The organism is Brucella sp. NBRC 14130 (assembly GCF_040371715.1).
Lineage (GTDB): Bacteria > Pseudomonadota > Alphaproteobacteria > Rhizobiales > Rhizobiaceae > Brucella > Brucella intermedia.
On sequence record NZ_BAABTE010000004.1, the window covers coordinates 399727 to 456658 of the forward strand.

A 56932-nucleotide genomic window follows, 5' to 3' on the forward strand; every position below is an offset into this window, starting at 1 on the left:
CGCCACGATTGGCGGCTTTTTCTCCGGCGGTTCAGGCGGCATCGGTTCACTGCGCCACGGCATGCTGCGCGACGATGGCAACGTTTATTCCGTCAAGGTCCTGACCGTCGAACCGGAACCGAAAATCATCAAATTGACGGGACGCGACATCCATAAAGTCCAGCATGCCTATGGGACCAACGGTATCATTCTGGAACTGGAAATCGGCCTCACCAAATCGACCGACTGGATACATACCGCAGCCTTGTTCGACAGTTACGAGGCAACGCTCAACTTCTGCCTCAAGGCACTGGAAGCCAATCTGGATTGCTATCTGCTAACGACGGTAGATCGTCGTTTTGCGCGCTTCTACACCAAGTTCGGCGAACTCTTCCCTTCCGACAAGGATGCGGTTTTCGCCATGATCGCACCGGAAGAGATGGCCCGTTTCGAGGCGATCGCCACGGAATTTGGCGGCAAGATTTCCTTCGCCATGACGCTGGACGAATTGCACAAGAACGGTCTCCAGCCCGCTTACGAATGCGGCTGGAACCATACGACCTTGCAGGCGCTGAAGGCCGAAGAAGGCTGGACCTATCTTCAGGTCGCCTATCCGCGTCCATTCGATGTTGATGTGGTGACCCGCCAGATCGCGCGCTACGGCGAAACGCAATATATGCATCACGAAATGGCCCGGCTCGAGGGTGAAGTGCAGATTTTCGCACTTCCGCTTGTCCGCTTCGAAGGCCGTGACGAGATGTATCGCCTGATCAAGGAACTGGAGCAGGTCGACGGCTGCGACATCTACGATCCTCACGCCTACACTATCGAGGATGGCGGCATGAAGGAGATCGACAGCGTTCAGATCGAGTTCAAGAAACTCGCCGACCCGTACGGCCTGCTCAATCCGGGTAAAACACGCGGCTGGACCGCCGACATGGCTTTGACTGATTAAAACAAGGGGAACCAATATGAAAAAAACTCTGATTGCGGCGCTTGCCGCGCTCTCCGTTGGCCTTTCCGCACAAATGGCCCATGCGCTCGACAAGGTGACGCTTGGCACCAACTGGCTGGCGCAAGCCGGTCACGGCGGCTTTTATCAGGCCGTAGCCGATGGCACCTACGAGAAATACGGCCTCGATGTGCAGATTGACATGGGCGGGCCACAGGTCAACAACCGCCCGATGCTGGCCGCGGGCCGTCTCGACTTCCTGCTGACCGGCAACCTGCTTCTGTCGTTCAACAATGTCGCCAATGGCGTGCCGACAACCGTTGTAGCCGCCTTCTACCAGAAAGACCCGCAGGCACTGATGGTGCATGAAGGCCAGTACAAGGATTTCAAGGACCTCGCCAATGCGCCGACCGTGCTGATGGGCAAGGATGCGCAGTTTTCCTTCTGGCCGTGGCTGGTGAAGGAGTTCGGCTTCAAGGACGAGCAGCTTCGTCCTTATAATTACAGCCTCGCCCAGTTTCTTAACGACCACAAGGTCGTGCAGCAGGCTTATGCTACCGCGGAACCGATCTATGCCGAGAAGGAAGGTGCGAAGGTCACGACCTACCTCCTCGCCGATTATGGCTACAGCACTTACGGCAACACGATCGAAACCCGGCAGGACCTGATCGAAAAGAACCCCGACCTCGTACAGCGTTTCGTCAGCGCTTCCATTGAGGGCTGGACCAATTTTCTCTATGGCGACCGCAGCAAGGCCTATGAGTTGATCCTGAAAGATAATCCGGACATGAGCAAGGAAACGCTCGATGCGGAACTGGAGCGGATCAAGAACCTCCAGCTCATCGACAGCGGCGACACGCTCGAAAAGGGAATCGGCGCTATTTCGATGGACCGCGTCAAGGCGTTTTACGAACTTGCCCGCAAGGCAGGAATTGTCAGCGGTGACGAACTCGACATGAGCAAAGTTGCGACCGACGCCTTCGTTAACAAGGGCATAGGGCTCGACATCAAGAAAAAGCTGGGCCAATAAGCCCCTTATCAATCGCGGCAGGTATGGATGAATAACAGCGACGAGAATGAAGACACCGAACTGACCGGACGGGACAAGGTCCTCGGCCGCAGGCGGCGCATTCTCGGCGCAATACGGGCTGCCGCGATCGATGAGTTCGCCGAGAAAGGCCTTGCGGGGGCATCCACGCAAGGCATTGCGCACCGCGCCGGTCTCACCAAGCCGCAATTGCACTATTACATTTCCAGCAAGGAAGAACTCTACGAGGATATCATCGTCTATATCCTCGACGAGTGGGAAGAAATATTCCTCGGCGCTAATACCGAAGACGATCCTGCCAAGGTGATCCGGCAATATATTCGCGCCAAGCTCGAATACAGCCAGAAGAATCCCAAGGCTTCTCGCCTTTTCACCACCGAAATTGCCAATGGTGCGCCCTATCTCGGACGCCACTGGGCCAAACATCAGTCAGCGACCCAAAACGCTGTCCGCCTCATCCAGTCATGGGTGGACGATGGGCGCATCAGGCCTGTCGACCCGCTGCTATTTCAGATGCATATCTGGGCCGTAACCCAGCATTATGCCGATTTTGAAGCGCAGGTGCGCAGCATGATGGAGCTCGACAAGGACGAACCGCTGGATCTCGAACGGATCGAGAAGGAAGTTTCTGCACTCTTTCTGCGCGCCTGTGGGCTGGAATAGGACATTCCTGAACGATTTTCGTCAGCGTAGCCCTTCGAGTTCCGCAATGCGGGCGGCACTGTCCTTTTCCAGCATTCGGGTCATTTCGCGAATGACCGTTTCCGCCAGCACAAAGAGCGCAGCCGAAGAATCCCATGCGGACGGCACGGCTGTGCGCCCCGCCAGAACATGACGGGCCACGCGTGCTATCGGCGAAAGCCACTGGTCGGTAACGAGAACGACCTCGACACCGCGTGACCGCGCCTTTTCGGCAAGCTGCAAAAGACTGTCCTGATAACGGCGAATATCGAAGACCACCAGAACGTCGCGCTTTCCCATATCGAGAAGGCGGTCACGCCAGACGCTCTCCTGCCCGCCAAGATGAAAGACATGGGGACGAATGATCGTCAAATGTGCGGCCATGTATTGCGCGATGGGATCGGTGAAGCGCCCGCCGATCAGGTAGATGTTTCCCTTGGCGTCGGTCAAGGACGACACGGCCTGCCTCAGCTGCTTTTCGCCAAGATGCCGGAAGCTTTCACGGATATTTTCCAGCGTATGTTCCACCGCCGGATAGGCCGTATCCGGCCCGGCTCCCGGCTGCTCATTGCGATGATGCGGAGACTGTAACTGGGCGGCGAGTTCGTCCTGCAACCGTGCCTGGAAATCTGGATAATTCTGAAACCCGAGCCTGTTTACAAAGCGAAGGATCGTTGGGGAACTGACACCGGCCAGAGCGGAAAATTCCGCGACGGTTTTCAGCCCCAGCATTGGATAATTGGCGATCAGCGTCTGCGCGGCGCTTCGCTCGCCCGCTGGCATCGTATCGATCCGTTCGTTGATCAGCTCCGCAACGCTTGCATGCACAGGCAGAGTACTTCCCTTAGCGACTGCCCTTTTAAAATTTGGGCGAAATTGTGTTTGACAAATAATCATAGGACGTATCAAATAATCCGCAAGAGCGCATAAGTGGAAAAAACGTAACATAAGTTACAGCGCGGGGAACGAACAGAATGACGGACGAGCGAGAACATCGCACTGCTTCGTGCGAGCCTGTTTCTGTCTTCAACAAGGAGGGGGAAAGTCCCTATCTTCTGGTCTGCGAACATGCGTCCAATTTCATTCCAGAGACTTTCGACGGACTTGGACTGGATGCCGATGCCTTGCGGGCACATATCGCCTGGGACCCCGGCGCGGTGGAAGTTGCCAGACGTCTGGCTTCGTCTCTTAACGCTCCGCTTGTCGAAAGCCAGCTTTCGCGCCTGCTGATCGACTGCAACCGCCCGCTCGACGCCCATGACCTTATTCCGGAAATCAGCGAGACGACCGTGGTCCCCGGAAACCATGCACTCAACTCCATGGAGCGTTTGGCGCGTATCGATCTTTCGCATCGTCCATTCCACACTGCTGTTGAACAGATCATTTCAAGGCGTGCGCAACGCGGGCTGCCATCATGGATCGTGACGATCCATTCCTTCACTCCCATTTATCGCGATGTACCCCGCCCATGGCAGATCGGCATCATCCACGATGAAGACGACCGGATCGGCAAGCCACTGATTGAGGCCCTTCGCAAGGACGATACCCTCCATGTGGGCGTGAACGAGCCCTATTCGCCAGCGGATCGTGTCTATTACACATTGGAGCGTCACGCGCGGCCGCGCAATGCACCCTGCGTGATGATCGAACTGCGCAACAATGAGATTGCCAATGGTTCGGCGCAGACCGCCTGGGCCGAAAAACTCGCAACCATATTGGAGGACATAGCAAAAGCAATTGGTCCTCAAGACACTGAACAGGGAGCCTGAAGGAGCCGGAAATGCCGAAGCCGATCAGACTGTTCGTCAAATATGTTGATGCAATGAATTATTACATCGGGCGCTTTGCGATGTATCTGTTCTTCGCACTCGGCGCCTGCCTCCTTTATTCCACTTTTTCCCGTGTGTTTCTCGGCGTTCCGGTGAATTGGGTACTGGAGATGTCCCAGTTCCTCCTCTCCGCCTATTATCTGCTCGGCGGCGCCTATGCCATGCAGCAAGGCGCGCATGTGCGCATGGATCTTTTCTTCGACCGCCTTTCTCCGCGAAGAAAAATGATCACGGACATGATCACCATCCTGTTCATCATCTTCTATCTGGGCGTGATGGTTGCGGGCGGAATTTCCGCGACCAACTACGCTATCGTTTACAACCAGAAGAACTATACCGCCTGGGCGCCGCTTCTCTGGCCGATCAAGCTCATCATGACCGTCGGTATTTTGCTGCTGCTGCTGCAATGCGTTTCCAATTTCTTCAAGGACTGGGCCTCCCTGCGCGGAAAGCCGATCAGCACGATTGCGGGTCCTGCCATTGAGGAAGGACATCACATATGAGCTCTGAATTCATTACGCTCTTCATGTTTGCAACCATGATGGTGCTGCTGATGACCGGGCAGCGCGTATTTGGCGTGATCGGTTTCGTCGGTTCGCTCGCTGCACTCCTGCTTTGGGGCAAAGGCTCGTTCGAGATGCCCTATAATGCCACCTTTGCAGTACTGAACTGGTATCCGCTCATCACGGTGCCGTTCTTCGTCTTCATGGGTTACATGCTCTCGGAATCGGGCATTGCCAGCAATCTCTACCGGATGTTCCACGTCTGGTTCGGCGGCATTCGCGGCGGTCTGGCGCTCGGTACGATTGGCCTGATGGTCATCATTTCGTGCATGAACGGCCTCAGCGTCGCGGGCATGGCAATCGGCGCTACCGTGGCGCTGCCCGAACTGCTGAAACGCGGCTACAACAAGGTGATGGTTACGGGCGTCATCCAAGCCGGCAGCTCGCTCGGCATCCTCATTCCACCGAGCGTCGTGCTCGTTCTTTATGCGATGATCGCGCGGCAGCCGGTTTTGCAACTGTGGCTCGCAGGCATCGGCCCTGGCCTTCTCATGGCAGCGCTCTTTGCGATCTACATTTATATACGCTGCCGTATCCAGCCCGAACTCGGACCAACATTGCCCAGAGAAGAGCTGGATAAGATCACGTGGCGTGACCGTTTCGTCACCCTGCGCGCAGGCATCTTGCCGCTTGTGGTCTTCGGCGCGATGATGGGCCTGTTCCTCACCGGCGTTACCAGCCTTGTCGAAAGTTCAGCCGTCGGCGCCTTGCTTGCAACGCTTGCCGCGCTTTTTACCGGACGCCTGAACAAGGCGGTATGGGAAACCACGACACGCAACAGTCTCACCGTCACCTGCATGTTCCTCTGGATCATTCTGGCGGCGCTGTGCTTTTCGTCGGTCTATGACGGCCTCGGCGCGGTGAAAGCCATTGAAAAGATATTGCTCAACACCTTCGATCTTTCGCCGTGGACAATCCTGGTACTAATGCTGTTTTCATTCATCATACTGGGCATGTTCCTTGATGATACGGCCATGCTGGTCATCGTAGCGCCGCTTTACATACCGCTGGTCAAGAGCCTCGGCTTCAACGCCATCTGGTTTGGCGTGCTCTACACCATCACTTGCCAGATCGCGTATATCACGCCGCCCTTCGGGTACAATCTCTTCATGATGCGAGCCTTGGCGCCGAAGGAAGTCACGCTGATAGATATCTATCGATCGATCGTGCCGTTCTTCTTTCTCATGGTGCTGACCATCATCATCCTGATGATCTTTCCGGAGATCGCGATGTGGTTGCCCAACTGGTACACAGGACGATGACGACAATTACGGGAGAAAGCGCACAACCGGTAACAAGAGCCCCAACGGCCAGACCGGAACAAATAAAGGGTGAACTCAAACAAGAGTGGGAGAATGGGCATGAGTGAAAATAGCAAGCTTAACAAACGCGATTTTCTCAAGAAGGCCGGGCTGACAACTGTAGGTGCCTTGGGGGCAAGCACACTTGCAACGCCTTACGTCAGGGCACAAAGCCCGATCAAATGGAGGCTGCAGACCTATGCGGGTCCAGCCCTTGCCGAGCACGTCATCAAGCCCTCGATTGACGCGTTCAACAAGGCTGCCAATGGCGAAATGGTGATCGAACTTTACACGGCCGACCAGCTTGTGCCGCAGGGTGAGCTGTTCCGTGCCGTTCAGTCCGGCACGATCGACGCCGCGCAAAGCGATGACGACTCCATGGCGTCGCCGGTCGACGTTGCGGTGTTTGGGGCCTATTTCCCCTTCGCATCACGCTACAGCCTTGATGTGCCCGCCTTGTTCAACTGGTATGGGCTCAACGAAATCTGGGAAGAAGCATATAAGGAAATTCCGGGTGTAACCTGGCTTAGTGCCGGTTCATGGGACCCTTGCAATTTTGCTACAACCAAGCCGATCCGCAGCCTGCAGGATCTGCAGGGATTGCGTGTCTTTACCTTCCCGACCGGGGGGCGCTTCCTGACCAAATTCGGCGTCGTTCCGGTGACTTTGCCATGGGAGGATATCGAGGTAGCGATCCAGACCGGCGAGTTGGACGGCGTGTGCTGGTCCGGTGCGACGGAAGTATATACGGTCGGCTGGGCCGACATTAACAAATACTACCTCACCAACAATATCAGCGGCGCTTGGGCCGGCTCCTATTTTGCCAATACGGAAAAATGGAATGCCGTGCCGGATCACCTCAAGCAGATGTTCAAGCTGGCCATGGATTCATCGCATTACTACCGCCAGCATTGGTATTGGTGGGGCGAAGCGCATTATCGCACCACAGGAGGGAAGCTGGAACTCACCAGCATTCCCGAAGCTGAATGGAAGCAGGTGGAAGATGCAGCCATGCAGTTCTGGGATGAGATTGCCGCCAAGAGTGCACGAACCGCGAAAGTGGTCGAAATCCTCAAGAAATACCAGAAGACCATGCGCGATGCAGGCGCACCGTACCGTTATGCCTGACGAACAAGGGCGCCGTGCTTTCGCGCGGCGCCTCTCACTTCATTCCGTGGGAGCACAGCAAATTAAATGGCCGGACAACTGACATTCGATGCATTGAAAAAGGCAGTCGCGGAAGATGAAATCGATACGGTTCTTGCGTGTTTTGTCGACATGCAGGGACGCCTGATCGGCAAGCGCTTCTACGGACAGTTCTTCGTGGAGTCCGGTTACGACGAGACCCACGGCTGCAACTATCTTCTCGCAGACGATATCGATATGGAGCCGGTCCCGGGCTATGAGGCCGCCGGATGGGATAAGGGCTATGGCGATTTTGTCATCAAGCCGGACCTTTCGACCTTGCGGGTCGCCACATGGCTGGAAAAGACAGCCATCGTGCTTTGCGACGTGCTCGATCATCACGACCACCAGGATCTGGCGCATTCTCCGCGCGCCATCCTCAAGAAGCAACTCGCCCGCCTGCACGAGCGCGGCTATCGCGCCTATTTTGCATCCGAGCTCGAATTCTATCTGTTCGATGAGACCTACAAGACGGCCCGCGCCAAGCACTGGCAGGACATGGAAACGGCTTCGCCTTATGTGCAGGATTATGTCATCCACCTGACCACCAAGGAGGAACCGGTTCTTCGCGCAATGCGCAATCAACTCGCGGCGGCGGGCATTCCGGTCGAAAACTCGAAGGGTGAATGGGGCCCGGGGCAGGAAGAGCTGAATGTGCGCTACGCCGAAGCGCTCGAGATGGCGGATCGCCATGTCATCATGAAAAACGCGATGAAGGAAATCGCCGAGGCGCATGGCAAGTGCATTACCTTCATGGCCAAGTATGATTACAGCAAGGCGGGAAGCTCGAGCCACGTGCATAACTCCATCTGGAGCGCCGACGGCAAGGAGCCGCTCTTCTTCGATCCGAAAGCGCCTTACACCATGACCCCGCTGATGCGTTCATGGGTGGCCGGGCAGCTCAAATATGCCACCGATTATACCTATTTCCTGGCGCCCTATATCAATTCCTACAAGCGTTTTCAGGCTGGCACTTTTGCGCCAACGAAGATCATGTGGAGCCAGGATAATCGTACGGCAGGGTTTCGCCTGTGCGGCGAAGGCACGAAGGGCATCCGCATCGAGTGTCGCATCGGCGGTGCCGATCTCAATCCGTATCTGGCCTTTGCAGCCCTTATCGCAGCAGGTTTGAAAGGAATAGACGAGCAGTTGGAACTTGAAGAACCTTTCGTCGGCGACGCCTATAGCGCCGTGAAACTCAAGGAAATTCCCTATACGCTGCGCGAAGCCGCTCAGGCTCTCAAGAACTCCGCGTTTCTCAAGGAGGCGCTCGGTGAGGCGGTGGTCAACCACTATGTGCATACCGCCCATTGGGAGCAGATTGAATACGACCGGCGCGTGACCGACTGGGAGCTCCACCGCGGTTTCGAGCGCTACTGACCCCGACATAATGCCAGACTCCAAAGGAAACTACAGATGAGCGGCACAGCCAAAATCATCTCCCCGATAGACGGCTCTGTATATGCCGAACGTCCTTTCTTGAACGAGACCGCAATCGCCTCGGTTGCAGCCGCTGCCCGCGATGCGCAGGCCGAATGGGGTCAATTGAGCATCGCGGAGCGCGCACGTTATTGCCAGTCCGCCCTCGACGCCCTCGCCGGAATGCAGGACGAAATCGTGCCTGAAATCGCATGGCAGATGGGACGGCCAACGCGCTACGGCGGCGAAAATGGCGGCGTTCAGGAACGCGGCCAATATATGATCGACATCGCCGAGGAGTCCCTCAAGGCCTATGTGCCAGCGCAGAAGGACGGCTTTCGCCGGTATGTCAAACATGTACCGCTCGGCGTCGTTATGGTAATCGCGCCATGGAATTATCCTTACCTCACCGCAGTCAACACGATCATCCCCGCGCTGATGGCCGGGAACGCGGTGATCCTCAAACATGCGACGCAGACGCTTCTGGCAGGTGAACGCTTTGCAAAAGCGTTCGAGAAGGCCGGACTGCCCAAGGGCGTGTTCCAGAACGTCGTCCTTGATCACGCGTCAACGGAAAAGCTGCTTGCATCCGGGGCAATCGATCATGTGAATTTCACCGGGTCGGTCGGCGGTGGGCGGGCCATTGAGAGGGCTGCAGCTGGCACCTTCATGACGCTTGGGCTGGAGCTTGGCGGCAAGGACCCGGCCTATGTGCTCCCCGACGTCAATCTGGATCATGCCGTCGCCAACCTTGTGGATGGCGCGTTCTTCAATTCCGGCCAGTGCTGCTGCGGAATTGAGCGCATCTATGTCCATGAAGCCGTCTATGACCGCTTCGTTGACGGTTTCATTGACCTGACGAAGCAATATGTGGTCGGCAACCCTCTCGACGGTTCAACGACGCTTGGCCCGATGGCGCAGGCGCGTTTTGCCGATCTCATCCGCGAGCAGAAAACCGAAGCCTTGCGCAAGGGCGCGAAGGCCCACATCAATATGAGCGTCGAAAATGATCGCGCTGGTTCCTCATACGTCGCGCCGGAAGTGCTTACCAATGTGGATCACCAGATGAGCGTCATGCGTGAGGAAAGTTTCGGCCCCATCGTCGGCATCATGAAAGTGCGCAACGATGAGGAAGCCCTGGCACTCATGAACGACAGCATCTATGGCCTCACGGCTTCCCTCTGGACTGCCGATACGGACCACGCAGCAGCCCTCGGCGATCGCATCGAAACGGGTACGGTTTTCATGAACCGCTGTGATTATCTCGATCCTGCACTTGTCTGGACCGGGGTGAAAGACACCGGCAAAGGCGCCGCACTGTCGCCCATCGGCTACGGCAATCTCACGCGACCGAAATCCTTCCACCTGCGCGAGAAAATCTGACCTGATTTGTGTTTCTGGAAAGCAACCGACATGACCACTTTGACTGCCAAATGGAATTTCCCCACTACCGTGCTTTTCGGCCCTGGCCGCATCAAGGAACTGCCTGCGGTCCTCAAGGGTGCTGGCATTGAGAACCCGCTCTTTGTGACCGATCCTGGGCTGGCAAAGCTTCCCGTGGTGGCCTCAACACTCGCTATTCTGGACGAAGCCGGCGTGAAATACGGAGTGTTTTCCGATGTGAAACCCAACCCGGTCGAAAGCAATCTCTACGCGGGTGTCGAGGTTTTCAAGAGCGGCAAGCATGATGGCGTCATCGCATTTGGTGGAGGTTCGGCGCTGGACCTTGGCAAGCTGATCGCCTTTCAGGCAGGACAGACGCGGCCAGTCTGGGATTTTGAAGACATAGGCGACTGGTGGACCCGTGCGGACAGCAAGTCCATTGCCCCAATCATCGCCGTGCCAACCACTGCGGGCACCGGATCGGAAGTTGGCCGTGCGGGCGTTCTGACCAACGAAACGACCCACACCAAGAAAGTCATCTTTCACCCCAAGATGCTTCCGGTCACGGTCATTGCCGATCCTGAACTTTCAATGGGGATGCCGCCTTTCATCACGGCAGGCACAGGCATGGATGCGCTGGCGCACTGTCTTGAAGCCTATTGTGCACCGGGCTTTCACCCCATGGCAGATGGTATCGCGGTCGAGGGCATCCGTCTCGTTTTTGAAAATCTTCCAAAGGCTTACACCGACGGCAAGAATGTCGAAGCCCGCGCCAACATGATGGCGGCTGCGGCCATGGGCGCAACGGCTTTTCAGAAAGGTCTGGGCGCAATCCACTCCCTCTCCCATCCGATCGGCGCTCTCTACGATACACATCACGGCATGACCAATGCGGTTTTCATGCCTTATGTTCTGATTCAGAACCGGTCGGCCATCGAAACGCGCATCGAAAGGCTCGCCGATTATCTTGGTATCGAGGGCGGGTTCGACGGATTTCTGGCGGCCATCATGAAATTGCGCAGCGACCTCGGTGTCCCCAATGCACTGCCCGAATTCATCAAGGGTCTCAGCATGGACAATGCCCGCAAAGATCTGATCGCTGAGATGGCAATAGTAGATCCTACTGCCGGCGGCAACCCGATTGAATTGACAAAGGAACGCGCGTTGAAGTTGCTAAACGCTGCTATCGAAGGTAAAGTTTGAAACACTAAATTCGGGATGAAGTCCGTCCTGCAAAAGTGCGACGCGATTTCGCGCAGGATACTGCGTAAAACAAATGAATAAAGGTAAGCATCGCACCACCTACGGCGGGGGGCGATGCATTGGGGAGCAGGTTCTTGGGGAGGAGCCTGCTCCCTTTCCTTTGCACAAGTCAGCCATGCAAGAATCCAGACCCGACTTTTAACCGGGCGAAAAATGGGAACAAAGGAATAGTTTCAGTCGTTCAACCTCGTTATATTAACAAGGAGGGTTGCACATGAATATATTCAAGCAGACCTGTGTCGGGGCCTTCGCCGTGATTTTCGGAGCGACATCGGTTGTACCGACAATGGCCGCACCCATGAATCTGGAGCGCCCTGTCATCAATGACAATGTGGAGCAAGTGCGCGATCATCGCCGACCGCCGCGCCATTTCCGGGGCCATCGGCACAACCGACCCGGCCACTGGAACGGTCACCGGGGCTATCGGCATCATCGCCACGGCTATCGTCGCCATAGCGATGGGTGGTGGTATCCGCTGGCGGCTTTTGGCGCAGGCGCCATTGTCGGCGGCGCATTAAGCCAGCCCCGCCACGTCTATCGGGCACCAAGAATGTCAAACGCGCATGTTCGTTGGTGCTATAACCGCTTCCGGTCCTATCGCTCCTGGGACAATACGTTCCAGCCCTATAATGGGCCACGCAGGCAGTGCTTTTCGCCCTACTATCGTGGATAATCGCAAAGCGCCCTCCGGGGCGCTTTTTCATGCAATCCGCAATACGCCCAAGCTGATGGGAATGGAATTTTCCGAATTTGCTTCGGCCACCGCTGGACGTCTCATTCAAACAGGAATAAGCAAGCCTGCGTCATATCAACGTCGCGAGGAAATTTTTCTTCGTTACATTCTTTCGCGGCGAGAAGGACAATATTCAGAACACCGATCTTGGAAGAAATGTGCTGATTTTCTCCAAGACCAGTTCAGTCCCAGCCGACGGCCACTCTTTAGCTGCGTGCATTGCGCGGGCAGGTTGATTTCGGCGCAAGTTCGAGTTTGAAAATGTCGCATACTACCGCCGCAAGCCCTGCACCTTCCAACGCACAACGCGTCGCGATGACAGCCCTCATCGTTGGCGGCATCGCTATCGGCAGTTCGCCGATATTTGTGCGCCTTTCCGAGGTGGGGCCGCTGGCAACAGGCTTTTGGCGTCTAGCACTTGCAGTTTTACCGCTGCTGTTCATGGATGGTCGCGAACGGCGCGACGAAAAGGATGCGGCACCGCTCACACCAACCGACTGCCTGCGCCTCGCCCTGCCCGGCCTGTTCATCGCTTTCGACCTCGGCGCGTGGCACTTGTCGCTGCACATGACATCCGTTGCAAATGCCACGTTGCTCGCCAATATGGCGCCGATTTTCGTGACACTTGGCGCATGGCTGCTTTTCAAGTCGCGCGTGAGCACATCCTTCATGATCGGCCTTGCCGTCGCTGTCATTGGCGTCATCGTGCTAAAGGGCGGACCGGGCGAGCTTCTCCAATCGCGATCGTCCGGCGATGCGATGGCGCTTCTGGCCGCAGTCTTCTATGCTGGCTACATCCTTTCGGTGGGTCGCTTGCGCAGCCGCTTTTCTACCATGCGCATCATGCTATGGAGCAGCGCGATTGCCGCCGCGTTTTCATTGCCGATCGCCTATTTTATGGAAGGCCAGATACTGCCTGCGACGCTCTATGGATGGCTTATCCTCGCGGGCCTTGCATGGGTGACCCACGCCGCAGGCCAGAGCATGATCGCCTATGCGCTTGCCTATCTTCCCGCATCGTTCTCGTCACTCACCCTGCTTCTACAACCGGTCGTCGCGGCGTTTCTTGCCTGGACTATCCTGTCGGAACCTATCGGCATGCTACAGGCCCTCGGCGGTATCATCGTGATATCGGGCATTCTGATTGCTCGAAGAGGATAGGATATGAAAAAGCCCCGGAGAACCGGGGCTTTCTTGCTGGGTTGATTATTCAGCCAGCCATTCCTTGATGCGGTCCGGATGATCCGCGATATATTTGTCGACGGCCTTTTCATAGGATGTTTCCTGCGCGTCGAACATTGCAGCCTCAAGCTCGCTGATCGGAAGGCTCATCTTGGTGAGCAGCGAGGCAACTTTCGGATTTTCTTCCTTGAAGCCCTTGCGCGCAATTGCGTCGATATGTTCCGCACCACCAAGTGCACCTTCCGGATCAGCAATGTAACGCAGCTTGTACTTGCCGAACATCCAGTGCGGGCTCCACGACGTCGCCACGAACCAGCCGTCGGAACGTGTGGCGCGGTCGACCGTCGTCAGCATGGCCGCTTCACTGGAAATATTGAGCTTGTAGTCCAGCCCGTATTTCTTGATCGCCTCCTGCGACAGGCGCGTAAGGCCGGCACCCGGATCGATGCCCTGAATTTCGCCCTTCAGCTTTTCGCGAACTTCCGGCTTCTTCAGGTCCTCGATGGAACTGATCTCGCTTTCGGGAATGTAAGCCGGAACGATCCAGCCAAGCTTGGCACCTTCATAGAGCGGTCCGAGATTTTCGACCTTGCCTTCAATGCGCTTGTAGTAGTCGGCGTGGGTTTCCGGCAGCCAGGCCATCATCATGGCATCGATATCGCCACGGCTCACGCCCTGATAGAGTGGGGCCACGTCCGTCTGAACCAGTTCGACCTTCTGGCCGAGATTGTCTTCGATCAGCTTCTTGGCAAGTTTTGTGACGAACTCAGCGTCCGACCATGGCGCCCAGCCGATTTTAACCGGCTTGCTGTCCTGCGCAAACGCTGCGCCCATGGTCATCGTTCCCGCCACAACTGCCGCCAGACCGAATTTGGTTAGTTTGCCTAACATAGCTTCTCCTTTTCGATTGGTATCAGTTCCCGTTGTTATTCTTGGTTATTATTGCTTGCGTCATGCTTCCTGCTTGCGAAAGGATGAGGCGGACTGGGTGTCCGCCGCCTTCCTTAAAGATGCAAGCCGTTTGAAAAACCCGGTGCCACCCTTGCCGAAGCTCTGGGTAATGCGGTCGAGAATGACTGCCAGGATGACCACTGCCAGGCCGCCTTCGAAGCCGAGGCCCACATTGAGGCGGCCTATGCTGGTCAGTACCGTACTACCAAGTCCGCCTGCACCAATCATCGATGCGATAACCACCATTGAAAGCGACAGCATGATCGTCTGGTTGATGCCGGCCATGATCGAGGGCATGGCGTTCGGAAGCTGCACCTTGAACAGGAGTTGCCGCGACGTGCAGCCGAAGGCCAGCCCCGCTTCGACAAACTCCGAATGCACCTGCCGAATACCGAGATTGGTCAGACGCACGACCGGCGGCATGGCAAAAATCACCGTCGCAATCGTTCCGGGCACGGCACCAAGGCCGAAAAACATTGCAGCGGGAATGAGATAGACGAAAGCAGGCATGGTCTGCATGAGGTCGAGAACCGGACGCACCAACAATGCTATCGTATTGCTGCGCGCCATAGCGATGCCGAGCGGAATACCTATGAACACTGCGATAGCAGTAGAAGCCAATACGAGCGAGAGAGTTTCCATCGTGCCCGTCCACAAATCCATGTGGATGATGAGCCCCAGCGCAAGTGCGGTGAAAATCGCAAATTTCCACCCCACGCGCCACAGCGATAGCAGTGCTAGAACTGCAACCCCGCCGACAGGCGGCACAGCAAGCAAAGCATTCTGGATACTATCGGTTACAAAACCGATAGTGGCTGCGATCATATCGAGCGCGGGCGTAAAGTGGTCAAGTATGTAGTTGACCACAACATCCGCCCATTCGCCGACACTGAAATTCAAATCCATATTTTACCGTCCATTTCCGTATTTCTTCTGGATTGGACCCATTCTGCCCCTGTCAGGCAAAAGTCCGTTGGCGTGCAGGTATCAACCCGCGCGGCCAAGCGTTTCGAGCAATGCCGATTTACTGATGGCACCGACATAGCGGTTTTGGCGGTCCGTGACGGGGACCGGCCATGGACTTTCGGCCACCTGCGTCAACAACCCGGAAAGCGGCGCTTCGGCTTCGATGGCAGATACGCCTTCCAGCCTCTCCCCACCTTGCGCTGCAACACCCTTCGCCAGCGCGTCACGGCTGACCATACCGCGATAGGTGCGGTCGGCGTCGATCAGCACGCCGAATGTTTTCCCGCTGGCATCGAACCTTTCAAGCGCTGTCGCCAGCTGCTCAGGTTCGAAGACGATCAGTTCGTCCTCGCGCGCCACATCAGCGGCCTTGAAAACGCGGGATACATCGACATTGCGGAAGAACGAACGGACGTAATCGTTAGCCGGTGCAGACACGATTTCATTGGGCGTTCCAACCTGCACCACCTTGCCGTGCTGCATGATGCAGATACGGTCGCCGATGCGCATGGCTTCATCCAGATCGTGGCTGACGAAAATGATCGTCCGGCTGTGCTCCGCCTGAAGGCGCTTCAATTCGTCCTGCATTTCGGTGCGGATCAGCGGGTCAAGTGCGGAAAACGCCTCGTCCATCAGAAGAATGGTCGGCTCGCTGGCAAGGGCCCGCGCCAGTCCGACGCGCTGTTTCATGCCGCCGGAAAGCTGGTCCGGCATGCTGTGAGCATAGGGCTCCAGCCCGACGGCTGCGAGTGCCTTCAGTGCTTTCTGGTGACGCTCCGCCTCACCCATCCCGGCTACTTCAAGACCGAAGGAGGCATTGTTCAGGACCGTGCGATTGGGCAGAAGCGCGAAGGATTGAAACACCATGCTCATGTCGCGGCGGCGAAGATCAATCAGCTCGCGCTTTGTCATTTTGACGACATCGCGGCCATCGACTTCGATGGAACCGGCAGTCGGTTCGATCAGGCGATTGAGCAGACGCAGAAGCGTGGATTTGCCCGAGCCCGAAAGGCCCATAATAACGAATACTTCGCCTTCATAAATATCGAAGGTCGCGTTATCGACGCCGATTGTTGCGCCGAATTCGCTGTGAATCTGGGTTTTTGATTTACCTGCGCGCAATTCCTGCATTGCACGCTCCGGATCATCGCCGAAGACTTTAAAAATGCCTTTCAAGCTTATTTTAGTCTCAGCCGGCGACTTCATACTTTCTTCCTTGTATAAAATACCATGCATTAAGTCTAACCCCGCTGTGCTGGCGGACTTAATCTCCTTTTTAACAATGATAGAACTTCATTCCAACGCAGATTCCTCGCACGGTATCTGCGATCCGCGAACGGTCCGCATGGAATGATTATCGATAGATTTCTTGATTCTATATAGGTCATTTCCCGACATGTCCACCCACTGCCGCGATTTCGTCTAAATGAACCGTCCAGCGACCGTCCCCTTGAATGATTGTTTTGAAGGGTCGCACGACGAATTTCGAGGATTGCCAATGCCGTCCAAAACAGGGGGCAATCGACCAGCCTGAAGACAATAGTAGTCCGCTTCCAGTCAATTGCCGGAACGGCCTGCGACAAATATGCTATCAGCTGCGACATCATCCGAATTAGTATAATTCGGGACAAAAACGACTATAATTGCAGAAAAATAGTGTGATTATACTTCGAACTGGAACTATCTAGTCTATACATAAAAACGGCGCAGATCGGGCAATCCGCGCCGCGATAGACATTCCGCTTGGGCGGATATTTCAGCGATACGCCATATATCCGACAAAGCCTGTGATCTTCCAGCGGGCTTTGTCGCGGCGGCAGAAATAGAGGGTCTGCCAGTTGAGGCGGTCGACGGAGCCGTCCTTCCTTGCGATCGTCCCATCGAATTTTTTCCGCGCCAAAGCGACGTCGCCCGTAATATCGATGACGCTCAGATCGGTCGCGCGGAAGATTCCTTCTGCCAGAGATTCGGCATATTCGACCGCCGCACTTTCCGCCGCCTGGCGCAGCCATTCATCACGATAGCTTGCAAGCGTCGGAAATCCTGCATCCCATTTGTCGGGATTGCGATCATTATGCGCGTGGATGCCGAGGAAGCGCACCTCGTCGAAATCATCGGCCACCAGCGACCAGTCCTGCGATACGAAAGCCTCGATATCGCGCCGCACGAGCATTTCCCAAATCTGCTCGCGATCCCTGTCACCGGCAAACGGGTTGACCGCAGACCTCATGCTACCCTCCTGATTATCTCAACTTTCCACGTGCGGCGACCGGCAGGATATCGACGACATCCTCGCCCAAAATCAGATGAACCTCGTCAAAGAGATTGGAAACGACGCAGACATGATCAGGAATGATCCGCACGCGCTCGCCGACCTTCAGGTCAGCGACATCGCCGGTCAGCTTGCCGTGCTCCTCACTCAAACCGATCACACGAGCGTCGGGACGTCCCATCACTTCACCAAAGTCGCTTAGTCCCAACGTGTCGCTGGAAAGCGCCTTGGACCCGGCATCGATGATGGCGCGTTCTGATGTCGGATGGCTGACGATGGTTGAAAGCACCGTAAATGCGCAGTCATCCACTGTCGCAGCCCCCTTCTCGACCTGATACCGGTCGAAATAGATATAGGTGCCGGGACGATATTCGGTGACAACAGTGTCACTGGGCTTGCGCCACATATCGGGCGTGCCGCCGCTCGAAATCGTCTCGCAGGAAAGACCGTTTGCATCCAGCAGTTCGCGGGCCGAATAAAGCCATTGTTCAGCCTCGTTCGGCTTGCCCGCTGCGGGATAAGTCATAAGACCGCCGAAACGCAGTCCGTTACTTTGATCGATGATGCGAGCCAGTTCCAATGCTTCGGCTGGCGTCTGCACGCCACAGCGGCCCATGCCTGTGTCGCATTCGACAAGCACTTTCAGCGGATGCTTTTCATCGGTGAAACGCGCCGCCAGACCTGCGAGGGAAGTTGAGTTATCGACCGTTACCGACAGTGTAATGCGTTGATGCAGTGCATGGAGGCGGTCGAGCTTTTCCCGCCCAAGAATATTGTAAGGCAGGAAAATATCCGTCAGTCCGGCGTCGGCCATGACCTCCGCCTCGCCGAGTTTCTGGCAGGTGATGCCCGCTGCGCCTGCTTCCACCTGCATTTTGGCGAAGAACGGCAGTTTGTGCGTCTTGATATGCGGACGCAGTTTTACCCCTATCGCATCGGCATGAGCCTGCGCCCGGGCAATATTCGCTTTCACGCGGTCAATGTCGATGAGGATCGCAGGCGTATCCACGTCGTGAATGGTTTTCGGTCCGGTCATGAATCAATCTCCCAGCGGCAGGCGCGGATCATCTATGGTCAGCGTATTGAGGCTGTGCTTGATGCGACGCAGGCTTTCCAGCACCTTCGGCCCGCGCGCTTCCGCCGTGGCCGTGGCGATCATGTCAAGAATTGCGAGCAGCGCGAAGCGCGACGAGGTCGGCTTGTAGATATTGCCGTCTTCATTGGCCTGATAGGGAATGAGCACGTCCGCCGCCCTGGCCAGGTCGGAACCCGCAGGCGTGATCGCTACTGTCTGGGCTCCATATTGCCGCGCGACCAGCACGGCCTCCACGACCGAACGCGCAAAGCCGGAAACGGAAAAAGCGATTACCGTCGCCTCATGCGTGGTGACGGCAGCATACATGCGCTGCAACTGCCCATCCACCTGCGCGCTGACAGGAATACCGAGCCGAAACAAACGGTTCTGCATTTCTGTTGCCAGCATGGAAGAGATGCCGCCGGACCCTAGGCAGAGAACAGGACCACCGGCGGCGAGCCGTTCGGCCACTTTCATCAGCACGCCCATGTCCAGCCCGTCGCTTGCGCGTTGGATGGCAGCGACCGCCGCATCGGTCACAGCGGTCGCAATGCGGCTTTCACGCACATCGCGTGCGGGAATTTCAGCCGTCAGATACTGGCCGCCAATGGCCAGCGCCTGTGCCAGATAGAATTTGAAATCACGAACACCGTCGCAGCCGAGCGCGCGGCAAAAGCGCGTGACGGTGGGTTCGCTGACGCCAGCTCTGGCGGCGATTTCCGAAATTGCCGCCTTGGAAGCGTAATCCGGATCTGCCAGCACGAGCGCAGCCAGCCGCCGGTCGGATTTCGATCCGTCCTGCGCCACGACATGCAGCCGCGTGATGATGTCGGCAACCTTGCTCATGGGGAGTTCAAAGCGGGAGACCGCTATCCTTGTCGAAAAGATGTATGTGTTCGCTCTTCGCAGTTACAGGCACTTGTTCACCGGGCGCAAGATGCAAGCACTCGCGAAACACAGCCCTTATGGGCTGCCCCGCTATCCGGCCATAGATATGCGTTTCCGGACCTGTCGGCTCGATGACTTCCACAGTGAGTGTCAGCCCCGTGCCACCCGGCGCGACTGTGAAATTTTCCGGGCGAATGCCAGCCTCGGCCTGCCGGTTTTCGAGCGATCCCGCCGAGACGGCGATTTCTTCGCCCTCTTCGGTGCGAAATATGCCTCCCGATACGGTTCCGGGAATGAAACTCATGGACGGCGAACCGATAAAGCTCGCCACGAACTTGTTGGCCGGGCGGTCATAAAGCTCCAGCGGTGCACCGATCTGCTGGATTTTGCCCTGATTCATAACCACGATCCGGTCGGCCATGGTCATGGCCTCGATCTGATCATGGGTGACGTAGATCACCGTCGATTTCAGGCGCTGATGCAGCGCCTTGATCTCGGTGCGCATCTGTACGCGCAATTGCGCATCGAGATTGGAAAGCGGTTCATCGAACAGGAACACCGACGGTTCGCGAACGATGGCCCGCCCCATGGCGACGCGTTGGCGTTGCCCGCCGGAAAGCTGGCGTGGATAGCGATCAAGATAGGAATGGAGGTTGAGAATGGACGCTGCCTTGTCCACTTTCGCCGCGGTTTCCTCCGACTTCTCACCACGAATACGCGGGCCAAAGCCGATATTCTCACGCGCCGTCATATGCGGAAACAGCGCGTAGGACTGAAACACCATCGCGATATTGCGCTTTTGCGGCGGCAACTCGTTGGCCCGGTCTCCACCGATCAGGAGATCGCCACCGGAAATCGGTTCAAGCCCGGCCACCATCCGCAAAAGCGTGGATTTCCCGCAGCCCGACGGACCGACGAGCACGAGAAATTCCCCGCTTTGAATATCGAGATCGACACGATCGAGAACGGTCAATTGCCCGAAGGTCTTGGTAATGCCGCGCAGCGAAACCTCTTTCATCGGTTAATGTCCTCCGAGAATATCTTCTATGAAAGGACGGCAGCCCGCAGTCAGCCCCGCGTCAACCGGGAGGATGGCGCCGGTAATCCCCGATGCCCGGTCGGAAGCCAGAAAGGCTACCGTTTCCGCGACCTCGCGGGTGTCAACGATACGCCCCAGAGGATAAAAACGCTGCAAGCGGTCCAGAACGCCCGCGTCCTGCGCGATACGATGATCCCATGCCGGTGTCCGTATCGACCCCGGACAGACGACATTGGCGCGCACGCCCTTTCTTCCGAACTCCACCGCGATAGCGCGCGCGAAGGCGTTGATCCCGGCCTTGGCGGCCGCATAGGCCGGGTTTCCGAAATGCAGAAGTCCGTTGACCGACGAAATGAACACAAAAACACCGTGCCCGCGCGCAGCCATGGCCTGCGCCATGACATTGGAAAATCCGGCAACGGCAGTCAAATTAAGATCGATCTCGGCGTCGATATTGCCCTGATCCAGCCCATCGAAAGTCTCGGCACGGGTCCAGCCCGCATTGTTGATCACAATATCAGGCAGGCCGGATTCCGCTATGATCCGCTTTGCTGCGGGCTCCAGCCCGTCACGGTCGAGCAGATCGAAGGCGTGACGCGCATGAAAACCCTCGCCAGTCATTGCCTCCAGCGAGGTATCGCATCCGATAACCCGGGCGCCGCGCTCGGAAAGCATATGGACCAGCGCGGTTCCCACACCGCCACCTGCCCCGGTAATCAGCACCGATTTCCCGGCAAATTCGCCTGCTTGCTCCACGCTATTCCCCTTTTATGCGGCAGCTTTCTGCAACTGTTTATTCCCGCCAGCGTAAAAGTCAAAATGTAAGTTTGCAACAAAACTTTTCACTTGAAACTGCTATCAATGCCGATAATGTAGGAAAATAACAAAAATAGATGGTCATCGCGCCAATGCGGGGCAAAACAAGGGAACGGGAAGATGTCTATCAACAAATGGAAGGCCGGCCTTCTGGCCGGATTGAGCATTCTGGCGTTGTCGTCAGTCGCAAATGCTGGTGAAGTGCGCATGACGGTCGCGGAGTACAGCTCCAAGACAGGCCCGTATTTCGAGGAAGTGAAGAAAGCGTTCGAAGCTGCCAATCCCGGCATCACGCTTAATTTCGAAGTTGTTCCGTGGGATGTGCTTCTGCAGAAACTGACCACCGACATTTCAGCAGGCACCAACGCGGACCTTTCGATCATCGGCACACGCTGGCTGATCGATTTCGTGCAGCAGGGCATCGCCGAACCGCTCGACGGTTACATGAACGACGAGTTCAAGGGCCGGTTCATCGAGACTTTCCTGTCGCCGTCCGTCCTTGAGGGCAAGACCTACGGCCTGCCCATCGCGGCCTCGGCTCGCGCCATGTATTACAACAAGGATCTGCTTGCCAAGGCAGGAGTCGAAAACCCGCCTGCAACCTGGGACGAACTGAAAGCCGCCGCTACCAAGATCAAGGCGCTCGGCGGAGAGAATTACGGTTTCGGCCTGCAGGGCAAGGAAATCGAGACCGACGTCTATTACTATTATGCCATGTGGTCCTACGGCACCGAAATCCTCAACAAGGACGGTACGTCGGGCCTGAGCACGCCGGGGGCGCTGGAGGCTGCCAAGCTTTACAAGTCCCTGATCGATGACGGCCTGACCCAGCCCGGTGTCACGTCCTATGCGCGAGAAGACGTGCAGAACCTCTTCAAGCAGGGCAAGGTCGGTATGATGATAACCGCGCCTTTCCTTTCCAACCAGATCAAGGAAGAAGCGCCCAATCTCAAATACGGCGTCGCAGCCATTCCAGCCGGACCGACTGGCGCGCGCGGTACCTATGGCGTGACCGATTCCGTCATCATGTTCCAGAACTCCAAGAACAAGGAGGAAGCCTGGAAAGTGCTCGACTTCCTGTTCCAGACAGAGTGGCGCGCCAAGTTCACACAGGGCGAAGGCTTCCTTCCGGTCAACAAGGAAGAGGCGAAGATGGATTACTATGTGAATAATGCCGATCTCGCCGCCTTTACCGCACTTCTTCCGGATGCCCGCTTTGCGCCGGTCATTCCGGGCTGGGAAGAAATTGCCGACATCACCTCCAACGCCATGCAGAGCATCTATCTCGGCAAGGGCGAACCCGATGCCGTGCTGAAGGACGCCGCCGCCAAGGCGGATGCGATCCTGAAGAAGTAACACTCCCCGCCTGCCCGGCAGAGCCCATGCTCTGCCGGGCGCTTTTTCTTCCCCGGGATCTTGATTGCCGATGCAAAGCCGCACCCTGCCCTATCTCCTGATCCTGCCGAGCCTGCTTTTGGCTGCGGTGGTGATCTTCTGGCCCGTGGTGCATCTCGTTGAAATTGCCAGCCACGACGTCAACCGCTTCGGGCAATTGCGCGATTTCAACAACGGCGCAAATTTCACGGCGCTTTTCGCAACGCCCGACTTTCTCAATGCGGTCTGGCGCACTGCCGTCTGGACCGTCGCCGTGGTTGGCGGAGCGCTCATCGTTTCCATTCCGGTCGCCGTCATCCTGAACATGGATTTCTATGGGCGGTCGGTCGCCCGTGTCATCGTCATGCTGCCCTGGGCCGTTTCTCTCACCATGACGGCCATTGTCTGGCGTTGGGCGCTGAATGGCGAAAGCGGAATGCTCAATTCCGCATTGCGCAATCTCGGTCTCATCGACAGCAACATTCAATGGCTGGCGAGCGCCGCGACAGCCTTTCCCATGCAGATACTGGTCGGCATTCTGGTCACCGTGCCGTTCACCACCACGATCTTTCTCGGCGGGCTATCCTCCATCCCGGACGACCTTTACGAAGCCTCGTCCCTCGAAGGCGCCAGCCTGTGGCAGCAGTTTCGCGAAATCACCTTTCCGCTGCTCAAGCCCTTCGTGAACATCGCCATCGTGCTGAATACGATCTACGTTTTCAATTCCTTTCCGATCATCTGGGTCATGACACAGGGCGGACCGGCAAACTCCACCGATATTCTGGTGACGCATCTCTACAAGCTCGCCTTCCGGCTCGGAAAACTGGGAGAGGCCTCCGCCGTATCGCTCATCATGCTGGCGATACTGCTCGTCTTCACGGCGATCTATATCCGCCTTGCAATGCGGGGAGAACGTGCATGACCGGCTCAAAATTGAAACGCACGATCGTTGCCTGGGCCGTTCTGTCGCCGCTTATCGTGCTGACGCTGTTTCCCTTTGCGGTAATGTTTCTCACCGCCGTCAAACCGCCGCAGGAAGTCCTGTCCCCGACGTGGTGGCCAAGCAGCTTTCGCTGGCAGAACTTTTCGGAAATGTGGGTCCAGACCAAATTCGGGCAAGCGCTTCTGAACTCGCTTTACGTATCGGTCATTGCTTCCGTAGGCGCGATCATCATTTCCATTCCTGCAGCCTATGCGATGTCGCGCTTTCGCTTTGCAGGTCGCGGCGTGTTCCGTCAATTCCTGCTGGTCTCGCAGATGATCTCGCCCATCGTTCTGGTGCTTGGCCTTTTTCGGCTGCTCGCCGCTTATGGGCTGATCGAAAGCGTTTCGGCGGTCGGCGCGGTCTATATGGCCTTCAATATCGCCTTCACCGTGTGGATGCTGCAGAGCTATTTCGACACCATACCGCGTGATCTGGAAGAAGCCTCCTGGATGGAAGGCGCCGGACGCGGCAAGACGCTGATAAAAGTGTTTCTGCCGCTCTGCCTGCCTGCCATTGCAGTGACGGCTATCTTCACTTTCATCAACGCATGGAACGAATTCGTGGTGGCCCTGACCATGCTGCGCAGGCAGGAAAGCTACACCTTGCCCATTCAGGTCTTCTCGCTGGTGGCGGGACGCTACACCGTCGAATGGCATTACGTCATGGCGGCAACCTTCCTTGCCACGCTGCCGGTCGCAATCCTCTTCATCTGGCTCCAGCGCTATCTCATCAAGGGACTGGCGCTTGGAGCCGTCAAATAACCGGAGAAAATCATGTCCAGAAAACAGGTCTTCGGCGCATCACATGTGCCTCTTTCCCCCGCCGTCCGCGCGGGCGACACAGTCTATATCTCGGGTCAGGTGCCAGTGGGATCGAACGGCCAGATCGTCGAAGGCGGCATAGAAGCACAGACGAAACAGGTGCTCGAAAACGTCAAGGCCGCGCTTGCGCTTGCGGGAGCGACAATGGAAGACGTCGTTAAAACCACTGTCTGGCTGGAAGATGCGCGGGATTTCGGGCGTATGAACGCCGTCTATGCCACCTATTTTCCAAAAGAGCCTCCTGCACGAACCACGGTCGAGTCCAGTCTGATGATCGACATCAAGATCGAAGTCGAGGCCATTGCCTACGCACCGCAGAAATAAACCGCCCCTCGCCCAGAGACATTTTCATGCGCATTTTCACCGCATCGCTTGCGACAGAAACCAATACATTCTCGCCGGTTCCCACCGACAGGGCCTCGTTCGAGATGGCATTCTACGCAGCACCCGGCAAGCATCCAGTTACGCCGACGTTATGCTCTTCGCCCATCGTGGCATTGCGCAAGCGCGCAGCGGCGGAAGGATTAACGGTCATCGAAGGCACCGCCACATGGGCAGAACCGGGCGGCCTGCTCCAACGGCAAGCTTTCGAGGAACTGCGTGATGAAATTCTGGATCAGTTGAAGGCCGCTCTGCCTGTCGATGCAGTCGTTCTCGGCCTGCATGGCGCCATGGTCGCGCAAGGCTATGACGATTGCGAGGGCGATCTTCTGGAACGCGTGCGCGCCATTGTCGGGCCCGATGTTCTGGTCGCCAGCGAGTTCGATCCGCACAGCCACCTGACGCCGAAGCGGGTCGAAAACCTCAATATTTTCGCATCCTTCCTCGAATTTCCTCACACGGATTTCTACGAACGTGGCGAGCATGTGGTCGATCTCGCGCTGGATGCGCTGAAAGGCCGGATCAAACCGGTGATCTCCACATTCGACTGCCAAATGATCGGCGTCTATCCGACAAGCAAGGAGCCGATGCGCTCCTTCGTCGACCGCATAAAGGCCATGCAGGGCAAGGATGGCGTCCTGTCCATTTCCGTCATTCATGGCTTCATGGCTGCCGATGTGCCGGAAATGGGAACCCGCGTCCTCGTCGTCACCGACCATGACCCGGCCAAGGGTGCAGCACTTGCGGAAAAACTCGGACGTGAACTCATCGCCCTGCGCGAGCAGACCCTGATGACCATGTTCGACACCGATCAGGGCATCGACCGGGCGCTGGCCGCCCATGCAGCCAATCCTGCCAAACCTGCGGTGATCGCCGATGTATGGGACAATCCCGGCGGCGGTGTCGCCGGCGACGGAACCTATGTTCTTCGCCGCCTGATCGAACGCCGTATCGATAATGTCGGCGTTGCCACGATCTGGGATCCCATTGCCGTGACGTTCTGCCATGCGGCGGGCGAAGGTGCGGTAATCGATCTGCGTTTCGGCGGCAAATCCGGTCCGCTTGGCGGTGAACCCATCGATGCCCGCGTGACTGTCCTGAAAACCCTCGCCGAAGGCTGGCAGAGTTTTGGACCAAGCCGTGTGACGCTCGGACCTTCGGCAGTGGTGCGGATTGAAGGCACCGAGATCGACATCATTCTCAACACCAACCGGACGCAGACATTCGAGCCGGATATCTTTTCCAATATCGGCATCGACCCGATGAAGAAGGACATATTGGTGGTGAAATCCACCAATCATTTCCACGCGGGCTTTGTGCCGATCGCAGCCGAGATCATCTATGTCGCGGCACCCAGCTCCTATCCGAGCAATCCGCGCACGACCAATTATCGCAAGCTCACCCGTGCCATCTGGCCGCGTGTTGAAAATCCGTGGTGAACAAACGAAAAAGCGCGGACGTTACCCGCGCTTTTTTGATCAGAGCGTCGATCTGATCCAAATCAGATCGAAACGCGCTCTAATGAGCCAGATAGGTTGAGATAATCGGCACGTAAGTGACGAGCGCCAGCAGGATGAACAGCGCCATATACATGCTGAATGCCTGCCGGGTGAAGTCTCCGACCCTTACCTTGGCGATGTTGCAGACCATCAGCATGACCGTACCAACCGGCGGCGTCAGCGTGCCAATCGAAAGATTCACGATGACGACGATGCCGAAATGTACCGGATCGATGCCCAGAGCCTTTACCGTTGGCATCAGGAGCGGAACCAGAACGATCATCAGGGCGGTACCCTCGATCAGCGCTCCGAGGATCAGCAGGATCACGTTGACTGCCAGCAGGAACGCATAAGGGTTGCTGGTGAAGGACGAGATCAGCTGCATCAGCGACTGGCCGGCCTGTTCGAGCGAAAACACCCATGCGAGCGCTGACGACGCCATGATGACGAGCATGACGGAGGCAGTCGATTTCGCCGTTTCGATCAGCGAATCCACCACATGCGAGATGCGCATTTCGCGATAGATCACAAAACCGATGATCAGAACCAGCGTCACGGCAACCGCACCGGCTTCCGTTGGCGTGAAGATGTTCATGCGGATGCCGCCGATGATCGCAAACAGCAACAGGACAGCAGGCCATGCCGAGGCAAGCGTCGAGACGACTTCGGCGCCGCTCATCCGCTTTTCACGGCTCGGCTTGTAGCCGCGCTTTACCGACGTGATATAGGCCGCGATCATAAGGATGATGGCACCCAGGATGCCCGGCACGACACCGGCCATGAACATCTTGCCGATGGAGACATCCGCAATCAGACCATAGATGATGAGCGCGATGCCCGGAGGAATGATCGGCGTAATCAGTGAACCGGCAGCCGTCACCGCGCAGGAAAATGCCTTGTCATAGCCGCGCTTGACCATTTCCGGCACCATCATGCGGGTAAGCATGGCGCTGTCGGCCAGATTGGACGCGCTGACGCCGCCCATCAGGGTTGAAACCATGATGTTGGTGAGCGCCATGCCACCGCGCATGCGACCGACCAGGATTTCCGCGACCTTGATCAGACGTTCTGCAATGCCGGTATGCGCCATCACCGTGCCAAGCATGATGAAGAACGGAATGGCGAGCAGCGATGTGTTTTGAGCCGGGCTGATGAAGCGCTGAACTGCAATCGCTATCGGCATCTGGTTGAAGAACGTGAAATAGGTGAAGACCGCAATCAGGATGGCCACGTAGAGGCGCATATTGAGCGCGATCAGCGCCAGCATGATGAGAACGATGGTCGTAAGATTCATGCCTTGCCTCCCGCAAAAGCGGCGCGCAAGGATTTGAATGCGCCTGCAAACATATAAAGGGCGATAATAACGAAGCCGACCGGCACGGCGATATCGATCCAGTAATAGGAAACGCGCAGCACGTCGGTCACTTTAAGCTGTGCCGCCACCGACAGCTTGTAGCCGGCATAGGACACGTAGAGCAGAAACAGCCCCGACAGGATGGCAACGACAGCGTTGATGATCTCGCGCAGCTTTTCCGAAAACAGGTCCACAAGCATCGGAATGGCAAGATGCTGGTTGCTGCGTTCCGCGGCAATGCTGCCGAGCATCACGATCCAGATCATCAGCAGGCCAGCCATTTCCTCGGTCCATTGCAATGGCTGGTGCATCCAGTAACGCATGACAACGGCGATGTTGAACATCGCAAGCAGGATGAACAGCGGCACGGCAGCCAGCCATTCGATCAGTTTTTCAAACAGTTTCATCGGATTGAATTCCATGAGCAGACCATGCCGCGGCAAGGCCGCGACATGGCGATGTCCGAAAAGGATGGATCAGTTCAGTTCGGCTTTGATCTTGTCATAAAGACCAGGCGACCATTCCGGGAACTGGGTGTAGACCTTCTCAGCAAGTGCCTTGAAGGGAGCGCGGTCGACATCGATGACTTCGACTCCGGCTTCCTTCATCTTTTCGATCATTTCATTGTCTTTTTCGATCGTCAGCTTCTGGCTGTAGAGGCCCGCATCGTAAGCGGATTCATGGATCATCTTGAGCTGATCTTCCGGCAGCGTGGAGAAGAAGGCTTCGCCGCCCACGATGAGCGCCACGTTGGTCAGATAGCCGACCTTGCTCAGATATTTGGCTTCTTCCTGGAACTTCTGGCCGTACAGAACCGAAATCGGGTTCTCCACACCATCGATCACGCCCTGCGCGAGCGCCGGGAAGGTTTCGCCGAGCGGCATCGGGGTCGGCGTCGCGCCCATTGCCTCGAAGGTCTTGATCTGCATGACATTGTTCGGCACGCGGATCTTCATGCCCTTCAGGTCTTCAGGGGTGCGGATCGGCTTCTTGGAAATGATCTGGCGAATGCCATAGAGATAGTTCGGCATTACGATATGAATGCCCTTCTTCTTCAGCTCTTCGCTCTTTTCCTTGAACCATGAGCCGTCATAGACCTTGAAAAGCTGTGCCGGATCGTCGGTCAGGAACGGACCATAGAGCACGCCGAGATCAGGATCATACTCGGCAAGAAAGCCCACGTCGGAAATGGTCACGACATTGAGGCCCATCATGGCCTGCTCGGTCACGTCCTTCTTGGAGCCAAGCTGCGAGCTTGGATAAAGTTCGAGCGTGATCTCGCCGTTGCTGCGCTTGGCAAGATCGTCTTTCCAGTAATGCATTACCTCATCGAAAGGCTCGCCGGGGTTGTTTTCATAGGCAACCTTGATCGACACATTGGCGCGTATGCAGCCATGCTTCCAGCCAGCAGCATGCTGGCGGCGATCATGCCGGTAACGAGTTTCTTCATCAGTATCCTCCCGTATGGGGTCATTAAACAATGGCCTTTTGGCCGGTTTCCTCCACTAGCGTCCGGCACCGTTTATCCGGCCCGGACATTTGCTTCGATTTCAGTCGCGCTCGATGATGATCTTCAAGACATTGCGGTCGCCGTCCCAGTAGGGAAGCGCCGCTTCAGCTTCATCGAACGGAAATATTTTGGAGATCAGCTTGTCGGCATCCGCTCCAAGCTTTTCCAGATGGGCGATGACAGCCTCGAAATCCGCAAGCGTCGCATTGCGCGATCCCATGATGTCGAGTTCCTTCAGGTTGAAGAACTGCGTCTGGTAGGTGACGGGCGCCTTGGAATAGCCGACATAAACCACCCTGCCCGCGAAGCCCGCCAGATCGACGGCCTGCGTGAAAGTGATCGGCAGGCCGACCGCTTCAAAAGCAACGTCCACGCCGTCGTCGCCGGTCAGTTCCTGAACCTTCGCGACAACGTCCTCGCCGCCCGGAAGCGCATGTGTCGCGCCGAATTGCAGCGCCAGTTCGCGCTTTTCAGCACTTGGATCGATGGCGATGACCTTGGCGCCACGGGCGACTGCGCCGAGCAGCACGCCCATGCCGATCATGCCGCAGCCGAGAACAGCGACCGTGTCGCCTGCCTGGACCCGTCCGCGCTCGACGGCATGAAAGCCGACCGAAAGCGGCTCGACCAGTGCCAGATGACGCGGTTCCAGCGTATCGTTGAGGATCAGCTTTTCGGCAGGCAGCACGATCTGGTCGGCCAGGCCGCCATTCTGCTGCACGCCAAGCGTCTTGTTATAACGGCACGCATTGAGCCGGCCCTTGCGGCAGGACGAACATTCACCGCAATTCGTGTAGGGCAGCACGATCACCCGCTTGCCGGTGGCGTAGGCGGCGCTGACGCCCTCGCCTGCTTCAATGATCTCGCCGCCGATCTCGTGCCCTGGAATACGCGGCAGTTGCACCAGCGGATTAAGCCCCTTGAAAGTGTTCAGGTCGCTGCCGCAGAGCCCCACATGCCGAACCCGCACTCGGACATGACCCGCCAGCAACGGCGCTTCGTCGATTTCTGCAAAACGGGTAACGTTTTCGCTCTCGATGCGCAGAGCTTTGACCATCGAATTATTCCTGTCAGTCGTCATTGAATAAAGGGCTATGAAACAAGGGGATCAGGTTACGGCGCCGACCTGCCACGGCACGAATTCGTTGTCGCCATAGTCATAGACTTCGCTCAACGTCTTCTCGCCTGATGCGACCGCGATGATATGTTCGAAGATGCGCGTACCGGACTGCTCGATGGTCTCATCGCCGGTGACGATACCGCCGCAATTGATGTCCATGTCTTCCTTCATGTGCTCGTACATTTCGGAATTCGTGGCGATCTTGATGCAGGGCGAAGGCTTGAAGCCGGATACCGAGCCGCGACCCGTGGTGAAGCAGATCACATTGCAGCCACCGGCCACCTGACCGGTCACGGCAACGGGATCATAACCCGGCGTGTCCATGAACACGAAGCCGGGTTCAGTCACGGTTTCAGCGAACTCATAGACGGCCTTGAGCGGCATGGAGCCACCCTTGGCAACCGCGCCGAGCGACTTTTCCAGAATGGTGGTGAGACCGCCGAGCTTGTTGCCGTGGGATGGGTTGTTGTTAAGTTCGTCGCCGTTGCGCGCGGTGTAGTCACGCCACCAGTCGATGCGCTGCAACAGCTTTTCCGCCACCGCTGGCGTTACTGCGCGGCGCGTCAGAAGATGTTCGGCACCGTAGATTTCCGGCGTCTCCGACAGGACGGTCGTACCGCCATTGCGCACGATAAGGTCCGAGGCATAGCCCAATGCCGGATTGGCCGAGATGCCGGAATAACCGTCCGAGCCGCCGCATTCCAGCGCCACTTTCAACTTCGACAGAGGCTGTCTGGTGCGTACCGCAGAATTGACCAAAGGCAGCATTTCCTTGATCTCGGCAATCGCATGATCAATGGTCTTGCGCGTGCCGCCATGCTGCTGGATCGTCATGGTGCGCAGGCGCGAGCCTTCTTCCATGCGATAATGTTCGAGGATCGGCGCAATCTGGTTGGTTTCGCAGCCAAGCCCGATCAGCAATATGCCCCCGAAATTAGGATGCTTGGCATAGCCCTGAATGGTGCGCGTCAAAAGGCGATAGCCTTCCGACTTTGTGTTGAGCGCGCAACCGCTGCCATGCGTCAGCGCGACGACGCCATCGACATTGTCGAAACCGTCGAGACCGCCCATGCGATTGAAATAATCGGCGATGTAGCGCGACACCGTGGCCGAGCAATTGACCGACGAAATCACGCCGATGAAATTGCGCGTGCCGACGCCGCCAGCGCCACGGTCGAAGCCCATGAAATGGCGGCGCTCCGCCTCCGGCAACATGCCGCGTTCCTCAATATCGATGGAGAACTGATGCTCGTGTTCGGAGGGCAGCATGGCGAGGTTCTGCAGATGCACGTGCTCGCCCTGCGCAATGTCCTTCGTCGCAACGCCGATCACTTGCCCGTATTTCAGGACTTCCTTGCCTTCCGGAATGTCGCGAACGGCAACCTTGTGCCCACGTCCGATCAGTTCTCGGGCCTTGATCCCCTCAAGGCCGATCGGATCGCCAGCGCGAACCGAAACGCGCGCCACCGCAACATCATCCGCAGGATGCAGCAAAATTACCGGCGCAACCGCTGTAGCAACGGAATCATTCATGTGTCTGACCTCACTCCCAAATCGCCCCGGCTAATCACTCGCTGGGTTCATTATCCATCCAACGCTGCTTGGATCGGTCCAGATGCGTTCGCATCGCTGCCTGTGCCTGAAGCGGATCCTTCGCCTCAAGCGCCGCGTAGATCGCCTCGTGCTCGGCCAGAGCCAGAGCCCATGTATCGTTATCCTCGAAGCGCGTTCTGATATGCGACGTCAGCGGACTATGCCGCTCGTCGAAAAGGTCGCGCACGATGCGCACCAGCACGGAGTTCCCCGATTGCTCGGCAATGAGCAGATGAAACTGCCTGTCGAGTTCAATGGCCTTGCGCCCGGCATCGACATTCACCTTCATGGCGTCAATCGTTGCGCGCAGTTCGGCCAGGCTTTCGGGCGTCATGCGCGCACAAGCCATGACAACCACGCTGCCCTCGACCATTTCGCGCGCCTGCATGATTTCAAGCGGGCTCTCGCCGATGGAGGCTCCTTGTGAAAGCGAACGCTTTTCCGACTCTGCCGTGACATAGATGCCGGACCCCATGCGGATCTCGACATTGCCGGCGATTTCGAGCGCAATCAGCGCTTCGCGCAGCGAAGGCCGCGACACACCGAGTTGCTGTGCCAGTTCGCGCTCAGCCGGAAGCCTGCTGCCAGCAGGAAACTGGCCGTCCTGAATGAGGTTTCTCACCCGGTCTGCAATCTGCTGATAAAGCCTGCGCGGTTCCGCGGTCGCCGTAAAGTCGCTCATGATGCTCCCAATTCGCCTCTCCTCGAATTGGCCTTACCATATTAGCAAGCGAAACGAAGCGCAATATACGCAAAAATCCAAAGAATTGCGGCAAATTGCACATTTCCACATCTGCGCTGAAATCATTCGGCCCTTAAATCTTCCCACTGGCTTGACCAATTTGCCCTGCTTCGCTTAGTTAAAACCATTGATTTATGGGAGAAGGTCATGCACGAAAAGCCAGCGATCCTGCAGTTCGGCACCAGTCGTTTTCTGTTGGCTCATGCCGATTTCTTTGTTTCGGAGGCGCTTGCCGAGGGCAAGGCCATCGGGACAATCGCCGTCGTGCAGACCACTTCAAACCCGCAGAGCAGCCAGCGGATCGCAGCCCTGAACGAAGCCCGCAGCTATCCGGTACTGATCCGCGGACTGGCTGACGGGAAACCCTTCGAGAAGGAATATCAGGCGCAAGGCGTCACCACCGCCTATTCCGCCCATCAAGACTGGCCTGCGATTCTCGACCTTGGCGCCAGTGTCGATGTGATTCTTTCCAATACCGGCGACAAGGGTTTTGAGCTCGACAAGAGCGATGACAGTTCGCTTCTTGCCAATCCAGAAGCTTTGCCGAAGAGCTTTCCGGCCAAGCTTCTGGTGCTTCTGCATCATCGCTGGCAGCACAATCCCGATGCGCCGTTGTCGGTATTTCCCTGCGAACTGATCTCGCGCAATGGCGACAAGCTGCGCTCGATCCTGATCGATCTCGCTCATGACTGGAAACTGCCGGACAGTTTCGTGCAATGGCTCGAAACCCGCTGCGTCTTCGCCAACAGCCTTGTTGATCGTATCGTCTCAGAACCCATCGAGCCGATCGGCGCCGTCGCCGAACCCTATGCGCTGTGGGCAATCGAGAAGGCCGACGGCCTGACGCTGCCTTGCGAACACAAAGATATCGTCGTCACCGACGATCTTGCCCGCTATGAGCATCTGAAGCTCTATCTGCTCAACCTTGGCCATACATTCATCGCAGAACAATGGTTGAAGGGCGATCGCCCGAAAGAAGAGATCGTGCTGGAAGCCATGCAGGACGAAACGATCCGGCGTGAACTGGAAACGGTCTGGCGCGAGGAAGTCCTGCCGGTTTTCGCTGCGGATGGTCTCGGAGACCAGGCGGCGGCTTATGTGGATTCTGTGCGGGAACGATTCCTCAACCCCTTCCTCAAGCACCGTATCGCAGACATTGCTTCCAACCACGAGGAGAAGAAGCGTCGCCGTTTCGCGCCGGTTATCGACCGCGCCTCGGAACTCGGTCTCGACCTGGAGCAGCCACGCCTGAAAGCGGCTGTGGCCTCCTGAAACTACGCATCGTGCTTTCCGAAAATCGGATTCGATTTTCGGGTCGATGCTGCCAGCCATTCGTTCAGTTCGACTTCGGCGCGTTCAAGCGCGCTGTAGTTCAGCAGTTTGCGCAAAAGCGCGACCGTTACCGCGCGCGCCCGCAGATTGAAACGCCCCTCATCCGGCTCGCTCCTCTCCTGATAAACCCCAAGTTTTTCATAGAGTTGCTGCAATCTGTTCTGGACACTTCTCAATGACAGATTGCGGCGGCGCGCAATAACGCGATCCGTAAGCCCCAGCGCGATATCGATCAGAATCTCATATTCGCTTTCGCTGAAACCGCTGGCATGACCAAGGCTCTTTTGTTGGAGGCCGCGCACCTCGCGGTCGATGACGCATTGGGCCTCGACGAAGATGCTGCGCAATGCCAGTCGCAGCTTGTCGTCCGATGCGGACTTCAAAACATAGCCGTAAGCCGCCCCTTCCGGCACGATGCGCGACACGCCGCGCACATAGGCTTCATCGGCATAGTTCGACCAGAACAATATCCGCGTTTCTGGGTTTTCCTTCCAGATGGTGCGGGCGGCTTCGATGCCGTTGCGCCCATTCATCTGCAAATCCATGACGATATGGGCGGCCCTGTGCTGGCGCGCGAGTTTCTCGCCCGCCCACCCGTTTTCAGCTTCCAGCACATCGCTGCATTCCGGCAGCGCCGCCCGCACGGCCTCGCCGAGATAGGCGCGGTGCAACGGATCATCTTCCACGATCAGAACATGCATTTTATCCTCCGCCCTCCCGGCACATTTCCGCAGGCAGGTGAATCGTCACACTGGTGCCGCCGCCTTCCCCGTTTTTCCTGATAGCGAAACTCGCAGAAATCAACCGCGCGCGTGTGCGCATATTGTCTATCCCATGCCCTACGTCGGGACGCTGCGTATGACGATCCATACCGATGCCGTTGTCCGCCACTTCAACATGGAGGCGACCGCCCTTGTTGCGGAACGCAACCCGCAACCGGCTTGCATGAGCATGCCGGATTGCATTGTTGATTGCTTCCTGCACGATGCGGAACAGCGAGGTCGCGACCGTTTCTTCCAGGCGATCCGCCATGCCGCCGCTGCTGTCATCCAGCGTCCATTCGACGGACGATCCGCTGTCGCGCACCGAACGGCCCAGATGATTTTCCGTCGCCTGCACGAAACCGAACAGCTGGAGGATCGAAGGCTTTGCTTCTTCAATGATTTGCCGAAGGTCGTGCATGCAATGCTGGAGCCCCCGAAACAGCGGCTCAAGCTGTTCGCCGGAGAGGTCCGGCGCATGGGTGAGCCGTTCCACATGGCGCGCCAGTCGTGTCAGATCGGCGAGCGTCTGGTCGTGCAGGTCCATGCCGATGCGGTGGCGCTCGATTTCCAGCGCTTCCGTCAGTTTAAGCGCGCCGAAGCGCAAGCCTTCCTCCCGCGCTCGCGCTTCCGTTTCCACAATGGCGGATCGCTTGGCCTGCTCCGCCGCACGGATCGCGAAGAAATACGGGGTAAGCAGATCGGCAATCGACTGGGCATTTTCCACGTCCCGCATGGTGTAGCAGGCGGGAGTGAGACTGGAACAGCTGAGCGCGCCGATAATATCGCCCTGCGCCTTCAGCGGCACATGCAGGCGGCCTTTAAGATCATGCTCGATAATAGGTCTGGAGAAAGCACCCGTAAAATGAAAGCGCGGATCGGTGCGCGCATCGTCAGTGAGAAGATGATCGGCCTCGCCGGAAAGCACAGTTCGAATGGGACTGCCGGAAAGCGGTGCGGGCGGATTCCGGCTCCAGTCCGTCGATATGCCGCTCTCATAGGCGATATGAAACTTGCCATCGAGCGTCTTGATGCAGACGTCCAGATGGTCATAGGGCACGATATGCGTGATCTCCGCCGCCACCGCCCGGATGATGGAATCGAAGTCGAGTTGTCCCGCCAGCAATCTGGAAATATTCAGATAGTGGTCGAGCAACCTTTGGGGGGCGAGTTCAAGCAAGCGTCTCTCCTCCAGAACGCAAACTGCTCATGAAGCTATAATACGCCGCGACATCCGCGGTGCGTCTTGCGGGTTTCCGCAATTTTGCTGCGGGAACCCGCAAGTCAGTTGCTTCAATGGGCCTTCACAGAAGGCTTCTCTTCTTTCATCCTCGCTTCACCAGAAAATTGCCCGCGATACAAGAGTGAAAAATCGCATCAGGCGCGGACTGGTGCCGTTGAGGAGCGGCGGTGCGGGAGGCTCGCGCCACAATCAATTCAGACGATCCGAGTGCCGGGGCGCTGCGGGTCGCATACTGGCAACTGGGAGGAATGAATGAAACTCGCAAAAATCCTTTTCGCATCCGCAGCACTGGCAGGCGTATTGGCCGCAGGCAGCGCAATGGCCGACACATCGTCGAAGAAGATCGCATTCTCGAACAATTATGCTGGCAACTCATGGCGTCAGGCCATGCTGGAAAGCTGGGACAAGATCACCAAGGAAGCCGTGAAGGCTGGCGTGGTGGCTGCTGCCGACCCGTTCACGACGGCTGAAAACCAGGCGACCGAACAGGCCGCGCAGATCCAGAACATGATCCTGCAGGGCTATGACGCCATCGTCATCAATGCAGCCTCGCCAACCGCCTTGAATGGCGCGATCAAGGAAGCCTGCGATGCAGGCATCACGGTCGTTTCCTTCGACGGCATCGTGACCGAGCCTTGCGCCTGGCGCATCGCGGTCGATTTCAAGGCGATGGGCGAAGGCCAGATCGATTATCTTGCCAAGCGCCTCCCGGATGGCGGCAACCTGCTCGAAATTCGCGGCCTTGCCGGTGTTTCTGTCGATGACAATATCCATGCCGGCATCGAAGAAGGCGTGAAGAAGCATCCGAAATTCAAGATCGTCGGTTCCGTCAATGGCGACTGGGCCGCAGACGTCGCACAGCGTGCCGTCGCGGGCATTCTCCCAAGCCTGCCGAAAGTCGATGCGGTCGTGACGCAGGGTGGCGACGGTTACGGCGCTGCGCAGGCTTTCGCCGCCGCCAAGCGCGAAACGCCGATCATCATCATGGGCAATCGTGAGGACGAACTGCAGTGGTGGAAACAGCAGAAGGACACCAACGGCTACGAAACCATGTCGGTTTCGATTGCGCCCGGCGTATCCACGCTTGCTTTCTGGGTTGCCCAGCAGATTCTCGACGGCAAGGACGTGAAGAAGGACCTTGTGGTTCCGTTCCTCAGCGTCAGCCAGGAATCGCTCGACAAGGACCTTGCCAACACCCAGAAGGGTGGCGTCGCGAATGTCGAATATTCGCTTGAAGACGCGCAGAAGGTCATCGACGCCGCGAAATAAGCAGCGCGTTTGCATCATCAGACGATTGGGGCGGGTTTCGTTCCCGCCCTTTTCCGTCACCTTATTCAGCATTTCCAGCAGTCAGATGAACGTATGACAGAAGCAGCAGAGAAACGAGAGGTCGTCGCCGCGCGCAATATCCGCGTGCAGTTCGGTGCGGTGAAAGCACTGGATGGCGCCGAACTCGTGATCCGCGAAGGCGAGTGTGTCGGGCTCGTGGGGCACAATGGCGCGGGCAAATCCACCATCGTCAATGTCATCAATGGCGGGCTGTCGCCGCACGAAGGCAGCGTTTCCTATCACGGCGAAGCGGGACATGGCGTGGCGATGGCACGCAAGCACGGCGTGCGCTGCGTGTTTCAGGAACTGTCGCTGTTCCCCAACCTGACGATTGCCGAGAATGTCCGCATCATGCAACGCGACCTCGAAGGCGCGAACTGGCGCGGCAAAGCCGTTGAACTGATTTCCAAAAAGCTCAACGAGATTTTTCCGGGCAACAAGATCGAAAGCAGCTCGACCATCGACGAACTGTCGATTGCCGAGCGGCAGATGGTGGAAATCGCAATCAACTTCACCGCTCCCGGCACTGCGCCAAAACTGGTCATTCTCGACGAGCCGACCTCATCTCTCGATGCGGGCATTGCCGCGCAACTGATGGCCTATGTGCGCCGCTTCGTTGAAACCGGCGGTGCCGTTATCCTCATTTCGCACATGCTGGGCGAAATTCTCTCCACCTCCGACCGCATCGTGGTGATGAAGGACGGCAAGGTCGTCGCCAATCGCGCCGCCAGCGAATTTACCAATCGCAGCCTCGTCGAAGCCATGGGCAGCGTGGAGCGCGAGAAAGCGGCGCGCCGCGTCGCAAAGACCGATGCCACCGGCTCACCCGTTCTGTCCTTCGCAAAGCGCGCCGCCGACATAAAGCCGTTTCAGGCTTTCAAGGGCGAAGTCATCGGCCTCGCGGGTCTGGCAGGGCACGGACAGACCAGGATGCTGCTCGACCTTTACTATGCGCGACGCCCCAACTGGATACCGGCCCGGACCTGCGAGATCGCCTTCGTCGCAGGCGACCGCAGCCTCAACGGCACTTTTCCCCTGTGGAGCATCCTGCACAATCTTACGGTCAGTTCGCTCGACCGGCTTTCGTCGCTGAAACTCGTCGACCAGACAAGGGAAGACGCGCTCGGCGGAGAATGGAAGGACCGCATCCAGATACGCACGCCGGATATGGGCAACCGCATCCTGTCGCTGTCGGGCGGCAACCAGCAGAAAGTGCTCTTCGCCCGCGCTCTGGCAACCAGCGCGCATACGATCCTGATGGACGATCCGATGCGTGGCGTCGATGTCGGCACCAAGCAGGAAGTCTATGAAATTCTGCGCCATGAGGCGGAAAACGGGCGCACCTTCGTCTGGTATTCCACCGAAATGGACGAAATCGAACTTTGCGACCGGGTCTATGTTTTCCGCGACGGCGCTATCGTTGCTGAACTGACCGGCGAAGACATTACGGAAAAGAACGTGCTTGCCGCATCATTCGAGGGAGGTCACGAATAATGCGCCTCTCCTCTTCCACCATCCGCCTGCTGACGCCGGTGTTCTCGCTGGTCCTGCTTCTGGCCGCCGTCTTCTACATGCAGCCGCGTGCCATGAGCTATACCGGGCTGAACCTCCTTTTCAATCTTGCCGTCCCGATCGCACTGGCAACCATCGCACAGATGCTGATCATGGCCGTCAACGACCTCGATCTTTCGATGGGCACCTTCGTGAGCTTCGTGGTCTGCGTCGCCGCGACCTATCTTCACACCGCTCCTGTCATCGGGGTGTTGATCCTCGCCGCCGCTATTGCGGCTTATGCGGCGCTCGGCGCGCTGATCCATCTGCGCAACCTGCCCTCCATCGTCGTCACGCTGGGCATGAGCTTCGTCTGGGGCGGGTTCGCAGTCCTCCTTCTGCCATCGCCGGGTGGGCAAGCTCCCGACTGGGCGCGCTGGATCATGACCGCCAAGCCGCCTTTCATGCCGATGGCCATTGTCGCCAGCATTCTGATTGCGCTGCTCACGCATTTCATCGTAATGCGGTCGACCTTTGGCGTGCTGATGCGCGGCGCGGGCGGCAACACGCGCTCCATCGAGCGCGCCGGCTGGTCTGTCACCCTGATCCGCGCCGGAACCTATGCGCTGGCTGCTTTCTTCGCGGTGCTTGCAGGTATTGCGCTGGTGGGCCTCACCACATCGGCGGATGCCAATATCGCGTTACGTTATACGCTTCTCTCCATCGCAGGCGTCATTCTGGGCGGCGGTGAATTCGTCGGCGGGCGCGTCTCGCCTATCGGCGCTGTCATCGGCGCCCTCACACTGACGCTTGCAGGGTCGTTCCTCTCCTTCATGCGCATTTCACCGGATTGGCAGATCGGAGCGCAAGGCGGCATTCTCATCGTGGTGCTGGCCCTGCGCCTCTTCCTCAACCGCCTCGAAAAGAGGGAGAAAAAGCAATGAACGGTCTCGCCCTGCTTACCAGCCGCCCATGGATATGGTCGTTCATCGCGACCGTCGCCGTGTGGATCATCACCATCCTTTTCACCGGAGGCGCAGGCGCGCACGGGCTTTCCCACGCTGCCTTCACCTTTGCATCCTTCTCGGTGATCGTCGGTCTCGGCCAGATGTTCGTCATCACGCTCGGCCCGGGCAATATCGATCTGTCGGTGCCTGCCAACATGACGCTCGCCGCAACACTGGCGCTGAAGCTGATGGATTCCCAGGAGGGTATGATCCTCGCAGGGCTCGCTGTGGCGCTGCTCATCGGCCTTGCCGTCGGTATCTGCAATTATACGCTGATCAAGCTCCTGCGCATTCCGCCCATCATCGCCACCTTGTCGATGAGCTTCCTGATCCAATCAACGGCAATCTGGAGCAATCGCGGCCTGCGCGTGAAACCGCCGGAAAGCCTGGCACAGTTCACCACAGCCTCGACCCTCGGCATTCCCAATGTCGCCATAGTGGCTCTGGTCCTGTCGGTCATTGGCTGGGTACTCCTGAAAAAGAGCATCTACGGGCGCTGGATTTCTGCAATCGGCCAGAACCCGTTCGCGGCGCGCATGGCCGGGATCCCCGTCGATGGCACGCGCTTCGTCACCTATCTGCTCTGCGCCGTTCTGGCCTCGCTCTGCGGCTTTCTGCTTGCCTGTTTCTCGGGCGGCGCGGCGCTGAACATGGGGGCGGAATATCTCCTGATGTCGATTGCTGTCGTCATCATTGGCGGTACGGCGGTTGCCGGTGGCGATTCCAACATCCCCGGCATCTGGGGCGCCGCCCTGTTCATGTTCCTCATCGTCTCGATGCTCAACACTTATGGTTTCGGCGCCGGTGTCCGCCTCGTCCTTACCGGGCTCACCATCATTGCGGTGATCATCCTCGCCAGTGGCCGTCGGGCTGCACGATAGTTTTTCCGGAGTAATTTTCCTTGCTACAGACTGTTTCGATTTACGAAATCCACGACGAACGTTTCAAGCAGATGATCGTGCCGAGCGCCGATCTGGACGAGCTTTATAGCGGCTGTCGCTGGGCGGAAGGTCCGGTGTGGTTCGGTGACCAGAACTGCCTTTTGTGGAGCGACATTCCCAACCAGCGCATTCTGCGCTGGGTGCCAGAAGGCGGTGTTTCCGTGTTCCGCCAGCCATCCAATTTCTCAAACGGAAATACGCGTGACCGCGAAGGGCGCCTCGTCACCTGCGAACATGGCGGTCGGCGCGTCACCCGCACGGAACCGGACGGCAGCATCACCGTGCTTGCCGACAGCTACCAGGGCAAGAAACTCAATGCCCCCAATGATGTGATTGTGCGTTCAGACGGAACCGTCTGGTTCACCGATCCGACCTACGGCATCATGGCCGATTATGAGGGCTACAAGGCCCTTCCCGAACAGCCGACACGCAACGTCTATCGCCTTGACCCGGCAACCGGCGAACTCGATGCGATCATCACCGATTTCCATCAGCCGAACGGCCTTGCCTTCTCCCCTGACGAAACCAGGCTCTATGTTGCCGACAGCGCCTATAGCCACGACGAGAACGCACCGCGCCACATCCGCGTCTTCGACGTTGTGGATGGCGGCAAACGCGTCACCGCCGGTACGGTCTTCTGCACCATCGATAATGGCTTGCCGGATGGTTTCCGCTTCGATACGGACGGCAACCTGTGGACCAGCGCCGGCGACGGCGTGCACTGTTTCTCCCCGGAAGGCACGCTCCTCGGCAAGATCAGAACGCCGCAGACAGTCGCGAACGTGACTTTTGGCGGCCCGCGCCGCAACCGGCTTTTCATCGCCGCGACGAAGTCGCTTTATGCGGTCTATCTCACCGTCACCGGTGCTCAACATCCCTGAAAAAAATTACGGCGGCTTTCCAGAATGAAAAGCCGCCGCTCATTATAAATAGAGTAATTCATTGAAATAACTGCATTTGCCGCACGCCCGTTAATGCGGGCGTGCCAATATTGTTTCTTGATCCAAAACGGATCTTTCCGGCCGAAAGCCAGAGAGACCCGCATATCAGGACCGAGAATGACGGAACAAATCAAAGAATGATCTCTTCTGTCCTTCTGCAATGCACCTGGGGACAAGGCTACGCCTTGCATTCAGTGCATATGCCCTGATGCGCTGAGGCTTTATAACGCCATCGTCAACGCCATGAAAACAGATTGTCAATAAATACGGTCAATTTACTGTGATTAAATTGAATAAAACATGCAACTTATCATAATGTTAGTATTATTTTATAAGTATCTATATTAGGAATTTCTATTTTATAATCCTACTTATTACCATATTTATTAGGATGCCCGCATGAAGCACGATAATGACCATCGCGGGCCGCTGTTCAATCGTCTCAACCCCCGTCAAGCCGAATATCTGAGCTTTACAGAACGTCGGTCCGGCGCTCGATAGCGGATATGGCACCCGTCGATGCCCGTGTGTTCGACATCGACTTCTATGCCGAAGACCTCGGCGATGCGCTCTGCCCGCAACACCTCGCGAGGTGTGCCCAGCGCGACGAGATTTCCCCGGTCCATGACCGCGATACGGTCGCAGAACATCGCGGCGTGGTTGAGGTCGTGCAAGGCAGCCACGACCGTCAGTTTCTGCCGGCTGACAAGATCGAGCAACCCGATCTGGTGTCCGATATCGAGATGATTGGTCGGCTCGTCCAGCAGCAATATCCGTGGTTCCTGCGCCAGAGCGCGGGCTATGTGCAGTCGCTGCCGCTCCCCGCCCGAAAGCGTGTGCCAGTAGCGGTCGGCCAGATGCGCCATGTCGACATTGGCCAGCGCCTGATCAACGATTGCATCATCTTCCGCCGACCATGGCGACAGCGCGCCCAGATAGGGCGTCCGCCCCAGCTCCACCGCCTGACGCGCCGTGATGCGTTCCGTGGTGCCCGCCTGCTGCTCGACCAGCGCCAGCCGGCGTGCGATCTCGCGACGGCTGAAACTGCCGATGGGCGCACCGCAAAGGTTCACTTCGCCGACACGGCACCGGCGCACGCCGGAAAGCAGGGACAGAAAACTGGTCTTTCCCGATCCGTTCGGCCCGATGATGCCAAGAAATTCACCTTCCGCTACGTTTAGCGAAACGTTACGCAAAATCTCGACATTGCCCGCTGACCAGCCGACATTGCGTGCCGAAAGGATCATGACGACGCCCTTCTTTGTCCGAGCAAGAGGGCGAAGGCGGGCGCACCGAACAAAGCCGTGATGACGCCAATCGGAAGCACCTGCCCCGGAATGATTATGCGCGACAGGATATCGGCAACGATCATGAAGATTGCTCCAATCAGAGCCGCCGCAGGCAACAGCCTGCCGTGCCGAACCCCGACCACCATTCGGGCGGCATGGGGAATGACAAGCCCGATGAAGCCGACAGAGCCGACGATGGATACCATGACCGCCGTCATCATGGCGCTGACGCCAATCAGCACCGCATAGACGCGCCGTACCGGCATGCCGAGCGAAGCTGCGGATTCCGTTCCGAAGGTAAAGGCATCCAGCGCCCGTGAATACCACAGGCAGATGGCAAGGCCCACAAGACAGGCAGGCAGGGCAAGGATGACGTCCGGCCAGCGCACGCCCGAAAGATTGCCCAAAAGCCAGAACATGATGCCGCGTGCCTGTTCTGCATTTGCAGCCTTGGTGACGATGAATGATGTCAGCGCATTGAAAAGCTGTGAACCGGCAATGCCGGCGAGGATGATCGCGCTGCTGCCCCGCCCTGCCCGCAGCGCCAGCAGGGACACAAGGCAGAAGGCAACGATGGCTCCGATGAAAGCGCCCAGCGAAAGCGATAGCACACCAGCGCCGATGCCCAGAATGGCGACGCCGACAGCCCCGGTCGAAGCACCCGCAGAAATTCCAAGAATGTAAGGATCGGCAAGTGAATTTCGCAGCAGCGATTGCAGGATGACGCCGGATATTGCCAGCGACGCGCCGCAACAGGCGGCGATGACGGCCCGGCTGAGGCGATAACTCCAGACGATGCCCTCATCGATGGGTTCGAGCGCATATCCGGCGTTCCACACCCGGTTGGCCACGGCCTTGGCAACCACGTCGAGCGGTATCGCCGTTTCGCCTATCGCAGCCCCGAGCCAAAGGGCGACAAGAAGCAGGACAAGGGAAAAGACCAGGAAAGACACGCCGGAGCGTGCCCTTCCCTTGTGTTTCAACCCTGTTGCTGTTGCCCGCGCCGTCACTTGTCGAGGTCCGAGGCGGCGATATCGGCGGCAAGCGTTTCGATGCCCTCGATCACGCGAAGCGATGTGCTCATCGATTGCGCATCCATGTCGAAGACATGCTTGTCCTTCACCGCAGGCATCAGCTTCGTGACAGCATCATTGTCGAGGAACTGGCGCTTGACGGCAATGTCATCAGCCGGATAGCGGCGGCGATCCAGCTTTGCGGCAACGATCATCGACGGGTTCGACTTCGCGATCGTCTCCCATCCGACTGTCGGCCATTCTTCCTCGCTGTCGATCACATTCCTGATGCCGAGCGCCGAAAGAATATAGGCGGGCGCACCGAACTTGCCCGCCACATAGGGGTCAGCGTCAACCTGTGCGCTGGAGAACCAGACGACTGCAGAAAGATTTTCGCCTTTGGACGAAATTTTCTCACGCGCCGCAGCTTCACGTGCCTTCAGGTCGGCGACGAGTTTCTCGCCACGGTCCTGCACGTTGAAGATTTCCGCCAGTTCGGTGATTTCCTGATAGACGATATCCATCTTGAACGCTGCCGTGCGAACGCCGTCGCCGCCACCGGAATTATCCTTGCCGACGCAATCGGATGGCGACGTATAGGCCGGAATGCCAAGCTCCTCGAATTGTTCCGGCTTTGCCACAATGCCCGTGGGCCCGACATGCCACTGAAAATCAGCCGTCACGATTTCCGGCTTTTCCGCCAGAACGCTTTCAAAGCTCGGATCGTTATCGGCGAGCCGCTTTACCTTCGCGTTGGCCTCCTCGAAACCCTTGAGGACAGGGCCGAACCAGACCGCTGTCCCGACGAGCTTGTCGCCGAGACCGAGGCTATAGAGAATTTCTGCGCTGCTCTGGCCAACCGCGACAGCGCGGCTTGGCGCCCGCTTGAAGGTGACATCACGGCCGCAGTTTTTCAGCGTCAGCGGATATTGCGTTTCTGCTGCCTGTGCAGCCGGACCGACTGCCAGAAATGCGACCGCGCAGAGGGCGGCACGAAACGGCATACTGCCTGGAGTTTTCATGGGAATCCCCGAAAATGATAAGAGAAACGAGCCCTGTCAGGCGGCGGAGAAAATCCGGCGCGAAAGACGGACAGGCATATCCGGGGACATGTCGAAATCGTGCGATGACGATGGAAGGAAGCGTCCTGCGACGCGGAAAAATGTCATAACCGGCTCCTGCTCCGGGCATCCCCGCCCGTGACAATGGACAACACTAGACGGCAGGTCTCCTGGCTCGCGAATATCTGCTGTTCATCTGCCTTCCCGCGCTTCTCCGGCGCAGTGGCATGACGCTTTCAACGTCACGAGGATGAACGGCAATCCGCTTACAGTTGCGGGGGCAGCCACGGTCTCGGCCCCTTTTCGGGTCGTCCTCACCGTGTTCCCTATTAATCCCCTTCGCTCTCGGTCGGGGAACCGTCGTTACACTATTACGTTGGCCCGCTGCCGCCGTCAAGCAGGTCTCGACGGCTATTTCCGGCGCGCGATTTTCAAGCGATTCGAAAACGTGTCACTTAAATTGCGGCCAAACTATTGTCGCATATGCTGGCCTATTGAATTTGTTTTCGCTAATCTCCATGTAGTTTGCTCCCGCTAGGAAAGCGGGACTTTGGGGAGGTCCGCCGCAGGGCGGCAATATATTCCGTTGGGAGGACATATGCGTAGATTTATTCTGGCCCTGACGTCGGTAGCGGCGTTGGCTATGGCAGGCTCTGCTTCCGCAGAAGACTACAAGGTGCTTGCGCCTGCTGCTCCGGGCGGCGGCTGGGACCAGACGGCGCGCACGATGCAAAGCGCGCTTCAGGACGAAAAGATTTCCGGCAGCGTGCAGGTCATCAACGTTCCCGGCGCTGGCGGCACTATCGGCCTTGCGCAGTTCGTGAACCAGAACAAGGGCGATCCGAGCCAGCTGATCGTGGGCGGCTATGTCATGGTCGGCGCGATCCTGACCAACAAGTCGCCGGTTACCCTGGAACAGATCACCCCGATTGCCCGCCTTACCGGCGAATATGAAGCCATCGTCGTTCCGGCTTCTTCCGACATCCAGAACATTGGCGACCTTGCCGCGAAGCTCAAGGCCGATCCGGGCTCGGTTTCGTGGGGCGGCGGCTCCGCCGGCGGTACAGACCACATCACCGCAGGCCTTTTTGCCAAGGCCGCAGGCGTCGACCCGACCAAGGTCAACTACATTGCCTTCTCTGGCGGCGGCGAGGCACTGGCGGCCATTCTCGGCAATCAGGTGACCGTCGGCATTTCCGGTTACGGTGAATTCGAATCGCAGATCAAGGCCGGTACGCTGCGCATCATCGGCATTTCGAGCGACGAGCGCGTGGAAGGCATCGACGCACCGACCTTCAAGGAAGGCGGCGTGGACGTTTCGATCCAGAACTGGCGCATGGTCGGCGCGGCTCCCGGCATCACTGCCGAGCAGGAAGCTGCCATCAATGCCGATATCGAGAAGATGGTGAAGTCGGAATCCTGGCAGAAGGCGCTGAAGGACAAGGGCTGGGCGGATACCTACCTTGCCGGTCCGGCATTCAAGGAGCAGCTTGCCAAGGACGTTGCCGCGACTGAAACCATCCTCAAGGAAATCGGTCTCGTCAAATGACAGGCTCAGACCAGCATGAAGAGCGTCGCCCCGAAAGGGCGGCGCCAGACTTCGCCGCACTCGTCATCGCTCTCGTTCTCGCAGCTGTCGCCATCGCTATTGCCTGGTCGACAACCTATGGCAACGATGTGACGAGCTATTCGCCGGTCGGCCCGAAAACAGTTCCCTATGTCGTCGCAGCCGGATTGTTCGGCCTCGCGATCTGGACCGTGTTCGAGGCGCTTCGCGGCGATTTCCCCGAACGTGAGCATCAGGAAATCGCGCCGATGGCGTGGATAATCGGCGGTCTGGCCCTCCAGATGCTGACGATGAAGACTGTCGGCTTTTCCCTGTCCACCGGCCTGCTTTTCGCAGCGACCGCACGCGGCTTCGGCTATCGCAAATTCTGGATCAGCGTTCCCGTGGGCATCGTCTTTGCCTTCGTGATCTGGTTCATCTTTGCACGCGGCCTGCAGCTATCGTTGCCGTCTGGCTGGCTCGAACAATTCGTTTAGAGCATTCCCCGTTTCGGCTGAAACGTCGGAAATGCCCTAAGTCCTTGTGATATCGCATTATCCTACGCAAAACCGCTTCACGCATTTGCTGGAAATGCTTTCTTGTTTTGTCGCATTATCCCACGCAAATCGCTTCGCGCATTTGCTGGAAATGCTTTAAAGGCTGAGTGCCCTCATGGATACTGTCGCACTTCTCGCCAACGGACTTCTGGTGGCGCTTGAACCATCGAATCTTCTTTATGCGCTGATTGGCGTAACACTCGGCACCGCCGTCGGCGTGCTGCCCGGCATCGGCCCGGCACTCACCGTCGCGCTGCTCCTGCCCGTTACCTACAAGCTCGACCCTTCGGGCTCCCTCATCATGTTCGCGGGCATCTATTATGGCGGCATGTATGGCGGTTCGACCACGTCGATCCTGCTCAATACGCCGGGCGAAAGCGCCTCCATCGTCACCGCACTGGAGGGCAACAAGATGGCCCGGGCCGGGCGCGGGGGACCAGCGCTGGCGACAGCCGCCATCGGCTCCTTCATCGCGGGCCTGATAGCCACTCTGGCGCTCGCCTTCGTCGCGCCATGGGTCGTGAAATTTGCCCTCTCCTTCGGGCCATCGGAATATTTCGCGCTGATGCTGCTTGCCTTCATGACAGTTTCAGCGGCCTTCGGCGATTCCACACTGCGCGGCCTGACATCCCTGTTCATCGGCCTCGCGCTCGGACTGATCGGCATCGACCAGTTGACCGGTCAGGCACGCCTTGTCATGGGAACGCCGAACCTGCTCGACGGCATTAACGTCACCACACTGGCGGTCGCGCTGTTCGCCATCGGCGAAACCCTTGCAGTCGTGTCGAAGAAGCTTCGGCCAGAAGATGAGGTCATCGCCGTCAAGGGCTCCGTCTGGATGACGAAGAACGACTGGAAACGCTCGTGGATGCCGTGGCTTCGCGGCACCGCAATCGGCTTTCCAATCGGCGCCATGCCAGCGGGCGGCGCCGATGTGTCGAGCTTCCTTTCCTATTCGGCGGAACGGCAGTTCTCGAAACATCCGGAAGAATTCGGCAAAGGTGCAATCGAAGGCGTGGCCGGACCGGAAGCAGCCAACAATGCTTCCGCCGCCGGAACTCTCGTGCCGCTCCTGACGCTCGGCCTGCCCACTACGGCGACCGCGGCAATCATGCTTGCCGGCTTCCAGCAATTCGGCCTGCAGCCGGGGCCCCTCCTCTTCGTGACCAATGCCACGCTCGTTTGGGGTCTGGTGGCGAGCCTTCTCGTCGCCAACCTCATGCTGCTGGTTCTCAACCTGCCCCTCATCGGCCTGTGGGTGAAGATGCTCACCATCCCGCGCCACTGGCTTTATGCGGGCATTCTGGTTTTCGCGACGCTTGGAACAATCGGCGCGAATGCCTCCACCTCGATGCTGTTCGGCCTGCCGGTCTCATTCGAGTTGGGCCTGCTTCTGGCGTTCGGCGTGCTGGGCTATGTGCTGCGGCGCTTCCATTATCCCATCGCGCCGGTTGTCGTTGGGCTGATCCTCGGGCCTATGGCCGAGAAAAGCCTGCGTCAGGCATTGCAGATCAGTCAGGGCAACCCCATGGCTCTGGTACATTCATGGGTATCGATCGTGCTGATCGCGCTTGCGATTGCCGCAGTCGTCGTCCCCATGATCATGCGCCAGCGCGGCAAGGGCGAATTGCTGAGCCAGATGGCAACGGACGAAGATTGAAAAAACAAAAGCCCGGCACTGCCGGGCTTTTTACTCAGATACGCATACGCCTACTTGGATTGCTTAACCCTGGATGCGGCGGAACTGGTCAACGTCGATGCCAAGCGTCTCAAGGTCCTGCGCAGTGGGCTTCTGACCAGCGCGCACAGCGGCAGAGGCACGAACGGCGCTACCGAATTGCGCGAATGCACGACCGAAACGATTATTGAAGCGGGTAAACATTTTTTTCTCCATCACGGACAGTTCTTCGTCCGCACTCATCAGATGGGGATCGTTCCGCCTGCTTAGAAGATCGCCATTTGCATGCCAGCCATGCAGTTTCGGCATATTCCTTTCCACCCGACTTGATTGCAATCAATGCCGCCCGCTCGCGAGCTTGCGAAGCTCTTTTCAACCCAAAGGAAGGAGCCTTGGAATGTCGAATACCCCCCATACGCTCGGTGAAGAGTTTCCCGGTCAGCTCGAAGCCATCCATGCCCTGAAGGCAAAGGACGCGCGTTTTGCCCAGATTCTGGAAGAATATGATTCAGTGAACGACCGCATCCACCGGGCGGAAACGAAGATAGAACCGGTAAGCCAGGAAGAAGAGACGAACCTGCGCAAGCAGCGTCTTGCCCTGAAGGACCGCATTGCGGAGGCGCTCGCCGAAGCCTGATCCATCCCTCAAAGGAATAAGGCCCGACAACAGCTCAGGAGGGCTTGCCTCCGACTTTACAGTCGACTTTGCTGTTGTCCGGGCCGACGGAGTTTTCCATCTTTCCCACCACGATCAGGACCGCGACGGCGATGAACGTCGCCATGATCGCGATATGCCAGAGGCCGAGACCGCTGGCGAGGCCGACGGAAGCGGCGAGCCACATGCCTGCGCCTGTCGTGATACCCGTTATTTTTCCACGTGCGAAAATGATGAAACCGGCCGCCAGAAAGGCAACGCCGCTGGTGATCGCCTCCACGAGACGCGAAGGGTCCATCCGGATATTCTGATCGTTGAATACCGGCACGTTGACGAGTTCCAGCGAGACGATCGTGAAGGTAGCCGAGGCGAGGCAGACGAGCATGTGCGTCTTCAGTCCCGCTGGTCGCCTGCGCCATTCCCGTTCAAGGCCAATGATGGACCCGAGCAGGGTTGCCAGCAGCATCCGCGCCAGTACCACCGGCAGACTGACTATATTGTCGTGCGTGAATTCAGCCCAGAATTGTTCCCAGAATTGTTCCATGCCCGATAACGGGCATGGTGGGGTTTGGTTCCGCCGGGATTATTCGCTTGTCGCTCACTCGGCCGAAGCCGGAGGAACCGTTTCAGTCGTCGCGGGCGGCAAGGAATTTTCGCCGTTCGGCGTGTTCTCATCGGGAGAAATGACGGCACCGTAGATTTCGACCAGCACCCAGACGGCCAGCGCCGCCGCGATGCTGACCAGCAGCACCATGAGAACGGGCTTGCCTTCACGTCCTTGCCTTGCCTCAGTCGGGTTGACCTGTTTCATGGATCAAATCCTCCTGTTGGTTGCAGCGGCTTTAAAACTGGCCGCTATAGACCTAATGGAAGGGCGGGAAATTGGTTCCAATTCAGCGAACCGCCACGCAGTCCTTGCGTCGGCGCTTCTCTAAACTCGCAGCTAATATGTGAGGGCAATGGTACGGTCGGTTGGAGTTGAACCAACGACCTCAGGAGCCACAATCCTGCGCTCTAACCAACTGAGCTACGACCGCGTACCTTTGTGTCGACTGCGTGACGCTCTGGCGTCGCCGACAGGGGGTCACATACGGAGAATCGATCCATATTGCAAGTGATTATAGCTCTATTTTTTGAGAAATTCCCAATTGCGGGATTCTATATCAAATCCGGCTGATAAAGGTCACGGGCTGGTAACCATTCCAGATGACCGGCTGTGCACAACCGCGATATTGGCCTGGGCCTGTAAAATTACCTTTCCCGTATTAACTAATGAAATAGAAAATGCGGCCCATATCCAATGGCAATGTGGACCCGCGCCCATAAGAGGCTTATTAACAGGGCGTTAACAAGCACTGCGGGCGGTCGAAAGAACAGGTAAGGACTGGTATGTCAGGATCATACCCCTTCATCGATATTGCCGCGCTGGATTCTATCCGCGAGGGCTTTGCAAAGGGCGATGCGCAGCTCGTGCTGACGCACGACCTGTCGGCAGTGCTCTGGGTCAATGGTCCCGGCGCAAAGCTTTTCGGCTTTGATCGCGTGGAAGACATGATCGGCGGAAGCCTCGACCTGCCCATTGCCACGCGCCGGCAGATTGCTTCGTCCAACAGCAATGCGGAGGGTGAAACCCGGACCATTTCCATTCGCCTCGGCGGCGGCCTGCGTTCCGACCTGACCCGTTTCAGCGTTTCGCATATCGCACTTCCCGATGGCGTGTCCGGCCTGCTGCTGACGGCCAATGGCGAAAACACCAAGGCCGAAGCCATCATTTCCGGCCTGAGCGATGAAACCACCCATGTGGCCCTGATCAACGCTAACAGCCGCGTGATTGCGGCGAGCCCGCGTTTTGCCGCGCTCGAAATTTCTTCCGCCACGCTGGAAGACCTCGTCATCGAAGCCGCAGACGCGGCTGACCGCATCGTCAAGCGCCGCATCCGCGCTGGAAGGCATTCCGTACCGGGAGCGATTGCGCGGCTGACCGATACGCGCCCCATGCATCTTCTCTGCATTATCGGCGATGCGCCGGACGTCGTGCAGGCAGCGCCCGTTGCGCTGCCCGGCGAGGCGGAGGAGATACTCGAGGAGATGCTCCCCGAGCCTGCCGAGAGCGCGAACACCGATATGGTCGAGCAGGCTTCAGCCGATCAACCGCAGCCCCGGAATTTCGTGTTCGACCAGGATGCACCTCCCGCGCGCTTCATCTGGAAGGTTGGACCGGATGGCGCATTCACCGAAGTGTCTCCGGATCTTGCGGCGACCATCGGGCCGAACGCAGCCGATGTCGTCGGACGCCGCTTTGCCGATGTCGCCAATGTCTTCGGCTTCGATCCGGATGGCAGCATTGCCGCCCTTCTCGACAAGCGCGATACATGGTCGGGAAAACGCCTGATGTGGCCGGTGGAGGGCACGGACCTGCGTGTGCCGGTGGAGCTTGCCGCCCTGCCCGTCTATTCCCGTGATCGGGAGTTCACCGGCTTTCGCGGCTTCGGCGTGGTCCGTCCTGCAGATGCGGAAAAGGACCCTGAAGAAATCGGCCTGGTGCTTGCAGGCGGAATTCCGCAAACGCGCAAGCCCGTCAGCGAGACCGTGGAAACGGTGACGCCTGTCGAAGACGACGACATTCTGGCGTTGAGCGAAGAAGTCGCCAACGACGACAGGCCTGTCGCCACGTTGCCCAAGCCGCCGCTTGATATTGCGCCGACGCCGGGCCGTCGCGAATCCGACAAAGTCATCAGCCTGCTGAACGCCTGCGCACAGGAAAAAGTGGCGGCGGATCAGGCGCGCATCCTGAAGGAACGGGAGCGTGAAGAGCGCCCCGAAGGCGGTCTCACCAAAACCGAACGCAACGCCTTCCGCGAAATCGCCGACCGTCTGCGCAAGCAGGGTCTCGCCAGTTCGCGGTCGACCAGCGAGCCGGGCGCGCTGTCGGAAGAGGCTTTGGCGGACAGCCCGCAGCCGGTCGCGGTTGAAGAAGCGGCACTGCATATCCCCAGCCCGGCGCACGGCGATGAAACCGCCCTGCTGGCCAACCTGCCTGTACCGGTCATCATCCATTCGGGCGATACGATTCACTATGTCAATCAGGCCCTGCTCGATTTGACAGGTTATGAATCGCTCGATGATATTCGCGGCGCGGGCGGCGTTGATGTGCTGTTCAACAGCGAAAGCGACGATGGCGAAACGCGGCAGGGCATGGTGCTGCGCCGCGCCGATGGCAGCGAAGAGCCTGTGGATGCGCACCTCAATGCCATTGCCTGGCGCGATGGCCGCGCACTCATGCTGAGCCTGATGCCGGTAGCAGCCCCCGCAGCACCGGCGCCGGTCGAAACCGCTGCCGCTCCGGTTGAAACGCCGGTGGCGATGGACAAGGATGATGAAAAACAGGCGCTGGCCGATCATGTCGAGGAACTGAAGACCATTCTCGACACGGCAACCGACGGTGTTGTCCTCATCGACCCGGAAGGCCGCATCCGCTCCATGAACCATTCGGCCTCGGCCCTGTTCGGCTATGACCGCGAGGAGACGGAAGGCAAGTTCTTCTCGATGCTGTTCGCCATTGAAAGCCAGCGCGCTGCGATGGACTATCTGCACGGTCTTTCCGGCAACGGAGTTCTGAGCGTCCTCAATGACGGGCGCGAGGTGATTGGCCGCGAAGCCAAGGGCGGGTTTATTCCGCTGTTCATGACCATCGGCAAACTGCCGCATACGCGGGGGTTCTGCGCCGTGCTGCGTGACATCACGCAATGGAAGCGCACCGAGGAAGAACTGACCAATGCACGCAAGGAGGCGGAGCGCGCCTCAAGCCAGAAGACCGAGTTTCTGGCACGCATCAGCCACGAAATCCGCACGCCGCTTAACGCGATCATCGGCTTTTCCGAACTGATGGCCGACGAGAAGTTCGGCCCTATCGGCAATGACCGCTATCGGGATTATCTGCGCGATATCAATCGTTCCGGCAACCATGTGCTGGCGCTGGTCAATGACCTGCTCGATATCTCGAAGATCGAAGCCGGCGCTCTCGACATGCAGTTTGAAGCGGTGTCGCTCAACGATGCCATCGCCGAAGCCATCGCGCTGATGCAGCCGCAGGCCAATCGCGAGCGCGTCATCATCCGCTCGAGCTTCCAGTCCAACCTGCCCGACATCGTTGCCGATACGCGTTCGATCAAGCAGGTCGCACTGAACCTTCTGTCCAACGCGGTGCGCTTCACCGCGCCGGGCGGTCAGGTGATCGTGTCGACAAGCTACGAATTGAACGGCGATGTGGTGATGCGGGTGCGCGACACCGGCATCGGCATGACCAAATCCGAGGTGGAACAGGCACTGAAGCCTTTCCGGCAGGTCAACGCGCTGGAGCGGCGCAAGGCTGAAAGCACCAAGGACTGGCGCAACGAAGGCACCGGCCTGGGCCTGCCGCTGACAAAAGCCATGGTGGAAGCAAATCGGGCGCAATTTGCCATCGATTCCACTCCGGGACATGGAACGGTGGTCGAGATCGCCTTCCCGCCGACCCGCGTTCTGGCTGACTGAGCCTTCTCAGCCCTTGCGCGGGCAAAAAAAAGCGCCGGACGAACCGGCGCTATCGGAATCTCAGAGACAAAAGGACACAAAAGCAATTCGCAACGGAGCACCGGAAACGGCAGCTCGATCATCACTCAGGTGTTGCCCTCCTTATCGCGTGAAGCCGGTTAACAAGGGCTTAAATTCCCCGTTTCGGGTTTACGCCTTGGTAGCCTCTGTAAAATCAGGGTTAATTTCCGCGCAGCAATTGATTAACCAATCGGCGTTTCCCGGCTGCTTCACCTGGCGAAACAATTCAGGGCGTACTCTATCTCTTTGTTTTCGCCGCATTTATGCAGCATCCCATCTTTCCATTTGACTGAAAAATACTCTAGTTTACACCGTAACCTTGTTTCACTGATTGGATGGTTGATGCGCTGGCCCCGATTTACGCGCCTCATAATTGCGCTCGTCATTCTCTGCGCCGCGGCTGCAGCAACCTTGCTGGCTGTGGTGCCTTTCATCGTTTCCACCGATGCCATCCGTATCCGCGTTGCTCAGGAAATCAGCGCCTGGACTGGTTACAGCGTTGAACTCAAGCAGGCGCCCCGCCTGAAGGTTTTCCCTGTTTTGCGCGCCTCCCTGAACGGCGTGACGCTCAGCAAGCTCACCGATCAGGGCCAGAAGCCGCTCATGAGCGCGGACCGCATCGATGTCGAGCTCTCGCCGCTCGATGCCATCATGGGGCATATTTCGTTTTCCGAAACGCAGATCGTCCGCCCCCATGTAAACCTCGACGGGCCGGTTTCGAATTTCTCGCAACTCCTTGACGCCATCGCCAATTCCAACGGGCGCCTTGGCACCGCTATCCGCGCGCAGCGCGCATTGCAGCAAAGCGGTTCCGGCGACAATGCGCTGGCCGCGCAGCAGGCCTCGCAGCCCTTTGGCCGCGTCGTGGTTCGCGACGGAACGATTGCCTTCAACCGACCGGGCAGCGAGCCGGAAATCACCAGCGACGAGCAGATAACCAATGTCAGCGCAACATTGGAATGGCCGCGCACATCCAGCGCCGCGACACTGAAGGGCAGCGCCAAATGGCGTGACGAGACTTCACAGTTCAGCCTGACCGCCGCGCAGGCACTGCCGCTTCTGGCAGGCGGCACATCGGATGTGTCCGCGAGCCTCACCGCCAATCCGTTGAGCCTCACCTTTCAGGGCAAGGCAAATATTTCCAAGGATCGTTTTTTCGAAGGCGCGCTGACGGCAAAAACGCCCTCGCTCAGCGGCGCGGTGCGCTGGCTTAGCCTGCCGCCTATCGCGGGCAGTGCGGAGATCGGCGCGTTTTCGCTGGAATCCACCATCACCGCGACACCGAAGCGGCTCAAATTTGCTGACGTGGAAATGACCGCCAATGACAGCCCGGCCAAGGGCGTGATCGAAATCGGTCTGGGGCAGGCACAACCGGCAGTGACCGGCACCCTGGCTTTCGACAAGCTGGACCTTCGCCGCCTGTTTTCGGCCTTCATTCCGCTTCCCGACAGCGCCGCGCGTTCGCCGAGCGAGCGCGACAATGCCGACCGGGAACTGGTCGACACAAGCTTCATCGACCGGGCGGAGGTCGACCTTCGTCTTTCGGCTCAGAACGCCACGGCGGGGCCGGTCAACATGACGGGTGTGGCCGCTGCCGTGCAGATACGCGGTGGCCGAGCCATCTTCGATATCGGCGACGCCAAGGCCTTCAACGGCATCATGCAGGCCAATGTCCAGATCGTGCGCGACCTGAAGAGCGCGAGCGGCGAGTTGCGCTTCAACGCTTCGGATATTGACAGTTCGCAGTTCTTCACCGCAATGGGCTTCGAGAAGCCTTTCGTGAGCGGCAAGGGCAATGTTTCCCTGTTCATGAAAGGCCCGGCCAATCGCTGGTCCGGCCTTTTGACCAATGCGCAGGGCAATGTTTCCATACAGCTCAACAATGGCCAGATGCAGGGCTTTGCCGTGCAGGATTTTCTCTCCAAGGCGCAAAGCCAGCGCTTTTTCGCGCTTGAACGCAAGGAGAATGTTGCGCTTGCCTTCAATCGTCTGGATGTGAAGGCCAATCTTTCCGACGGCGTGGCGACGCTGGAAAATGCGCGCCTCGACACATCCGACGGGACGCTGACACTGGCAGGCATCGTGCCTTTCGTGGATCGCAGCCTGGCGCTGAGCGGCGAGGTCGTCTTCCCCAACGGCCAGCCGCAACAACAGCAGCAGGAAGGTGGCACCGACGGCCAGAACAGCCAGCCGCCTGCCGAAGCCCCGCCCGCAAAGCCGCCGCTCAATTTCTTTGTCGGCGGCTCGTGGGACAGGCCCTTCATCTCACCGTCCTCGCCGGGAATGGGGCAATAATCCGGTTGCTGCATGCAGGGCGCGCTTACGTCTTTCGGTGATGCGGGCCATCCGAAGGCCCGAATTGACCGAAGGACCCATGGCCCGCAAAGTCGGTTCCCTCACTAAAGCAGGGGATCGCGGTCGTGCCGATACATACCCAGCCGGGACGCTATCCCGAACTCGATGCGTTGCGCGGACTGGCAGCGACCGTCGTCCTGATGCGGCATTTCGTGAACATCTGGCCCTATGATGCCATGGGACCATACTTTTTCATTCTGCTTCGATCCCCGCTGCGGTTCTTTTTTGCCGCTCAT

General features: G+C 57.9%; 54 protein-coding genes, 1 tRNA gene and 1 riboswitch (2 of these 56 running past the window's edge). Of the genes, 30 read left to right on the forward strand and 25 right to left on the reverse strand.

Translation table 11 applies throughout. The features are described from left to right. The 3 genes in view from ABWW28_RS10550 to ABWW28_RS10560 are tightly spaced (at most 27 nt apart) and all read left to right on the forward strand, a layout consistent with a single transcriptional unit that may run on beyond the window. A protein-coding gene (locus tag ABWW28_RS10550; protein WP_176587590.1) for an FAD-binding oxidoreductase crosses the window boundary here: on the forward strand, positions 1-934 show its 3' portion. 446 nt of this gene lie to the left of the window's left edge; only the last 934 of its 1380 coding nucleotides appear in the window; its start codon lies off the left edge, out of view; the stop codon is at positions 932-934. Between the two features lie 16 nt (positions 935-950). Beyond that, positions 951-1961 (forward strand): ABC transporter substrate-binding protein, encoded by a 1011-nt coding sequence (locus ABWW28_RS10555; RefSeq protein ID WP_176587589.1) that lies wholly within the window; start codon positions 951-953, stop codon positions 1959-1961. A 27-nt stretch (positions 1962-1988) separates the two neighbouring features. Further along, a complete protein-coding gene (locus ABWW28_RS10560; RefSeq protein WP_075041851.1) occupies positions 1989-2642 on the forward strand; it encodes a TetR family transcriptional regulator C-terminal domain-containing protein in 654 nt (217 codons plus the stop codon). A gap of 21 nt (positions 2643-2663) precedes the next feature. Here ABWW28_RS10560 and ABWW28_RS10565 read toward each other — a convergent pair whose 3' ends face one another. Next, positions 2664-3608 carry a MurR/RpiR family transcriptional regulator gene (locus tag ABWW28_RS10565; protein WP_282187528.1) on the reverse strand — a complete coding sequence of 315 codons (945 nt, stop codon included), beginning with the start codon at positions 3606-3608 and terminating at the stop codon, positions 2664-2666. Positions 3609-3634: 26 nt separating this feature from the next. Here ABWW28_RS10565 and ABWW28_RS10570 point away from each other — a divergent pair, with 26 nt between their 5' ends. The 9 genes from ABWW28_RS10570 (at position 3635) to ABWW28_RS10610 (ending at position 13497) form a co-directional block, all read left to right on the forward strand. After that, positions 3635-4429 (forward strand): N-formylglutamate amidohydrolase, encoded by a 795-nt coding sequence (locus tag ABWW28_RS10570; protein WP_176587588.1) that lies wholly within the window; start codon positions 3635-3637, stop codon positions 4427-4429. Positions 4430-4440: 11 nt separating this feature from the next. After that, positions 4441-4992 (forward strand): TRAP transporter small permease subunit, encoded by a 552-nt coding sequence (locus ABWW28_RS10575; protein ID WP_151568908.1) that lies wholly within the window; start codon positions 4441-4443, stop codon positions 4990-4992. Beyond that, a complete protein-coding gene (locus ABWW28_RS10580; RefSeq protein ID WP_006469140.1) occupies positions 4989-6314 on the forward strand; it encodes a TRAP transporter large permease in 1326 nt (441 codons plus the stop codon). Before ABWW28_RS10575 ends, ABWW28_RS10580 begins: the two co-directional genes overlap by 4 nt. Positions 6315-6413: 99 nt before the next feature. After that, positions 6414-7481 carry a TRAP transporter substrate-binding protein gene (locus tag ABWW28_RS10585; RefSeq protein WP_176587587.1) on the forward strand — a complete coding sequence of 356 codons (1068 nt, stop codon included), beginning with the start codon at positions 6414-6416 and terminating at the stop codon, positions 7479-7481. A 66-nt stretch (positions 7482-7547) separates the two neighbouring features. After that, positions 7548-8918 (forward strand): glutamine synthetase family protein, encoded by a 1371-nt coding sequence (locus ABWW28_RS10590; protein WP_025090005.1) that lies wholly within the window; start codon positions 7548-7550, stop codon positions 8916-8918. A 36-nt stretch (positions 8919-8954) separates the two neighbouring features. Next, the gene (locus ABWW28_RS10595) at positions 8955-10340 is read left to right on the forward strand and encodes an aldehyde dehydrogenase family protein (RefSeq protein ID WP_176587586.1); all 1386 of its coding nucleotides are present in this window, start codon (positions 8955-8957) and stop codon (positions 10338-10340) included. 30 nt (positions 10341-10370) lie between these two features. Beyond that, positions 10371-11543 carry an iron-containing alcohol dehydrogenase gene (locus tag ABWW28_RS10600; RefSeq protein ID WP_176587585.1) on the forward strand — a complete coding sequence of 391 codons (1173 nt, stop codon included), beginning with the start codon at positions 10371-10373 and terminating at the stop codon, positions 11541-11543. A gap of 274 nt (positions 11544-11817) precedes the next feature. Next, positions 11818-12276 carry a BA14K family protein gene (locus ABWW28_RS10605; RefSeq protein ID WP_006471984.1) on the forward strand — a complete coding sequence of 153 codons (459 nt, stop codon included), beginning with the start codon at positions 11818-11820 and terminating at the stop codon, positions 12274-12276. A 321-nt stretch (positions 12277-12597) separates the two neighbouring features. Next, positions 12598-13497, forward strand: coding sequence for a DMT family transporter (locus ABWW28_RS10610; RefSeq protein WP_176587584.1), 900 nt, complete (start codon positions 12598-12600; stop codon positions 13495-13497). A gap of 45 nt (positions 13498-13542) precedes the next feature. Here ABWW28_RS10610 and ABWW28_RS10615 read toward each other — a convergent pair whose 3' ends face one another. The 8 genes from ABWW28_RS10615 to ABWW28_RS10650 all read right to left on the reverse strand — a co-directional run bounded on the left by ABWW28_RS10615 (position 13543) and on the right by ABWW28_RS10650 (position 21465). After that, positions 13543-14409, reverse strand: a complete 867-nt coding sequence (locus ABWW28_RS10615) for a glycine betaine ABC transporter substrate-binding protein (protein ID WP_006469146.1) — start codon at positions 14407-14409, stop codon at positions 13543-13545. 60 nt (positions 14410-14469) lie between these two features. Beyond that, positions 14470-15375 (reverse strand): ABC transporter permease, encoded by a 906-nt coding sequence (locus ABWW28_RS10620; RefSeq protein WP_176587583.1) that lies wholly within the window; start codon positions 15373-15375, stop codon positions 14470-14472. Between the two features lie 81 nt (positions 15376-15456). Continuing rightward, positions 15457-16641 (reverse strand): glycine betaine/L-proline ABC transporter ATP-binding protein ProV, encoded by a 1185-nt coding sequence (gene proV, locus ABWW28_RS10625; protein ID WP_006471982.1) that lies wholly within the window; start codon positions 16639-16641, stop codon positions 15457-15459. 550 nt (positions 16642-17191) lie between these two features. Next, positions 17192-17665 carry a hypothetical protein gene (locus ABWW28_RS10630; protein WP_113476749.1) on the reverse strand — a complete coding sequence of 158 codons (474 nt, stop codon included), beginning with the start codon at positions 17663-17665 and terminating at the stop codon, positions 17192-17194. Between the two features lie 13 nt (positions 17666-17678). Beyond that, positions 17679-18743: a D-TA family PLP-dependent enzyme gene (locus tag ABWW28_RS10635; RefSeq protein WP_176587582.1), complete on the reverse strand. Its 1065-nt coding sequence runs from the start codon at positions 18741-18743 to the stop codon at positions 17679-17681. Between the two features lie 3 nt (positions 18744-18746). Further along, a complete protein-coding gene (locus ABWW28_RS10640) occupies positions 18747-19628 on the reverse strand; it encodes a MurR/RpiR family transcriptional regulator (RefSeq protein ID WP_025089996.1) in 882 nt (293 codons plus the stop codon). A 7-nt stretch (positions 19629-19635) separates the two neighbouring features. Then, positions 19636-20688 carry an ABC transporter ATP-binding protein gene (locus tag ABWW28_RS10645; RefSeq protein WP_176587581.1) on the reverse strand — a complete coding sequence of 351 codons (1053 nt, stop codon included), beginning with the start codon at positions 20686-20688 and terminating at the stop codon, positions 19636-19638. 3 nt (positions 20689-20691) lie between these two features. Beyond that, positions 20692-21465: an SDR family oxidoreductase gene (locus ABWW28_RS10650; RefSeq protein WP_313013410.1), complete on the reverse strand. Its 774-nt coding sequence runs from the start codon at positions 21463-21465 to the stop codon at positions 20692-20694. A 180-nt stretch (positions 21466-21645) separates the two neighbouring features. Here ABWW28_RS10650 and ABWW28_RS10655 point away from each other — a divergent pair, with 180 nt between their 5' ends. From ABWW28_RS10655 to ABWW28_RS10675, 5 genes are all read left to right on the forward strand, one after another. Next, entirely contained in the window at positions 21646-22881 is a 1236-nt protein-coding gene (locus ABWW28_RS10655) for an ABC transporter substrate-binding protein (RefSeq protein WP_006469154.1), read from the forward strand. 70 nt (positions 22882-22951) lie between these two features. Continuing rightward, a complete protein-coding gene (locus ABWW28_RS10660) occupies positions 22952-23821 on the forward strand; it encodes a carbohydrate ABC transporter permease (RefSeq protein ID WP_006471981.1) in 870 nt (289 codons plus the stop codon). Further along, positions 23818-24645, forward strand: coding sequence for a carbohydrate ABC transporter permease (locus ABWW28_RS10665; protein ID WP_313013407.1), 828 nt, complete (start codon positions 23818-23820; stop codon positions 24643-24645). The genes ABWW28_RS10660 and ABWW28_RS10665 overlap by 4 nt, the downstream gene beginning before the upstream one ends. Before the next feature lie 12 nt (positions 24646-24657). Then, a complete protein-coding gene (locus ABWW28_RS10670) occupies positions 24658-25029 on the forward strand; it encodes a RidA family protein (RefSeq protein WP_176587579.1) in 372 nt (123 codons plus the stop codon). A 26-nt stretch (positions 25030-25055) separates the two neighbouring features. Beyond that, positions 25056-26525: a M81 family metallopeptidase gene (locus tag ABWW28_RS10675; RefSeq protein WP_176587578.1), complete on the forward strand. Its 1470-nt coding sequence runs from the start codon at positions 25056-25058 to the stop codon at positions 26523-26525. 79 nt (positions 26526-26604) lie between these two features. Here the strand turns inward: ABWW28_RS10675 and ABWW28_RS10680 are convergent, their stop codons facing one another. The 6 genes from ABWW28_RS10680 to ABWW28_RS10705 form a co-directional block, all read right to left on the reverse strand. Beyond that, a complete protein-coding gene (locus ABWW28_RS10680; protein WP_006469159.1) occupies positions 26605-27879 on the reverse strand; it encodes a TRAP transporter large permease in 1275 nt (424 codons plus the stop codon). Continuing rightward, positions 27876-28346, reverse strand: a complete 471-nt coding sequence (locus ABWW28_RS10685; RefSeq protein WP_176026648.1) for a TRAP transporter small permease — start codon at positions 28344-28346, stop codon at positions 27876-27878. Before ABWW28_RS10685 ends, ABWW28_RS10680 begins: the two co-directional genes overlap by 4 nt. 69 nt (positions 28347-28415) lie before the next feature. Beyond that, complete coding sequence (locus ABWW28_RS10690) at positions 28416-29420, reverse strand: C4-dicarboxylate TRAP transporter substrate-binding protein (protein WP_353390954.1); 1005 nt, start codon at positions 29418-29420, stop codon at positions 28416-28418. A gap of 69 nt (positions 29421-29489) precedes the next feature. Beyond that, positions 29490-30506: a zinc-binding alcohol dehydrogenase family protein gene (locus tag ABWW28_RS10695; RefSeq protein ID WP_176587576.1), complete on the reverse strand. Its 1017-nt coding sequence runs from the start codon at positions 30504-30506 to the stop codon at positions 29490-29492. Positions 30507-30557: 51 nt separating this feature from the next. Further along, positions 30558-32102: a UxaA family hydrolase gene (locus tag ABWW28_RS10700; RefSeq protein ID WP_006469163.1), complete on the reverse strand. Its 1545-nt coding sequence runs from the start codon at positions 32100-32102 to the stop codon at positions 30558-30560. 34 nt (positions 32103-32136) lie between these two features. Continuing rightward, positions 32137-32844 carry a FadR/GntR family transcriptional regulator gene (locus ABWW28_RS10705; protein ID WP_006469164.1) on the reverse strand — a complete coding sequence of 236 codons (708 nt, stop codon included), beginning with the start codon at positions 32842-32844 and terminating at the stop codon, positions 32137-32139. Positions 32845-33051: 207 nt separating this feature from the next. Between ABWW28_RS10705 and ABWW28_RS10710 the strand changes: the two genes are divergently transcribed. After that, entirely contained in the window at positions 33052-34176 is a 1125-nt protein-coding gene (locus tag ABWW28_RS10710) for a mannitol dehydrogenase family protein (protein ID WP_176587575.1), read from the forward strand. Positions 34177-34178: 2 nt separating this feature from the next. Here ABWW28_RS10710 and ABWW28_RS10715 read toward each other — a convergent pair whose 3' ends face one another. Then, the gene (locus tag ABWW28_RS10715) at positions 34179-34937 is read right to left on the reverse strand and encodes a response regulator (protein WP_353390957.1); all 759 of its coding nucleotides are present in this window, start codon (positions 34935-34937) and stop codon (positions 34179-34181) included. Position 34938: 1 nt separating this feature from the next. Continuing rightward, positions 34939-36177 (reverse strand): GAF domain-containing sensor histidine kinase, encoded by a 1239-nt coding sequence (locus ABWW28_RS10720; RefSeq protein ID WP_176587574.1) that lies wholly within the window; start codon positions 36175-36177, stop codon positions 34939-34941. A 315-nt stretch (positions 36178-36492) separates the two neighbouring features. On the opposite strand from ABWW28_RS10720, the gene ABWW28_RS10725 reads away from it, so the two are divergent. The 5 genes from ABWW28_RS10725 (at position 36493) to ABWW28_RS10745 (ending at position 41889) form a co-directional block, all read left to right on the forward strand. Next, the gene (locus tag ABWW28_RS10725) at positions 36493-37509 is read left to right on the forward strand and encodes an ABC transporter substrate-binding protein (RefSeq protein WP_176587573.1); all 1017 of its coding nucleotides are present in this window, start codon (positions 36493-36495) and stop codon (positions 37507-37509) included. Between the two features lie 93 nt (positions 37510-37602). Beyond that, positions 37603-39063, forward strand: a complete 1461-nt coding sequence (locus ABWW28_RS10730; protein ID WP_176587572.1) for an ATP-binding cassette domain-containing protein — start codon at positions 37603-37605, stop codon at positions 39061-39063. Beyond that, positions 39063-40004 carry an ABC transporter permease gene (locus tag ABWW28_RS10735; RefSeq protein WP_176587571.1) on the forward strand — a complete coding sequence of 314 codons (942 nt, stop codon included), beginning with the start codon at positions 39063-39065 and terminating at the stop codon, positions 40002-40004. The genes ABWW28_RS10730 and ABWW28_RS10735 overlap by 1 nt, the downstream gene beginning before the upstream one ends. Continuing rightward, positions 40001-40948, forward strand: coding sequence for an ABC transporter permease (locus tag ABWW28_RS10740; protein ID WP_176587570.1), 948 nt, complete (start codon positions 40001-40003; stop codon positions 40946-40948). Before ABWW28_RS10735 ends, ABWW28_RS10740 begins: the two co-directional genes overlap by 4 nt. A gap of 71 nt (positions 40949-41019) precedes the next feature. After that, positions 41020-41889 carry an SMP-30/gluconolactonase/LRE family protein gene (locus ABWW28_RS10745; RefSeq protein WP_176588009.1) on the forward strand — a complete coding sequence of 290 codons (870 nt, stop codon included), beginning with the start codon at positions 41020-41022 and terminating at the stop codon, positions 41887-41889. Here the strand turns inward: ABWW28_RS10745 and ABWW28_RS10750 are convergent. The 4 genes from ABWW28_RS10750 to ABWW28_RS10765 all read right to left on the reverse strand — a co-directional run bounded on the left by ABWW28_RS10750 (position 41877) and on the right by ABWW28_RS10765 (position 45273). Then, positions 41877-42140 carry a hypothetical protein gene (locus tag ABWW28_RS10750; RefSeq protein WP_176587569.1) on the reverse strand — a complete coding sequence of 88 codons (264 nt, stop codon included), beginning with the start codon at positions 42138-42140 and terminating at the stop codon, positions 41877-41879. The two genes, ABWW28_RS10745 and ABWW28_RS10750, sit on opposite strands and share 13 nt — an antisense overlap. Before the next feature lie 261 nt (positions 42141-42401). After that, positions 42402-43196 carry an ABC transporter ATP-binding protein gene (locus ABWW28_RS10755; protein WP_113476719.1) on the reverse strand — a complete coding sequence of 265 codons (795 nt, stop codon included), beginning with the start codon at positions 43194-43196 and terminating at the stop codon, positions 42402-42404. Next, entirely contained in the window at positions 43193-44248 is a 1056-nt protein-coding gene (locus tag ABWW28_RS10760) for a FecCD family ABC transporter permease (protein ID WP_425598831.1), read from the reverse strand. The genes ABWW28_RS10755 and ABWW28_RS10760 overlap by 4 nt, the downstream gene beginning before the upstream one ends. Next, on the reverse strand, positions 44245-45273 hold the full coding sequence (locus ABWW28_RS10765; protein ID WP_176587567.1) for an ABC transporter substrate-binding protein: 1029 nt from the start codon (positions 45271-45273) through the stop codon (positions 44245-44247). Before ABWW28_RS10765 ends, ABWW28_RS10760 begins: the two co-directional genes overlap by 4 nt. 182 nt (positions 45274-45455) lie before the next feature. Next, positions 45456-45689, reverse strand: a riboswitch (cobalamin riboswitch). Between the two features lie 221 nt (positions 45690-45910). Between ABWW28_RS10765 and ABWW28_RS10770 the strand changes: the two genes are divergently transcribed. The 3 genes from ABWW28_RS10770 (at position 45911) to ABWW28_RS10780 (ending at position 49075) form a co-directional block, all read left to right on the forward strand. After that, positions 45911-46861 (forward strand): Bug family tripartite tricarboxylate transporter substrate binding protein, encoded by a 951-nt coding sequence (locus ABWW28_RS10770; protein WP_006471974.1) that lies wholly within the window; start codon positions 45911-45913, stop codon positions 46859-46861. Beyond that, positions 46858-47355 (forward strand): tripartite tricarboxylate transporter TctB family protein, encoded by a 498-nt coding sequence (locus tag ABWW28_RS10775; RefSeq protein WP_113476712.1) that lies wholly within the window; start codon positions 46858-46860, stop codon positions 47353-47355. The genes ABWW28_RS10770 and ABWW28_RS10775 overlap by 4 nt, the downstream gene beginning before the upstream one ends. Before the next feature lie 175 nt (positions 47356-47530). Next, the gene (locus tag ABWW28_RS10780) at positions 47531-49075 is read left to right on the forward strand and encodes a tripartite tricarboxylate transporter permease (RefSeq protein ID WP_006469180.1); all 1545 of its coding nucleotides are present in this window, start codon (positions 47531-47533) and stop codon (positions 49073-49075) included. A 63-nt stretch (positions 49076-49138) separates the two neighbouring features. Here the strand turns inward: ABWW28_RS10780 and ABWW28_RS10785 are convergent, their stop codons facing one another. Beyond that, a complete protein-coding gene (locus ABWW28_RS10785) occupies positions 49139-49402 on the reverse strand; it encodes a hypothetical protein (RefSeq protein WP_006471973.1) in 264 nt (87 codons plus the stop codon). A gap of 88 nt (positions 49403-49490) precedes the next feature. On the opposite strand from ABWW28_RS10785, the gene ABWW28_RS10790 reads away from it, so the two are divergent. After that, the gene (locus ABWW28_RS10790) at positions 49491-49730 is read left to right on the forward strand and encodes an HP1242/YdcH family protein (RefSeq protein WP_025089973.1); all 240 of its coding nucleotides are present in this window, start codon (positions 49491-49493) and stop codon (positions 49728-49730) included. 34 nt (positions 49731-49764) lie between these two features. On the opposite strand, the gene ABWW28_RS10795 is transcribed toward ABWW28_RS10790, so the two are convergent. From ABWW28_RS10795 to ABWW28_RS10805, 3 genes are all read right to left on the reverse strand, one after another. After that, positions 49765-50292, reverse strand: coding sequence for an MgtC/SapB family protein (locus ABWW28_RS10795; RefSeq protein ID WP_006469183.1), 528 nt, complete (start codon positions 50290-50292; stop codon positions 49765-49767). A gap of 54 nt (positions 50293-50346) precedes the next feature. Beyond that, positions 50347-50559, reverse strand: coding sequence for a hypothetical protein (locus ABWW28_RS10800; RefSeq protein ID WP_063621138.1), 213 nt, complete (start codon positions 50557-50559; stop codon positions 50347-50349). Positions 50560-50708: 149 nt separating this feature from the next. Then, positions 50709-50785: transfer RNA gene (locus tag ABWW28_RS10805), tRNA-His, on the reverse strand. Positions 50786-51137: 352 nt separating this feature from the next. Here ABWW28_RS10805 and pdhS point away from each other — a divergent pair. From pdhS to ABWW28_RS10820, 3 genes are all read left to right on the forward strand, one after another. Continuing rightward, a complete protein-coding gene (gene pdhS, locus ABWW28_RS10810) occupies positions 51138-54281 on the forward strand; it encodes a cell-division control histidine kinase PdhS (protein ID WP_176587566.1) in 3144 nt (1047 codons plus the stop codon). 402 nt (positions 54282-54683) lie between these two features. Then, entirely contained in the window at positions 54684-56636 is a 1953-nt protein-coding gene (locus tag ABWW28_RS10815; protein WP_176587565.1) for an AsmA family protein, read from the forward strand. Between the two features lie 125 nt (positions 56637-56761). Next, positions 56762-56932 carry the 5' end (the start) of an acyltransferase family protein gene (locus ABWW28_RS10820; RefSeq protein ID WP_176587564.1) on the forward strand. The gene runs 936 nt beyond the window's last position, so the window shows 171 of its 1107 coding nt (coding positions 1-171); the start codon lies at positions 56762-56764; its stop codon lies beyond the right edge, outside the window.

Excerpts from the sequence above, each read along its gene's own strand:
- ABWW28_RS10610 (WP_176587584.1), top strand. The coding sequence starts at position 12,598 with ATGTCGCATACTACCGCCGCAAGCCCTGCACCTTCCAACGCACAACGC.
- ABWW28_RS10775 (WP_113476712.1), top strand. The coding sequence starts at position 46,858 with ATGACAGGCTCAGACCAGCATGAAGAGCGTCGCCCCGAAAGGGCGGCG.
- ABWW28_RS10695 (WP_176587576.1), bottom strand. The coding sequence starts at position 30,506 with ATGGTCAAAGCTCTGCGCATCGAGAGCGAAAACGTTACCCGTTTTGCA.
- ABWW28_RS10770 (WP_006471974.1), top strand. The coding sequence starts at position 45,911 with ATGCGTAGATTTATTCTGGCCCTGACGTCGGTAGCGGCGTTGGCTATG.
- ABWW28_RS10750 (WP_176587569.1), bottom strand. The coding sequence starts at position 42,140 with ATGCAAGGCGTAGCCTTGTCCCCAGGTGCATTGCAGAAGGACAGAAGA.
- ABWW28_RS10660 (WP_006471981.1), top strand. The coding sequence starts at position 22,952 with ATGCAAAGCCGCACCCTGCCCTATCTCCTGATCCTGCCGAGCCTGCTT.
- ABWW28_RS10765 (WP_176587567.1), bottom strand. The coding sequence starts at position 45,273 with ATGAAAACTCCAGGCAGTATGCCGTTTCGTGCCGCCCTCTGCGCGGTC.
- ABWW28_RS10595 (WP_176587586.1), top strand. The coding sequence starts at position 8,955 with ATGAGCGGCACAGCCAAAATCATCTCCCCGATAGACGGCTCTGTATAT.
- ABWW28_RS10580 (WP_006469140.1), top strand. The coding sequence starts at position 4,989 with ATGAGCTCTGAATTCATTACGCTCTTCATGTTTGCAACCATGATGGTG.
- pdhS (WP_176587566.1), top strand. The coding sequence starts at position 51,138 with ATGTCAGGATCATACCCCTTCATCGATATTGCCGCGCTGGATTCTATC.
- ABWW28_RS10675 (WP_176587578.1), top strand. The coding sequence starts at position 25,056 with ATGCGCATTTTCACCGCATCGCTTGCGACAGAAACCAATACATTCTCG.
- ABWW28_RS10575 (WP_151568908.1), top strand. The coding sequence starts at position 4,441 with ATGCCGAAGCCGATCAGACTGTTCGTCAAATATGTTGATGCAATGAAT.
- ABWW28_RS10815 (WP_176587565.1), top strand. The coding sequence starts at position 54,684 with ATGCGCTGGCCCCGATTTACGCGCCTCATAATTGCGCTCGTCATTCTC.
- ABWW28_RS10585 (WP_176587587.1), top strand. The coding sequence starts at position 6,414 with ATGAGTGAAAATAGCAAGCTTAACAAACGCGATTTTCTCAAGAAGGCC.
- ABWW28_RS10560 (WP_075041851.1), top strand. The coding sequence starts at position 1,989 with ATGAATAACAGCGACGAGAATGAAGACACCGAACTGACCGGACGGGAC.
- ABWW28_RS10790 (WP_025089973.1), top strand. The coding sequence starts at position 49,491 with ATGTCGAATACCCCCCATACGCTCGGTGAAGAGTTTCCCGGTCAGCTC.
- ABWW28_RS10735 (WP_176587571.1), top strand. The coding sequence starts at position 39,063 with ATGCGCCTCTCCTCTTCCACCATCCGCCTGCTGACGCCGGTGTTCTCG.
- ABWW28_RS10755 (WP_113476719.1), bottom strand. The coding sequence starts at position 43,196 with ATGATCCTTTCGGCACGCAATGTCGGCTGGTCAGCGGGCAATGTCGAG.
- ABWW28_RS10565 (WP_282187528.1), bottom strand. The coding sequence starts at position 3,608 with ATGTTACGTTTTTTCCACTTATGCGCTCTTGCGGATTATTTGATACGT.
- ABWW28_RS10635 (WP_176587582.1), bottom strand. The coding sequence starts at position 18,743 with ATGACCGGACCGAAAACCATTCACGACGTGGATACGCCTGCGATCCTC.
- ABWW28_RS10715 (WP_353390957.1), bottom strand. The coding sequence starts at position 34,937 with ATGCATGTTCTGATCGTGGAAGATGATCCGTTGCACCGCGCCTATCTC.
- ABWW28_RS10710 (WP_176587575.1), top strand. The coding sequence starts at position 33,052 with ATGCACGAAAAGCCAGCGATCCTGCAGTTCGGCACCAGTCGTTTTCTG.
- ABWW28_RS10780 (WP_006469180.1), top strand. The coding sequence starts at position 47,531 with ATGGATACTGTCGCACTTCTCGCCAACGGACTTCTGGTGGCGCTTGAA.
- ABWW28_RS10685 (WP_176026648.1), bottom strand. The coding sequence starts at position 28,346 with ATGAAACTGTTTGAAAAACTGATCGAATGGCTGGCTGCCGTGCCGCTG.
- ABWW28_RS10795 (WP_006469183.1), bottom strand. The coding sequence starts at position 50,292 with ATGGAACAATTCTGGGAACAATTCTGGGCTGAATTCACGCACGACAAT.
- ABWW28_RS10605 (WP_006471984.1), top strand. The coding sequence starts at position 11,818 with ATGAATATATTCAAGCAGACCTGTGTCGGGGCCTTCGCCGTGATTTTC.
- ABWW28_RS10590 (WP_025090005.1), top strand. The coding sequence starts at position 7,548 with ATGGCCGGACAACTGACATTCGATGCATTGAAAAAGGCAGTCGCGGAA.
- ABWW28_RS10700 (WP_006469163.1), bottom strand. The coding sequence starts at position 32,102 with ATGAATGATTCCGTTGCTACAGCGGTTGCGCCGGTAATTTTGCTGCAT.
- ABWW28_RS10665 (WP_313013407.1), top strand. The coding sequence starts at position 23,818 with ATGACCGGCTCAAAATTGAAACGCACGATCGTTGCCTGGGCCGTTCTG.
- ABWW28_RS10645 (WP_176587581.1), bottom strand. The coding sequence starts at position 20,688 with ATGAAAGAGGTTTCGCTGCGCGGCATTACCAAGACCTTCGGGCAATTG.
- ABWW28_RS10630 (WP_113476749.1), bottom strand. The coding sequence starts at position 17,665 with ATGAGGTCTGCGGTCAACCCGTTTGCCGGTGACAGGGATCGCGAGCAG.
- ABWW28_RS10615 (WP_006469146.1), bottom strand. The coding sequence starts at position 14,409 with ATGTTAGGCAAACTAACCAAATTCGGTCTGGCGGCAGTTGTGGCGGGA.
- ABWW28_RS10600 (WP_176587585.1), top strand. The coding sequence starts at position 10,371 with ATGACCACTTTGACTGCCAAATGGAATTTCCCCACTACCGTGCTTTTC.
- ABWW28_RS10640 (WP_025089996.1), bottom strand. The coding sequence starts at position 19,628 with ATGAGCAAGGTTGCCGACATCATCACGCGGCTGCATGTCGTGGCGCAG.
- ABWW28_RS10705 (WP_006469164.1), bottom strand. The coding sequence starts at position 32,844 with ATGAGCGACTTTACGGCGACCGCGGAACCGCGCAGGCTTTATCAGCAG.
- ABWW28_RS10730 (WP_176587572.1), top strand. The coding sequence starts at position 37,603 with ATGACAGAAGCAGCAGAGAAACGAGAGGTCGTCGCCGCGCGCAATATC.
- ABWW28_RS10620 (WP_176587583.1), bottom strand. The coding sequence starts at position 15,375 with ATGGATTTGAATTTCAGTGTCGGCGAATGGGCGGATGTTGTGGTCAAC.
- ABWW28_RS10670 (WP_176587579.1), top strand. The coding sequence starts at position 24,658 with ATGTCCAGAAAACAGGTCTTCGGCGCATCACATGTGCCTCTTTCCCCC.
- ABWW28_RS10655 (WP_006469154.1), top strand. The coding sequence starts at position 21,646 with ATGTCTATCAACAAATGGAAGGCCGGCCTTCTGGCCGGATTGAGCATT.
- ABWW28_RS10555 (WP_176587589.1), top strand. The coding sequence starts at position 951 with ATGAAAAAAACTCTGATTGCGGCGCTTGCCGCGCTCTCCGTTGGCCTT.
- ABWW28_RS10570 (WP_176587588.1), top strand. The coding sequence starts at position 3,635 with ATGACGGACGAGCGAGAACATCGCACTGCTTCGTGCGAGCCTGTTTCT.
- ABWW28_RS10785 (WP_006471973.1), bottom strand. The coding sequence starts at position 49,402 with ATGCCGAAACTGCATGGCTGGCATGCAAATGGCGATCTTCTAAGCAGG.
- ABWW28_RS10745 (WP_176588009.1), top strand. The coding sequence starts at position 41,020 with ATGATCGTGCCGAGCGCCGATCTGGACGAGCTTTATAGCGGCTGTCGC.
- ABWW28_RS10800 (WP_063621138.1), bottom strand. The coding sequence starts at position 50,559 with ATGAAACAGGTCAACCCGACTGAGGCAAGGCAAGGACGTGAAGGCAAG.
- ABWW28_RS10725 (WP_176587573.1), top strand. The coding sequence starts at position 36,493 with ATGAAACTCGCAAAAATCCTTTTCGCATCCGCAGCACTGGCAGGCGTA.
- proV (WP_006471982.1), bottom strand. The coding sequence starts at position 16,641 with ATGAAGTCGCCGGCTGAGACTAAAATAAGCTTGAAAGGCATTTTTAAA.
- ABWW28_RS10680 (WP_006469159.1), bottom strand. The coding sequence starts at position 27,879 with ATGAATCTTACGACCATCGTTCTCATCATGCTGGCGCTGATCGCGCTC.
- ABWW28_RS10740 (WP_176587570.1), top strand. The coding sequence starts at position 40,001 with ATGAACGGTCTCGCCCTGCTTACCAGCCGCCCATGGATATGGTCGTTC.